Below are 55757 nucleotides of genomic sequence, written 5' to 3'. Positions count from 1 at the left end.
CCAAGCAAAACTCAGCAGGGCTGAGCATATGCTCATAGAGGCGGAATTACCTTTGGCGTTACGCAATTTAAGAGAATGGGTGAGTAAGCGTACAGAATGGATTGTAACCGATGACGGTAAGCTTTACGAGTCGGTATTGGCATATACCCAAAATATGCTCAATGACACCGCACCGATTAAGGTGGATTTTTATCAAGCTAGGATACCGCTTTTTGAGGCTCATGGCATAGAGTTTCAGTTGCAAGAGGCACTAAAAAGACAGATAAAATTACCATCAGGAGCGTATCTTGTATTTGATAAGACAGAAGCCTTAGCAACCATTGATGTGAATACAGGTGCATTTACTGGTAAGCATTGCGAACAAATATCAATTTATCAGACCAATATAGAAGCGGTGAATGAGATTGCTAGACAGATTCGCTTACGCAATTTGGGTGGTATGATCGTCATTGATTTTATTGATATGAAAGATAAAAGACATCAAGATGCTGTACTTACTGCGTTAAAATCTGCCATCAAAACTGACCGTGCTAAGGTGTATGTAGCAGGCATGAATGAGCTTGGGCTGGTAACACTGACTCGCCATCGTACGCATGACAGCTTGTTGCAACAGTTATGTGAGCCCTGCCAAGTCTGTGATGGTAGTGGATATATCAAGCGTGTTGACACGGTGGCTTTTGAGATTATTCGCAAGTTATTAGCCAAAATTGGTACACATTCAGAGCTTAGTATTGTGGCAAATCCTTTAGTCGTTGAGTATTTGCAAACCAAAGAACAGCAGACCGTGCACGACCTTGAGCGACTGATGGGCAAAACCATCTATTTGCGTGCAGATTCAGACTATCATTTGACACAGCACGACATCGTTTATTGTTAATTGCCTGGCTGATTTGCATATTTGTTTTTGATATGTTGTGTCAAAATGATAAAAAGTTGGTGCTCACAACAATCAAATGGTCTGTCAAATCATCTGTAATAACATGTAGCTTTCACAAAAAACTCTTGTATTTATCCAAAATTAGTGTATAATACGAGTTCATTATATTTTAGCGTTGTGCTTTTTAATCCGCTCTGTCGTGATTGAAAAGAATGAATTTGATAAAAATTATTCTCTACAAATGTGATAGAGAACTTAAAAAAGACAACGCCACAGCCAAAGCATCGTTTTTGGCACTATAACAACACCCCTGCTGTCAGAATATTTTTGCATGACGGGCAGGGATTGGATTTTTTTTGCCAAAAGCAATGCTCTTGGCAAAAGATTTATGAAACGGTATGGCTGAAATCATCTTTATGATGACGGAAGTTTTATAAAGCACTTAATTTAGGAGCTTGTTGGCATGGCTAACCAGAGAATCCGTATCCGACTAAAATCTTTCGACCATCGTCTGATTGACCAGTCGGCACAAGAGATTGTCGATACTGCAAAGCGTACAGGCGCACAAGTTTGTGGTCCTGTTCCCTTGCCGACTCGTATTGAGCGGTTCAACGTATTGACATCACCACACGTCAACAAAGACGCTCGTGACCAGTATGAAATTCGCACTCACAAACGCATGATTGACATCGTTCAGCCTACTGATAAAACAGTAGACGCACTGATGAAACTAGATTTGGCGGCTGGTGTTGATGTTCAAATCGCCTTAGGCTAATTGAACGGTACTGGTTTAATATTAAACTATTATTAAAGTAAGAGGTCTAAAATGGCGATTGGTTTAGTCGGTATTAAGCGTGGTATGACCCGAATCTTTACTGAAGCAGGTGCATCTATCCCTGTAACAGTAGTTGAGGTTGACGCAAACCGCATTTCGCAAATCAAAACAGTAGACACCGATGGCTATAACGCAATTCAAATCACCACAGGTGAGCGTCGCGATAGTCGTGTCAATGCTGCTCAAAAAGGACACTTCACAAAAGCTGGCGTTGCTGCTGGTCGTGGTGTTTGGGAATTCCGTGCAGACGAAAGCGAATTAGAAGGTCGTGAAGTTGGCGCAGACATTTTGTTAGATTTATTTGAAGTTGGTCAGTTAGTTGATGTTACTGGTCAATCTAAGGGTAAAGGCTTTCAAGGTGGTGTTAAACGCCATAACTTCCGTACTCAAGACGCAACTCACGGTAACTCTGTATCGCATCGTGTACTTGGTTCTACTGGTCAAAACCAGACACCAGGTAAAGTATTTAAGGGCAAAAAGATGCCTGGTCAAATGGGTAACAAGCGTGTTACCGTTCAAGGCCTTGAAATCATGTCTATCGATGCTGAAAAAGGTGTACTAGTCATCAAGGGTGCACTTCCAGGTGCTAATGGTGGCGATGTTATCGTACGTCCGTCAGTTAAAGCCTAGTAAAGGGGATTAATGTGAATTTAAAAACTGTTACAGGTGCGGCGGTTGAACTATCAGAGACTACTTTTGGTCGTGAGTTCAATGAAGCCTTGGTACACCAAGTAGTAACTGCTTACCTAGCTGGCGCTCGTCAAGGTACTCGTGCACAAAAAACTCGTGGCGAAGTATCAGGCGGCGGTAAAAAGCCGTGGCGTCAAAAGGGTACTGGTCGTGCTCGTGCTGGTTCTATCCGTAGCCCAATTTGGGTTGGTGGTGGTCGTGCATTTGCAGCAAAACCACAAGACTGGTCTCAAAAAGTAAACCGCAAAATGTATCGTGGTGCGATGCAGTGCATTTTAGCCGAATTAGTACGCCAAGAGCGTTTGGTATTGGTCGATGACATCACTGTTGACACACCAAAAACCAAAGGTTTGATTGCTAAATTGGCAGAACTAAATGCACCTCGTGCGTTGATTGTTACTCACGAAGTTGATGAGAACTTGTATTTAGCTGCTCGCAACATTCCACATGTTAATGTTTTGGGTACTCGTGAAGTTGATCCAGTAAGCTTGGTTTCTTTTGACAAAGTTATCATGACAGTTGAAGCTGCCAAACAATTTGAGGAGACACTAGCATGAGTAATGCAAGATTATATCAAGTGTTAAAGGCCCCAGTATTCTCTGAAAAATCTCAGCGTCTGGGCGATAGTCTTGGTGTTCAAGTTTTCAAAGTTAACAGCAATGCTACCAAGCGTGACATCAAACAAGCTGTTGAACTAATGTTTGAAGGTGTTGAAGTTGTTAAAGTAAATACTTTGAACACCAAAGGCAAAACCAAGCGTTTTGGTCGTGTCGTTGGCAAACGTTCTGATGTCAAAAAAGCGTATGTTACCTTAAAAGCAGGTTCAGACGTACAAATCGGTGCTGGTGAAAAAGTCACTAGTGAAACAGCGGCTAACGAATAAGGATTAATATCATGCCTATCGTAAAAGCAAAACCTACATCACCAGGTCGCCGCTTTGTTGAAAAAGTAGTGCATCCACACCTTTATAAAGGTCGTCCCTATGCACCGCTTGTTGAATCAAAAGCAAAAACTGGTGGCCGTAACAACAACGGCCGTATCACCACTCGTCATATTGGCGGTGGTCATAAGCAGCACTATCGTCTGATTGACTTTAAGAGAAATAAAGACGGTATCGTTGCAACTGTTGAACGCATTGAGTACGATCCTAACCGTACCGCACATATTGCACTGCTTAAATATGCAGATGGTGAGCGTCGTTACATCATTGCACCTAAAAAATTGGCTGTAGGCGATCAGGTTCAGTCTGGTGAGGGTTCTCCAATCCGTCCAGGTAACTGTTTGCCACTTAAAAATATCCCAGTGGGTACTGTTATTCATAATATTGAACTAAAAATCGGTAAGGGTGCTCAAATTGCTCGCTCTGCTGGTGCGGCAGTTCAATTATTAGGTAGAGATGGTGCTTATGTGATCGTTCGTTTGCGCTCTGGCGAAACTCGCCGTATTCATGCAAATTGCCGTGCGGTTATTGGTGAAGTTTCTAATACTGAAAATAACCTTAAATCGCTTGGTAAAGCAGGTGCAGCGCGTTGGCGTGGTGTTCGTCCTACTGTTCGTGGTACTGCGATGAACCCGATTGATCACCCACACGGTGGTGGTGAAGGACGCAACTTTGGTAAACACCCAACCAGTCCTTGGGGTCAGAAAGCTAAGGGTCTTAAAACCCGTTCTAATAAGCGTACTGACAATATGATTATCCGTCGCCGTCGTGCCAAGAAATAAGGAATAATTTAATGCCTCGTTCATTGAAAAAAGGTCCATTTATCGATGCGCACTTGTTTGCCAAGGTTGAGAACGCTCTTGAAACAAACAATCGTAAACCAATTAAGACTTGGTCTCGTCGCTCGATGATTCTACCACAAATGGTAGGTCTAACTATCTCAGTTCACAATGGCCGCACTCATGTGCCAGTTATTGTAAGTGAGCAAATGGTTGGTCATAAACTTGGTGAATTCGCTCCGACCCGTTCATATCGTGGTCATGGCGTTGATAAAAAATCTAAGAGATAAGGTGCTGCCATGGAAGTAACTGCAAAATTACGTGGTGCCGCAATTTCGGCACAAAAAGTAAGATTGGTTGCGGACGAAGTTCGTGGTAAGCCAATTGAGCGCGCTTTGGACATCTTGACTTTTAGCAATAAAAAAGGTGCTAAGTTAGTTAAGAAATGCCTACAATCAGCAATTGCTAACGCTGAACATAATAATGGTCTAGACATCGATACTTTGCGTGTTTCTACCATCTATGTTGATGAAGGTATTACTTTGAAGCGTATTATGCCCCGTGCTAAGGGTCGTGCTGACCGTATCAGCAAGCGTACCTGTCACATCACTGTTAAAGTAGGAGCATAATCATGGGTCAAAAAGTTCATCCAATTGGTATTCGCTTAGGCGTTATCAAAAAGCACAATGCAAACTGGTATGCAAGCCCAAAGCAATATTCAGAATATCTATTAAATGACTTTAAAGTGCGTGATTTTTTACGCAATAAGTTAAAAGAAGCAATGGTGAGTAACATCAGCATTGAGCGTCCTACTGGTGCAGCTAAAATTACCATCCATTCGGCTCGTCCTGGTGTCATTATTGGTAAGCAAGGTGCTGATATTGAAGCTCTTCAAAAAGAACTTACCAAGATCATGGGTGTTCCAGCACAAGTGAACATTCAGGAGATTACTCAGCCTGACTTAGATGCTCGTCTGGTAGCTGTTGGTATTGCCAGTCAGTTGGAACGCCGTGTTATGTTCCGTCGTGCGATGAAGCGTGCTGTACAAAATAGTATGCGTTCAGGTGCTCAGGGTATTAAAGTTGAGTTATCTGGTCGTCTAGGTGGTGCAGAGATTGCTCGTACTGAATGGTATCGTGAAGGTCGTGTACCTCTACATACTCTTCGTGCTGATATTGATTATGCAGAAGTTCGTGCAGAGACCACTTATGGTACTATCGGTGTCAAGGTTTGGATTTTCCGTGGTGAAGTCCTAGACGGCATGAACAGTGTTTATAACCCAGTGGTTGAAGAGAAAGCTCGTGCGCCTAAGCGTCGTGGCCGTACCAACAACCGTCGTAATTCAGACAAGGGGTAAGCTATGTTGCAACCAAAACGTACCAAATTCCGCAAAATGCACAAAGGCCGTAATACTGGTCTTGCCCAGCGTGGCAACACCGTTGCATTTGGCGAAATTGGTCTAAAATCTATCGGTCGTGGTCGTATGACTGCTCGTCAAATTGAAGCGGCTCGTCGTACCATCACTCGTCGCATTAAGCGTGGCGGTAAAATTTGGATTCGTGTATTCCCAGATAAACCAATCACCGAAAAACCTTTAGAAGTTCGTATGGGTAAAGGTAAAGGTCCTGTAGAGTACTGGGTAGCTGAAATTAAGCCAGGCAAAATGCTTTATGAAATTCAAGGTGTTAGCGAAGAATTAGCTCGTGAAGCCCTAACTTTGGCATCGGCGAAGCTACCTTTCAAAACGACTATTGTTAAACGGACGGTTATGTAATGAAAACCAACGAATTGCGCGAAAAATCAGTAGAAGAGTTGGCTCAATTGCTTGACGAAAAGCAGCTTGATGCATTCCGTCTGCGTATGGCAAAAGCTACGGGTCAGCTAGGCAATACCTGCGAAGTTAAAGCAAATCGTCGTACGATTGCAAAAATTTTAACTTTGATTAACGAAAAACAAAGAGGCGACGCATGAGCGAGAACACCCAAACTCAAGAAGTTGGCGTTGTAACTGGTAAAGTTGTCAGCAACAAAATGGACAAGTCTATCACTGTCCTAGTTGAACGCCAAATTCGCCACCCAATGTATGGTAAACAAGTTCGCCGTTCTACCAAGCTAAAAGCTCACGACGAGAACAATGTTTGTCAAGAAGGCGATATCGTTCGTATCAAAGAAACTCGACCTATCTCCAAGACTAAGACTTGGACTTTGGTAGATGTGATTGAAACAGCGGTAAAAATTTAAGTTATTTGCATTAGAAGTCATTTGCTAGTATAATGTACATCTTTTTAGGTGTTCATCTGTTAAATATATGCAAATACTGCATATATTTAACAACGAATGGCTTTTATTGCTTTATTTATTATGGAGTAATGCGATGATTCAGACTGAAACAATGCTGGAAGTTGCAGATAACAGTGGTGCTCGCCGTGTACAGTGCATTAAGGTACTAGGTGGTTCGCATCGTCGTTACGCATCAGTTGGTGATATTATCAAGGTAACGGTTAAAGAAGCCATTCCTCGTGGTCGTGTTAAAAAAGGCGACGTGATGAATGCGGTTGTTGTACGCACCAAAAAAGGCGTGCGTCGTCCAGATGGTTCTGTACTACGTTTTGATGACAATGCAGCAGTTATTTTAAACAATAACAAAGCTCCAATTGCAACTCGTATTTTTGGACCTGTTACCCGTGAACTACGTGGTGAGCAATTCATGAAAATTGTTTCACTAGCACCAGAAGTACTGTAACCTTTTTTAGAGGCATCCTATGGCAAAGTTACGCAAAGGCGATACCGTGGTTGTGATTGCTGGCAAAGATAAAGGCAAGCAAGGCACAATTTTGGCGGTTAAAGCAGACCGTGTAAAAGTTGAAGGCATTAACATTGTGACCAAACACCAAAAACCTAACCAAGCGTTAGGCAAAGAAGGTGGCATCGTTAAGCAAGAAGCATTTTTACATATTTCAAATGTTGCGATATTCAACGCAGCAACCCAAAAGGCAGATCGTATTGCTTACCAACTGAACGAAGATGGCAAAAAAGAACGCATCTATCGTTCAAATGGTGAAGTAGTGGCGACTGCATAAGAGACTAAGGGTATAGTAATGGCAAGATTAAAATCTTTATACAATGACCAGCTAAAGCAAAAAATCAAAGATGAGCTTGGTTTGGAAAATGTAATGCAGGTGCCAAAAATCACTAAAATCACTCTGAATATGGGTGTTGGTGGTGCAGCACAAGATAAAAAATTATTAGAAGGCGCACTGGCTGATATGACTGTAATCGCAGGTCAAAAGCCAGTTGTGACTAAAGCACGAAAATCAGTTGCTGGCTTTAAAATTCGTGAGGAATGGCCAATTGGTTGCAAAGTTACTCTTCGCGGAGAACAAATGTACGAATTCCTTGATCGTTTGATTGCCATTGCAATTCCGCGTATCCGTGACTTCCGTGGTTTTTCAGCAAAAGCATTTGATGGTCGTGGTAACTACTCATTGGGCATCAAAGAGCAAATCGTTTTCCCAGAAGTTGACTTTGATAAAATCGACCGTATCCGTGGTTTGGATATTACCATTACCACAACTGCTACTAACGATGAGCAAGGTCGTGCATTGTTAAAAGCATTCGGCTTCCCATTTAGATAAGGTAAACGTTATGGCTAAAAAAAGCATGATTAATCGCGAATTAAAACGCGAAAAAGCAGTTGCTAAGTACGCCGAAAAGCGTGCTAAATTAAAAGCAGTAATCAGCGACATTAATGCGAGTGATGAAGAGCGTTTAGATGCAATGCTAGCTCTGCAATCATTGCCACGCAATTCTTCTCCAGTGCGCCTACGCAACCGCTGTGGTCTAACTGGTCGTCCGCATGGTTATTTTCGTAAATTTGGTTTATCACGCAATAAATTGCGTGAGCGTGTAATGCAAGGTGATGTACCTGGCGTTCGTAAAGCAAGCTGGTAAGGAGTATCGCAATGAGTATGCAAGATCCTGTTGCTGATATGCTAACCCGCATCCGCAACGCACAATCAAGAAACAAGCCATCTGTAACAATGCCTGCTTCCAAGCTGCGTAAATCTATCGCTGATCTACTGGTTGCCGAAGGTTATTTGGCAAATGCAGAAGTGAATGACATTGAAAATGGCAAAAAAGTTCTAACTATTGAACTAAAATACTACCAAGGTAAGGGTGTTATCGACACTTTAAAACGATACAGCCGCCCTGGTCTTCGTCAATACCGTGGTAAAGATGAGCTACCAAGTGTCCAAAAAGGCTTGGGTATTGCTATCATTTCTACCAGTAAAGGTATCATGAGTGATCGTGCAGCGCGTGCTGCAGGTATTGGTGGAGAGGTAATTGCATTGGTTGCTTAATAATTAGCACTGATAAAATTACATTAAAAAAGATAAAATCCTTGGTTTACGCCAAGGATTTTATCTGTTATAATAGAGTGCTTTTTTAAACAACTTATTTTAAGTTTGGGAATTGTTAAAGACTGCTCATTCTTTAAAGTTTTTTAAAAAAATCTGTTATTTCGTTGCCGTCGTCTCGATGGTTTTTGTTATCATTAAAGGAAAAATCCTATGTCTCGTGTGGCTAAAGCCCCTGTAACGCTGCCAGCTGGTACTAGCGTTACTTTGAACGGTCAGCAGGTTGAAGTCAAGGGCAAGAATGGTTCTTTGTCTTTGCGCCTGCATGATTTGGTCGAGCTAAAACAAGAAGATGGCGTTGTTACGCTTTCTCCTGTCGCTGACACCAAAGAAGCGTGGATGCACACTGGTACAGTGCGTGCATTATTAAATAATATGGTTCAAGGCGTAAGCAATGGCTTTGAGCGTCGCTTGCAATTGATTGGTGTTGGTTATCGTGCTCAGGTTGCAGGTAATAAAGTAAACCTTAACTTAGGCTTCTCTCATCCAATTGAATACACGCTACCTGAAGGTGTGACTGCTGAAAGCCCAAGCCAAACTGAAATCGTTCTAAAATCAAGCGATAAACAGAAATTGGGTCAAGCAGCGGCTAAAATTCGTAGTTTCCGTCCGCCAGAGCCTTATAAAGGCAAGGGTGTTCGTTATAGCGATGAAGTGGTTCTTCGTAAAGAAGCTAAGAAAAAATAAGTAAGGTGAGCAAAAATGTTCGATAAAAAATCAGCTCGTCTTCGTCGAGCTAAAAAAACCCGTGCACATATTCGTCACTTAGGTGTAAACCGCCTAACTGTAACTCGCACTCCACGCCATATCTATGCGCAAATTATTTCACCAACTGGCGGTGTTGTTGTTGCTCAAGCTTCGACGCTTGATTCAACCCTTCGTTCTGGTGCGACAGGCAATGTTGAAGCGGCAAAAGCGGTTGGTGCATTAATTGCAGAGCGTGCAAAAGCAGCTGGTGTTACTAAAGTTGCTTTTGATCGCAGTGGTTTTAAATATCATGGCCGTGTTAAAGCCTTGGCTGACGCTGCTCGTGAAAATGGATTGGAGTTCTAATCATGGCAAAAATTGAACAAACTGACGGTTTGGTAGAAAAATTAGTTGCCGTTGACCGTGTAGCAAAAGTTGTTAAAGGTGGTCGTATCTTTTCTTTCACTGCTTTGACAGTAGTTGGCGATGGTAATGGTCGTGTTGGCTTTGGTCGTGGTAAGGCTCGTGAAGTACCTGCTGCCATTCAAAAGGCTCTTGAAGCTGCTAAGCGTAATATGATTACTGTTGAGCTTGCGGGCACAACTTTACAACACCCAATTAATGCTCGTCATGGTGCATCAAAGGTTTATATGCAACCTGCATCAGAAGGTACTGGTGTTATTGCTGGCGGTGCAATGCGTGCTGTTCTTGAAGTTGCTGGTGTACAGAATGTATTGGCGAAATGCTATGGTTCAACCAATGCAGCCAATGTGGTACAAGCTACTTTCAAAGGTCTTCGTGATATGGTTTCACCAGAACAAGTTGCTGCTAAGCGTGGCAAATCTGTTGAAGAAATTTTGGGTTAAGAAGTAGGTAAGTTACGATGAAAACAATTAAAGTTACTCAAATAAAATCGAGTAGCCATCGCTTAGCAAGCCACAAAGCTTGCCTAAAAGGTTTGGGGCTGCGTCGCATTGGTCATACTGTTGAAGTTGAAGATACCCCTTCGGTTCGAGGTATGGTAAATCGTGTAAATTACATGGTTAAAGTGGAGGAAGCGTAATGGGTCTTCGTTTAAATGAGCTGGCACCTGCATTGGGGTCAAAAAAGACTGCTCAACGCCGTGGTCGTGGTATCGGTTCTGGTCTTGGTAAGACTGGTGGTCGTGGTGTTAAAGGTCAAACCTCTCGTTCTGGTTCAAGTATTCCGGCGGGTTTTGAAGGTGGTCAAATGCCTATCTATCGCCGTTTGCCAAAATTTGGTTTTACCAGCCAAATGGCCTTGACGACTGCTGAGGTTCGCCTTTCTGAACTCAATAAGATTGAAGGCGATGTGGTTAGTATTGAAACATTGAAATTGGCCAATATCATCCGTAGCGACATGAAGCGTGCTCGTATTATTTTATCTGGTGAAATTAATCGTGCTTTGAGCTTTAAAGGCGTTAAAGTTACCAAAGGTGCAAAAATAGCTATTGAAGCTGCTGGCGGTAGTGTCGAGGAGTAATATCGTGTCAAAGCAATCAGCGTCCAAGTCTAGCATTCCACTAAATCCATTTGTATTTATTCGTAAATATGATGAGTTGTGGAATCGTATGTTGTTTTTAATTGGTGCGTTGATTGTTTACCGTCTGGGTTCGCACATACCTGTACCAGGCATGGATCCAATTCGTTTGGCTGAGTTTTTTAAAGCTGGGGAAAATACCTTTTTAGGTATGTTTAATATGTTTTCTGGTGGCTCATTAGAGCGAATGTCAATCATGGCACTTGGTATCATGCCTTATATCTCTGCATCAATTGTGGTACAAATGATGTCTGTGGTTGTTCCTTCTTTGGAAGCATTAAAAAAAGAAGGTGAATCAGGGCGTAGAACACTAAATAAGTACACTCGTCAAGGTACACTGGCGTTATCTTTTGTGCAAGCGGTAGGTATGTCCGCGGGTCTAATTTCTCAAAACTTAACTTTATCAACAGGTTTGAGTTTTTACATTCCGGCGGTTACTTCACTGGTAGCAGGTTCGATGTTCTTGATGTGGCTTGGTGAACAAATTACCGAGCGTGGCATAGGTAATGGCATTTCAATGTTGATTCTTGCTAGTATTGTGGCGAGTGCACCAACAATGATTGCAGATATACTTGTTAGTGGTAGTAGTAGCAAAGAGCTTTTGACCATGTTGGTATTTGTTGTTTTGGGTATTGCGGTAACGGCGGCAATTGTTTTTATTGAAAGAGCGCAGCGTCGAGTTCCTGTGAATTATGCACAAAAACAATATGAAGGTCGTAAGGTATATGCACAACAGCAATCACATTTGCCATTAAAAATCAATATGGCTGGAGTGATTCCTGCTATCTTTGCCAGTTCATTGCTGATGTTGCCTGCCAGCTTAGGGCATTTTACGACAGCTACCGAAAACCCAACGCTTTTCCAGAGCATTATCCAGAATATTTCTTTGGTCTTGCACCCAGGTGAGCCATTATACCTGTTGGTATTTGGTGCAATGGTTATCTTTTTTTGCTATTTTTATACGGCATTAATGTTTAATCCTAAAGAAGTAGCAGAAAACCTAAAGCGTAGTGGAGCATATATACCTGGTATTCGGCCTGGACAACAAACAAAACGCTATTTAGACTTTGTTTTAAATCGCCTAACCTTTATTGGTGCGATGTATATGGCAATCATATGTTTGATGCCAATGGTCGTGCAATCATCTTTTGGCAAAGCCATTCCATTGGGTGGTACTTCATTGTTGATTATGGTGGTTGTTTTGATGGACTTTATCGCACAGATTCAAGCACATTTGATGAGTCATCAGTATCATGACCAAACTTTAATTAAATCGCCAAACTGATAGGCGTATTTGTAGGAGCATGACATGAAAGTTCAAGCATCAGTTAAAAAGATTTGTGGTAGTTGTAAAATTGTTCGCCGTAAAGGCAAAGTTTTGGTTATCTGTAGTTCAGAACCACGCCACAAACAACGCCAAGGTTAATTTTTACAAATTAACACTTGCAAAATAGTAGCGGATAATGTATTATCCGCTACTTGCCATGCTGTTGTTATTCAACAGTAGAGTAAACTTAGCAAATGCAAAAGCATTTGTGACAATGGAGAGAAATCAATGGCTCGTATTGCCGGTGTAAACATTCCGGACAACAAACACGCAGTGATTTCACTAACTTACATTTTTGGTATCGGTCGTACTACCGCTAAGCAAATTCTTGCTGCGGTTGGTATCAACGAAACTACCAAAATTGGCCAGTTGGATGATACACAGCTAGATGCTGTCCGTGCAGAAGTTGCAAATTACGCTACCGAAGGTGACCTTCGTCGCGAAATTTCAATGAATATTAAGCGTCTAACCGATCTAGGTTGCTACCGTGGTCTTCGCCATCGTCGTGGTTTACCTGTTAATGGTCAGCGCACAAAAACTAACGCGCGTACCCGTAAAGGTCCACGCAAAGCAATTAAAAAGTAACTAATTTAGGAAGCTAAAAGATGGCAAAAGACACTCGTAGTCGCAAAAAAGTGGCTCGTCGCTCGGTATCTGAAGGTATCGCCCATATTCATGCGTCTTTTAATAACACCATTGTAACCATTACCGATCGTCAGGGTAATGCATTGGCTTGGGCCACCTCAGGTGGACAAGGCTTCCGTGGTTCACGCAAATCAACACCTTTCGCCGCACAGGTTGCTGCTGAAGTTGCTGGCAAAGCAGCTCAGGAATCTTATGGCGTTAAAAATGTTGATGTTTTGGTTAAAGGTCCAGGACCAGGTCGTGAGTCTGCGGTTCGTGCATTAGGTGCATTGGGTTATAAAATTAATAGCATCAGCGATGTCACCCCAATTCCACACAACGGTTGCCGCCCACCTAAGAAGCGCCGCGTTTAAGGAGAAAGACACATGGCCCGTTATATTGGTCCAAAATTAAAATTGTCACGTCGTGAAGGTACTGACCTGCAACTAAAATCAGGTGTAAAACCTTATGATGTGAAAACAAAAAAAGCAACTCGTGCTCCTGGTCAGCATGGCAATAGTCAGAATAAAACTTCTGAATATGCATCACAGCTTCGTGAAAAACAAAAAGTTAAACGCATGTATGGTGTGTTAGAGCGTCAGTTCTCTAACTATTACAAAGAAGCTGCCCGTATGCGTGGTGCAACTGGTGAAAACCTACTTGGTATGTTAGAGCGTCGTCTTGATAATGTGGTTTATCGCATGGGATTTGGTGCGACGCGCGCAGAAGCTCGTCAATTGGTTAGCCATCGTGCAATTTTGCTTAAAAAAGCTGGTCGTGATGAGTTTATTCGTGTGAATATTCCTTCAATCCAGGTGCAAGATGGTGATGTGATTGCTATTCATGAAAAATCAAAAGAGCAGCTTCGTATCAAAAATGCCATTGAGCTTGCGACGCAGCGTGGTATTCCAGAATGGCTAGAAGTTGATCACAGTAAACTTCAAGGTACTTTTAAAACTGCACCAGAACGCAGTGAGCTACCTGCTGAAATCAACGAAAGCTTGATTGTTGAGCTATATTCTAAATAATCCGAACTAAATCGAGGTGACACTATGACAAATGCAACTGAGTTTCTAACACCTAGTGCCATTCATGTGGATGTGGTTAATGAAACAACTGCTAAGGTCACGCTCGAGCCGTTAGAAAGGGGCTTTGGGCATACGCTAGGCAACGCCCTTCGTCGAATTCTACTTTCTTCATTGTCGGGTGCTGCAGTCATTGAAGCGGAAATTGAAGGTGTGGATCATGAGTATTCAACACTTGAAGGTTTGCAAGAAGATGTACTTGATTTGCTTTTAAACCTAAAAGGTTTAGCAATCATACTACATGATCAAAATGAAGCATATTTGACTTTGGATAAACAAGGTGCGGGTATTGTAACAGCTGCAGATCTTGAATTGCCGCACAATGTTGAGATTGCCAATCCTGATTTGGTACTTGGTACACTAAGTGAGCGAGGCCATCTCAAAATGCGTTTGCGTGTGGTTACAGGCCGTGGTTATGAACCTGCTAACCAGCGTCGTGAAGACCCTAACTCGAAGGCGATTGGTCACTTGAAGCTTGATGCAAGTTTCAGCCCAATTTTGCGAGTGGCTTACGATGTTGAGAATGCCCGTGTTGAGCAGCGTACCGATCTTGATAAGTTGATTATTGAGCTTGAAACTAATGGTACAATCGATCCTGAAGAAGCAATTCGAAAAGCAGCAACCATTTTACAACATCAAATCGCAATATTTGTTGATTTGGAAGCTGAGGAAGTGGTTGAGCCTGTTAAAGAGAAAGAAGAAATTGACCCTGTGCTATTACGCCCAGTGGATGATTTAGAACTAACGGTTCGCTCAGCAAACTGCTTAAAAGCTGAAAACATTTATTATATTGGCGATTTGGTACAGCGTTCAGAAACTGAACTACTAAAAACACCAAATCTTGGTAAGAAATCATTGACAGAAATCAAAGATGTGCTTGCATCTAAAGGTTTAGAGCTTGGTATGCGTCTAGAAACTTGGCCACCAAGTGATCTGCGTGTTGATGATAGATTTTCTTATCGCAGCCGTTAATTTAAAGGATACTGACCATGCGACATCGTAATAGTGGCGTTAAGCTGGGTCGCACCAGCAGCCATCGTAAGGCAATGTTCCAGAACATGACTAACTCTCTGTTTGAACATGAGCTTATTAAGACTACTTTGGTTAAGGCAAAAGAGCTGCGTCGTGTAGCTGAGCCTCTAATCACTTTATCAAAAGAAGATAGTGTTGCTAATCGCCGTTTGGCATTTAGCCGTACTCGTAACAAGGAAATCGTTGGTAAATTATTCAACGAGTTAGGTCCTCGTTATAAGGCTCGCCCAGGTGGCTATCTACGCATCATTAAGTGCGGTTATCGTGATGGCGATAATGCACCGATGGCATATGTTGAATTGGTTGATCGCCCATAATTAAGATTGCCATTCAAATAAAAAATCCCAGTTTTTTGCTGGGGTTTTTTATTTGCTAATACTGATGAAAATGTATTTTGATTTTTTTTCTCAAAGTAAAAAGGTGGAGTTGCGTCATTCTGATAAAATGTAAAAAATCTACCGATAATTTATTGATATAAGGTTTATTGTACTTAAGCTTAAAACAATCAGGTTAAATCTGTCATATATAAATAAACCAACCAATTGTGATAACTTTTGTTGTGATGAAAGCTGAACCGTTGTGAGTTGCTTGCTTTAAATCCTAAATTTAAATCAGATTGATGATTTGTGGTTGTTGAACATCAATCATCTCGGTATTTACCAATATATCAATCTGCTTTTCCAACATTTCTTCTATCTCATCGGGTGTATTGACGGCAATGGATTCTTGGTTGAGCTCGTGAATTATCAATGGTGCATTAACTGCATCAAGTAGGGCGGTAATTGGCGGATAATCGGTAATTTGTATACCAATGATTTTATCTTTTGTCAGCAAATACTTGGGAGTTTGTTTTGTACTGTTTAAAACGAAGCAGGTGGTAGATGGTATTTGGTTTTTGATGTGGCGAAATTGTTCATTATTAATTTGAGCATAATTGGCAGCATCACTGATGCCTGAACATAATAGTGTGTGGTGGTCTTTGACGGCAATTTGCTTAATGCGTGTGATGTGATCAAGACTGTTTTTGGCGTGAATGTGTGTTAATAATGCGTAGCCTGTTTGTGTTGGGTAAGCAATGATCTCTCCGTTTTCTAGAGCGTTGGCGATTTGTTTTAATAGTCTTGGTTGTGGATTTTTTGGGTGTAAGTAGATGGTTTGCATGGTTTACCCTTGATGTTTTATTTGAAAATTTTGGCAAATGTATAAAAATACCCAAATCAATCGGCGTGCATCTTTTGGTAAGGTGTGTGGATTGCTTAAGTATTTGATAGCTTGGTGATATACATCGCTATCAAAAGTGCTTTTACTGGTATCAAAATCAGCATTTAAATTATCCTGAGAAACATAAAAAAATCGCCCACACGCTTGGTTGAGTAAACATTCTATGGCTTGTGGTTTGATTTCTACTTGTTCAAAAATCGCTTGTTTATTCGCATCTCGTCCGTCCGATTCGTACCAATAACCAAAATCATTTAATGTTCGTCTGTGTTTGCCAGCAATACACCAATGGCTGATTTCGTGTAGACAACTGGCAAAAAATCCATGTGCAAATTCAATGCGAGCGGGCTCATCACTATCGGCAGGAAAGTACTCAGGCTCAGTACCGCCACGCACAAGTATGGTTGGCATGATATGAGTGTCTGGTTGATTGAATAGCTGATTAAAAAGTGCCATCAGCCAATCAGTCATTTCCTGATCATTATTTTGGTCAATGTTTTGCCAAGTGAGTTGATAATTTTGCCAATCTTGTTCATCAAAACTTTGTGTCAGCTGAGCAATATCGTTTTTAATGTCTTGATCATTAAATAAAATATGCCAGTATTCAAAAATCTCATCACGAACAGAAGAGTTGTTTTTTGTTGGGTGGGGTGATAAATCGTAGAAATTGATGGCATTCATGGTTGTGCTTATTGGTCATAATTTGCAAGATTGATGATTTTATTGTTCCTACAAATTGCAAATCAAGATATTCAAAAAAAATTTTCGTGAAAATTATCAAAATTTATGAAATAATACCACGATTTATGATATTGATAAAGGAAAGTTTGAATGAATCGGACAAACAACCATGCTGAATGTGTTGGTAAGCATATGCCAAAAGATGACGCTGTGCCAGTGAGTGCAATGCCAAAAAATATCATGTTGGATAAATGGGCGGATATTGGTTTTGCGTGGTCGGGTGAGGTGCCTGTGTCGAGTTTTGAGCGTTTGTCCGAACAGGTTGAGATTGAAAGTGGTGATCAAATAATTAAGGTGCAGGTTGCACTCAAAAAAACCAATGGGATTTTGTGGCTTGGTTTTGATGTGATGGGGCAGCTGATGGTATCGTGTCAGCGTTGTCTTGAGCCGATGGCGGTTGATGTAACAGGGGAATATCGTCTGGCTGTTTTGTTTGATGAGACGCTGATTGAACAACTTCAAGATGCAGAATACATCTTGGTTAGTGAATTGCATGCGGGTAAAATGTTGCCTATTAAGGATTTGCTTGAAGATGAGCTTTTGTTGATATTGCCATTATCGTTGCATCATGATGATTGTGATATGCCAATTGAAATGACAAAAAATGGCAATGATGATGAAGGCAGGGAAAATCCTTTTTTGGTATTGGCGTCTTTAAAGAGTGATTTGAACTAAAATGATCAAAAAAATGCAAAATTTAAAAAGTTTTTGTGATTTTTTTGCGATTTCACTTTGAAAATTATGAAATTTTTCTGTATAATACGACATTCATTGTGTTTGCCAAAGATGCCAAAGTAAAAGGTGCTGTGCTTTGGGCTGCGTTTTGTGGTTTTATCTTAGGTGTACAAACAGTTTTAAGTTAAATATGATTTAAGTATAGTTTTGGTGATTTAGTTACTAAATTGCCTTAAATGTATCGAATTTTAGGAGCTATCATGGCAGTTCAACAAAACCGCAAAAGCCGTTCACGCCGTGACATGCGTCGTTCACACGATCGCATCACTGTGAATGCGTTGAGTATTGACTCTACTACTGGTGAAAAACACATTCGCCACCATGCAACCAAAGATGGTTTTTATCGTGGTCGCCAGCTTTTCAAGGTAAGTCAAGAAAGCTAATTGCTATTTACCATCTTATAAATATAAGTCAAGCTGTATTGTTCAAATGCACTTGGCTTTATTTTTTTGCCTTATACAGGTTAAAAAAATATGGGTTGAAAACGCCAGCAGCCTTCAAAATTAGTAAACAAGCATTTACTTTTGTGCTAAAATAAAAAAGTGCGTTTTTACGCAAATCAAAGCACGGTTTAAAAAATATAAAATGGGTAGTTTATGACAGAAAATAATGCTACAAAACGAGTGGCGGTGGTTTTTCCTGGTCAAGGCTCACAAGCGGTTGGTATGATGAACGAACTGGCCGAAAGCTTTGCGGTGGTTAAACAAACTTTTGACGAAGCGAGTGCGGCTCTTGGTTTTGACCTTTGGGAGGTTACCCAAGACGATAGCCGTCTGCATCAAACTCAATATACTCAACCTGCATTGGTGGCGGCCAGCATAGCCATTTGGCGTATCATTTTGGATAAACTGGTGGCTCAAAATATTAAACTGGTATGTTTGGCAGGGCATTCCTTGGGGGAATACAGTGCTCTTGTCGCCAGTGGCGTGCTGAGTTTGTCTGATGCGGTAAAATTGGTGCATGAGCGTGGCAGATACATGACCGATGCTGTGGCAGGCATTGATGTACAAATGGCGGCCGTACTTGGTTTGGAAGATGAGCAAGTGCTGAGTTTGTGCGAGGATACAACAGCAAGCGTTGGGATTGTTGATGCAGCAAACTTTAATAGTCCTGGTCAGGTGGTGGTTGCAGGCACCGAAGTTGGTGTGGCTCATGTTCTGTCTGCGGTAGAAAATTTGGGTAAAAAAGCTGTACCGCTCAAGGTGTCTGTACCATCACATTGTGCTTTGATGAATGGTGCAACGGATAAGTTGGCAAGATTGCTGAATGAAACGACTTTTTGTCCTGCAAAAATCCCTGTAATCCAAAACCGTCATGCCCAAGTGCATGAGAGTATTGATGACATCAAGATGGCGTTGATTGAACAGCTGTCAATGCCTGTGCAATGGGCAAAAACCATGCAAAAACTAGCCGATAAGCATATTGATATTGTGATTGAATGCGGACCAGGTAATGTGTTGTCAAATCTGGCAAAACGCCAAGCAGAACCCATCGTTACCTTACCGACCGATAAATTGGTACGCCTTGAAAAATTGGAGAATCTGATATGAGTAGAAAAATTGTTCTGGTAACGGGTGCATCTCGTGGCATTGGTCGTGCGATTGCTCAGCGTTTTGCAGATGAAGGGCATTTTGTCATCGGTACAGCAACCAGTGAAAAGGGTGTGGAGGCTATTGAAGAATATTTGGGCGAATCTAATGGCATTGGTCGTGTACTTGATGTGTGCGATGAAGAAGTGATTGATAAGCTGTTTGAAGAGATTGATAGCGTCTATGGTGGTGTGAATGTGCTTGTGAATAATGCAGGCATCACCAAAGATGGTTTGTTGATGCGTATGAAAAACGAAGACTGGGCTGGTGTGATAGATGCCAATCTGACTTCCATCTACCGAACCTCTCGTCGTGCCATTCGCAGTATGATGAAGGCACGCTCTGGTCGTATCATTAACATCACATCGGTGGTTGGTCAAATGGGCAATGCAGGTCAGACTAACTATGCAGCATCTAAGGCGGGGGTAGAAGGGTTTACTCGTGCCTTGGCTCGTGAGATTGGCTCTCGTGGCGTAACGGTGAACTGTGTTGCTCCTGGTTTTGTAGAAACTGATATGACCGAAGAGCTTGATGAGCGTTTGATTAACTCAATGCTAGATGCGGTACCGCTTGGGCGTATGGCACAGCCAGAAGAGATTGCGGCAGCTGTGGTGTTTTTGGCCAGCGACGATGCCAGCTATATCACAGGTGAGGTGTTGGCGGTCAATGGCGGTATGCATATGTGATTGTTGGGTTGGTACACAAGGAGTGAAGAGTGCTGATGGGTCAATCACTTTATTGCCATTTCATCATTTGTTGAAATTGTGAACATATGTATTCATAAAGCTTGCACTATTAACAAAAATGTTTTATGATATGCAAAAATTGTTCGGATAAAACGCCGAAATCGACATGGTGTCGATGTTAGCATTTATCTATTTATTCAAAAAAAGGAAAACTTCTATGAGCGATATCGAAGCAAAAGTAAAAGACGCGGTAGCTGAACAACTTGGTTTAAATGTTGCCGAGATTAAAAATGATGCGTCATTCATGGACGACCTAGGTGCCGACTCACTAGACCTAGTTGAGCTTGTCATGGCATTTGAAAGCAGCTTTGGCATCACCATTCCTGATGAAGATTCTGCTGAACTGACCACTGTTCAAAAAGCAATTGACTATGTGGCTGCTAAACTTTAATCAATTGATTAAAATCACCAAAAACCATCTATATTTTAGATGGTTTTTTTGATACTAGACAGCAATAATAACTACAATTCATAACAATTTGACAGTAAAATTTAGCGATATTTTGTCAGGTTTTCAAGTAAGATGAATGTCATTAATACGCACAAATCTTTATGCTTATGATGATACTATCATATGATATAGATGATGGTGCTTTATTCAGTATTCAGTCTGATTGTTGTAATGTTTTAATCACCCTTACTAATCATGGGTATCAAAAGGAGATGAAAGATGGGCATTTTTAGTTTTGCAAAAGATATTGGCGATAAGATTTTTAATCGCAATAAAAAAGACGCTGCATCGGTAAATAATGAGCCTGCATCAGTGGCTGAACCGACCGCACAGGAAATTGCCAACTTGTTGCTTGCTCGTATTCAAGCACAAAATGTACAGATTGATGGCCTAAAAGTGAGTTATAATAGTGATACCGACACTGTAACGCTAAGCGGTACCGCCCAGACGCAAGCTGACCGTGAGCGAGCACGACTTGCAGTTGGTAATGTTCAGTATGTTGAGACGGTGATAGATGATATTGTGGTGGCAACTCAGGAGCCAGAATCTCGTTTTTATACCGTAAAATCTGGCGATACTTTATCTAAAATTGCCAAAGAAATGTACGGCAACGCCCATGACTACATGAAAATCTTTGATGCCAATAAACCCATGCTTTCGCACCCAGACAAGATTTATGTGGGTCAAGTGTTACGCATTCCTGCTTAGTTTATAGTTTTTACTAAAGTTAATTACTAAAATTAAGTTGCTTTATTTTAGGCCAATGAAAAATGAAACTTGGGCTGAATTGTTAAAAAAGACCGTGTTGAGCGGTCTTTTTTTAATGACTTTAAAATTCAATTTCAAAAATCAGCAATGCTCTTTGAGTGCGGTTTGAGTTTGTGATTTGCGAAGGGTGATTTCATCAGCGGTGAGCTGTTTTTGGTTGCCTTGTGCATCAATCTCGTATACCGCATCGCCTGTATTTAGGGCATTTAGATTACTGCGTAAGGTCTGGCACTGTTTTTGTTTTTCGCTTGTGGTTGGTTCGGGTTTATTTGATGACTTGGGAGAATAAAAATTTAAAACAGTGTGCTGTCCTTGTGGTGGAAATTGTCCATATAACAGCTCTCCATGCTTGCCAATGCTTTGATATATGGGTATGGCCATGCTGTTTTGAAAAGTACTAAATAGTAAGAAGATGAATGAGCAATGCAAAAGAGAGTTCATGTATTTACCTTTGCTAATATCACGATTGAGTTTATTGTAGCATGAATCATATCAAAAACATCAGGTAACTCATAAAAATTTTGTATATAAGAATAAAAATGGCAAAATTTATGTATGTTACAAAAATATTATTGGTCAATAAAAAATATGCTTGGCAAGGCGATGGTTTTGCGATAATATACTTGAATCAAGATGAGTTATAAGATGTTTTTTCGTCATTTGTTCTTCTTTTCTAAATTGGTCTAAATTGGAAAAGAAGCCGACATCTTGAAGCTTATCTTGCAAATCAATTTACAACTTAATGCTTTTTTGGTTATTCATAAAAGTCAGCGTAGCTATTATCATTATCATGAAGCTGCGTTTGTTAAAGAAAAGCGGGTGAATTACCGTTTATCGATGCTTTATTTAACATTGCTTCAGACTTACCAGTCTGCAAGACGATACTCTGCCAAACCTTTGTAGCTTCTTGCACGCCTTGTTTTGTCTTTAGCAAATTGCGTTTGTTGATTACCTATTGAAACAAGGATTAGCAATGACAAAACAAACCGCCCAAGCCCCTAGTATGATGGCGCTTACCCAAACGGCAAATGCTGCCAAAAATTTTCAAGAAAACCAAGCCAAGCTTGCATGTGGTGAAACCGTTGCCATGTCAGGCGCAGAACTTCTAGTTCAAGCGCTCATTGACGAAGGCGTAGACTATATTTTTGGCTACCCTGGTGGGGCTGTTTTGCATATTTATGATGCCCTATTCAAACAAGACAAAATTGAGCATATCTTGGTTCGCCACGAGCAAGCAGCAGGGCATATGGCAGATGCGTATAGTCGTGTTACTGGTAAAACAGGTGTGGTGCTTGCCACATCAGGGCCAGGTGCGACCAACACTGTAACCGCCATTGCTACCGCCTTTATGGATTCCATTCCAATGGTGGTGCTTGCAGGGCAAGTGCCAAGCACTTTGATTGGTGATGACGCTTTTCAAGAATGCGATATGATTGGCGTGTCCCGCCCTGTGGTCAAGCACAGTTTTCAAGTTCGAAATCCTGTTGATATCCCAACAATCATCAAAAAAGCTTTTTTTATTGCCAGTACAGGTCGTCCTGGACCTGTTGTGGTGGATATCCCAAAAGACATGACCAACCCTGCCGATAAGTTTGATTACTTTATGCCAAAGATGGTTGGTATGCGTTCTTATCAGCCAACATCAAAAGGTCATGCTGGTCAAATTAAAAAAGCGGTAGACTTGTTATTGTCTGCTAAGCGTCCTGTATTGTACTCAGGCGGTGGCGTGGTTCAAGGCGATGCGTCCAACGAGCTTCGTGAACTTGCTGATTTATTAAACCTCCCTGTTACCAATACCTTGATGGGTTTGGGGGCGTATCCTGCCACAGCACCACAGTTTGTTGGTATGCTTGGTATGCACGGCACTTATGAAGCCAACATGACCATGCACCATGCTGATGTGATTTTGGCGGTGGGAGCAAGGTTTGATGACCGAGTTACCAATAATGTCAAAAAATTCTGCCCAAATGCAACCATCATTCATATTGACATTGATCCAACGAGTATCTCAAAAACAATCTTGGCACACATTCCAATTGTCGGTGATGTTAAGTCTGTATTGGGCGAAATGGTAGGCATCATCAAACCAGGAGATAGGCGTCTAGATGAGCAGGCCTTGAATGATTGGTGGACGCAAATTAATGAATGGCGTAATCGCCATGGCTTGCGTTATGGCTCTGATACGGATGCCGACATTCACGCCATCATGCCGCAGCGTGTGGTTGAAACTTTGTACAAATTGACCAATGGCAAGGCGATTATCACAAGCGATGTCGGTCAGCATCAGATGTTTGCTGCTCTTTATTATAAATACGATGAGCCACGCCAATGGCTAAACTCTGGCGGTCTTGGCACGATGGGCGTGGGCTTGCCCTATGCGATGGGTGCAAAACTTGCTTGCCCTGAACGCACGGTGGTGTGCATTACAGGCGAAGGCTCTATTCAGATGAATATTCAAGAGCTGTCCACTTGTTTGCAGTACAATCTGCCTGTCAAAATTTTAAACCTAAACAACGCCCAGCTGGGTATGGTCAAACAGTGGCAAGATATGCTGTATGAAAGTCGCCATTCACAATCTTATATGAAGTCTTTGCCTGACTTTGTCAAACTTGCCGAAAGTTATGGGCATAAGGGCGTAAAGATTACCAATCCTGCTACGATGGAAGAGGAGCTAAAAGCTGCCTTGGCAATGGAGGGGCTGGTATTTATTGATGTCTATGTAGATAGGGCGGAGCATGTCTATCCAATGCAAGTAGCTGGGCAATCCATGCGTGATATGTGGTTATCAAAAGGGGAGCGTACCTAATGGCACAAGCACAAAAACATCTCATTTCTGTATTGATGGAAAACGAAGCAGGCTCTTTGTCTCGTGTCGTAGGGCTATTTTCTCAGCGTGGCTATAATATTGATACGCTCAATGTGGCCGCTACCGAAGACCCAACGCTTTCTCGCTTAACCTTAACAACCATCACTACTAATGATAAGATTGAGCAAATCACCAAGCAACTGCACAAGCTCATTGAAGTGGTTAAGGTTCAAAATTTGTCTGAGGTCTCAAACGGCTTTCAGATTGAGCGTGAGCTGATGCTCATCAAAGTGCGAGCGACTGGGGCGTATCGTGAAGAGGTTTATCGTACGGCAGATATCTTTCGTGCCCAGATTGTTGATGTCTCTGCTAATTTGTATACCATTCTCATCACAGGCGATGCTGGCAAGCTAGACGGCTTTATTGAAGTGATTGGCAAAGACAAAATCTTAGAAGTGGTGCGAAGTGGTGTGATTGGCATTGCACGGGGCGAGCGGACGCTGTCTTTGTAGCTGTGGCTTTGTTGTAACTGGCTTTTTAAGGAAAATACCATGCAAACGATTGGCTATAATGAGCTTCAAAACAATTTGGACAAGGCTTGGCAATCAAGTAAAAATGAACCTGTGATTATTCGTGAACAAGGCGAGAATGTGCGAGTATTATTGTCTTTTGATGAGTTCTTGGCTTTAACCAGCACCAAACCAAAAACCAATGCCGACAAAATTGCAATGAGTCTTGATGATTTGGCGAAATTGGACGATGATATTCATTTTGGTTTTGATGAAATCGCCCAAGAAGTGGTATTGTAATGTATTTATTGGATACCAATATTAACAGACAATCAAAAAGATTTTATGGATTTTGACAATCTAAAACTGCTCAATCCTTTTGTTGAGCCACATTAACCCAACGCCATTTATGGCATTATTTTAAGGAAACTCGTATGAGCTTAAACATTTTTTATGACAAAGATTGTGATTTGTCTATCATTCAAGGCAAAAAAGTTGCCATCATCGGCTATGGCAGTCAAGGGCATGCCCACGCCTTAAACCTAAAAGACAGCGGTGTGGATGTTACCGTGGGCTTGCGTGAAGGCTCTGCTTCTTGGAAAAAAGCAGAGAACGCAGGCTTAAAAGTCGCCGATACCGCCACAGCGGTCAAAAATGCCGATGTGGTGATGATTTTGACCCCAGATGAATTTCAAAAACAGTTGTACACAGATGTGATTGAACCAAATATCAAAGACGGCGCAACGCTTGCTTTTGCTCACGGTTTTGCCATTCATTACAACCAAATCGTACCAAGAGCCGACCTTGATGTGATTATGGTTGCCCCCAAAGCCCCAGGGCATACGGTGCGTTCAGAATTTGTGGCAGGCGGTGGCATTCCTGACTTAATCGCCATTTATCAAGACGCATCAGGACAAGCCAAACAAGTTGCCTTGTCTTACGCATCAGGCGTGGGCGGCGGGCGTTCTGGGATTATTGAAACCACCTTTAAAGACGAGACCGAAACTGACCTATTTGGCGAGCAAGCGGTGCTTTGTGGCGGTGCGGTGGAGCTTGTCAAAATGGGCTTTGAGACGCTGGTAGAAGCAGGCTATGCCCCTGAAATGGCGTATTTTGAGTGCTTGCACGAGCTAAAACTCATCGTGGATTTGATGTATCAAGGCGGTATTGCCGATATGAATTACTCAATCAGCAACAACGCCGAGTATGGCGAATATGTGACAGGCGGTGAAGTCATCAACGAGCAGTCAAGACAAGCCATGCGTAACGCCCTAAAACGCATTCAATCAGGCGAATACGCCAAGATGTTTATCAGTGAAGGTCAGCTAAACTACCCATCAATGACCGCACGCCGTCGCTTGACCGCCGAGCATGAGATTGAAAAAACAGGTGCCAAACTGCGTGCGATGATGCCATGGATTACCGACAGCAAGATTATTGATAAAGAGAAAAATTGATTAATTGATTTTTATCAGTATGTTGGTAAATGTAAATCAAAGCAATTACTCGCTTGGGTGGTTGCTTTTTTTTGAGGCAAAGCAATGAATATCAAAGCCTAAGCGTAAAAAATCACCGCTGTAATAAATCATGCCATTTTTTTTAAATTCATGTAAAATAGGTCGCCGTAAATTGTGATAGATTAAGAGTATGATGAATTTATTGAGTCAAATTGATTTTGAGCGAGCTTATGTTGTTGCAAGTCTTTTGGTGGCGATATTGGTGTGGGTTGAGGCCAGTTGGGTTTTGCATAATAAAGGCAAGCTTCCTAATTCTGGAACTTTTGCTATTATTAGCCTGATTACCTCATCATGGCTTGTGGCATCAGGGCTTGCGATGTTTTTTTTACAACTTGATCATCTTCAAATGAGTGTGGCGGCTGTTTATGGGGTGTATTGTGTGGCAGGTTGGTTTTATAGTGCAAAGCTTATCTCGCTGACCGACATTGATGATCCGATGGATTTGGTCATGCCAGATAAGTACTTAGACTTTGGGCGAGCTTTTGCACTTGTCTTTGCAGCGTTGTGTATTTTTGTACTCAGTGTGCCATATTTGCAGGTCGCTGGTATGTTTGGTTACAAATAATTAATCATTTATTTAAAATAATTTCCAATTTGATATAAAAATCTGCTATACTTGGCGTCATGGTATTTATGTACCGTAGTAAGTTTTGCAAGACGCCATTTGGCGAGTGTTAAAACGACTTTGAAACTTGCGGACAAGTGGGTTTTAGGGCGTGTTTGAACAATCTTTGAACGCTGTTTATTGTATTGGTTGAAAATTAAGCGTCTTTTTACATTAAGGCTTTTTTTGCAGTTTTTGGCAACATAAATATTTAGTTTGGTAATTTTGCCAATTTTTTTTCAATCATACAGGAATTTTCCCATGTCAAATAAAGTTCAAGGCACAGTTAAGTGGTTCAACGAATCTAAAGGTTTTGGTTTTATCGCCCAAGATAATGGCGGTCAAGATGTATTCGCTCATTACAGTGCCATCACTGGTAGTGGCTTTAAAACCCTAGCTGAAGGTCAAAAAGTAGCATTCATCTTGGGTGAAGGCAAAAAAGGCCCACAAGCTGAAGAAATCGAAAAGCTATAATTGGCACTATTTGGTTAGTCGCTATTTTTCAAGCATCTAAATGTTTTGATTTTATTTAAATGCTTGATTGGCTAAAAGCACTCAAATTTTGAGTGCTTTTTTGTATTTTCGCCTTTTCGTTTTTAGTTTTTTAATTTGTAACAAAGCAAGCTGTGCCATAAAACCCTTAATTCTTTGATGATTGATGGGCTTATTATCAGGGCGATGGTTTTATTTGAATGTATTTTAGATGTATGATATTAAGTAATGACCTAAAAATGACTGCGCATTCACGATAATTATTTGACCAAAATTGGGAAATTTTAGACAATCAAGATGGCATTAAGCATATAAATATGATATATTTTCATTGATTATTTTTTTAAAACGACTTACAAACGGAGTTATTATGAAAGTGTTAGTTGCTGTCAAGCGTGTTGTTGATCACAATGTCAAAGTGCGTGTCAAGGCGGACGAATCTGGCGTAGAGCTTGCCAATGCAAAAATGAGCATAAACCCATTTTGTGAGATTGCTATTGAAGAGGCAGTACGCCTAAAAGAAAAAGGCATCGCCAGCGAAATCATCGCCGTATCTGTTGGCACTACTCAATCACAAGAGCAAATCCGCTCGGCTTTGGCATTGGGTGCTGACCGTGGTGTGTTGGTTGATACCGATGAAAAACCGTATCCGCTCCAAGTTGCCAAAATTTTAAAAGGTGTGGCAGAATCTGAGGGTGCACAATTGATCTTGTTGGGCAAGCAGGCGATTGATGACGATAATAACCAAACAGGTCAAATGCTATCGGCTTTGATGAATGCATCGCAAGGTACTTTTGCCTCTGAGGTTGTGGTTAATGGCGATAAAGTGCAGGTTACTCGTGAGATTGATGGTGGTTTGCAAACTGTTGAGTTGGCACTGCCTGCCATCATCACTACCGACCTTCGCCTAAACGAACCTCGTTTTCCAAAACTGCCAAACATCATGGCCGCCAAGAAAAAACCTCTTGATGTCAAAAAACCTGCCGACTTTGGCGTGGATATGTCATCAAAACTGACCACTTTAAAAGTAAAAGCACCAGCAGAACGCAGTGCAGGCGTGAAAGTGGCAAGCGTTGATGAGCTGATTGACAAGCTAAAAAATGAGGCCAAAGTCATCTGATTTGGTGATTTAAAATATTCATTGCATTAAAAATTAATTAAAAAAGGATAGAATGATGACTGTATTAGTTTATGCTGAACACGATAATCACGAATTAAAAGCTGCCACTTTGTCTGCCATTACTGCAGCTACCCAAATTGGCGGTAGCGTAGATGTGCTTGTTGCAGGTGCTGGTGTGCAGAGTGTGGCAGATGATGTTGCCAAAGTTGCAGGTGTGAACAAGGTTTTGCTTGCTGATGATGCCGTCTTTACCAATCAGCTTGCCGAAAATATCGCACCGCTTGTGGTGAAGCTATCAGGCGAATATAGCCATATCATTGCCCCTGCCACCACCACAGGAAAAAACTTTTTGCCACGAGTGGCGGCATTGCTTGATGTAAGCATGGTTTCTGATATCACAGCAGTGATTGATGCCAAGACTTTTGAGCGTCCGATTTATGCAGGTAATGCCATTGCTACTGTGCAGACCGCTGAGGATAAGGTTGTTTTGACCGTGCGTACGACAGCTTTTGATGTGGCAACAGCGACTGGCGGTAGTGCAAGCATTGAAAATGTGTCTGCTGGTGGTGATGCAGGTAAATCAACATTCATCAAAGAAGAGCTTGCCGAGTCTGACCGTCCAGAATTGACATCGGCAAACATCATCGTCTCTGGTGGTCGTGCATTGGCCAGCGGTGAAAACTTTGTCAAATACATTGAGCCATTGGCAGACAAGCTGGGTGCCGCAGTGGGTGCAAGCCGTGCCGCAGTAGATGCAGGCTTTGTGCCAAATGATTTGCAGGTGGGTCAGACAGGTAAAATTGTTGCACCAAATTTATACATCGCTGCAGGTATTTCAGGTGCGATTCAGCACTTGGCAGGCATGAAAGATTCTAAGACCATCGTAGCGATTAACACCGACCCAGAGGCACCGATTGCACAAGTGGCAGATTACTTCTTGGAGGCGGATATTTTCACTGCACTGCCAGAATTGACCGAAAAACTATAAAATTTTTCCTAAAAGCAAAAGCTACAACAAAAAGTCCTCATTGGCTTTTGAATAAAAAAACGCACCAACATCAGGTGCGTTTTTTATGCTTTTTTGTAAAATGATGAAAAATAAAGAGGGTGTTTGCTTTGGGCTGATTTGTGTTGCTAAGAATAAAAAAAAGCTGGCTTTTGTGCATGGTGTTTTATCAAAAAAAAGTTGCTTAACCCCATTTATGGTCATCACAATCGCTTTATGCAAAGCATCTTTGGCGTAGCATTTCATAAAAGCAGACACTTCCTGCCACGCCGACATTCAGGCTTTCTTGACCGTTGGGCTGTGGCAGTGCGATGGGTGTGGCGTTTTGTAAAAATACATCAGACACGCCTTGCCCCTCATGTCCTAGTACCCATGCGATGGGGGAGGTCAGATCGTGATGATAAATGACCTTATTTGTATGTGAGCTGGTGGCATACAGCGGTGTTTGTACTTTTTGTAAAATCTCGTCAGCGGTGATGTGTTCATAGATGCTTAAAGCAAAGTTTGCCCCCATGCCAGCACGCAAGCACTTAGGAGACCATAAATGAGCGGTATGTGGCGTGGTAATGATGGTGGTGATGCCAACAGCAGAGGCGGTACGAAGTAGTGTGCCGATATTACCTGTATCTTGTAAACCATCTAAAATCAGGCAATCATCTGCTATTTTTGTCAGTGTGGGGCTGGGTGTGTCAATGATGGCCATGATGTCCACGCCATCGCCTAGTGTACGGATTTGTTTATATAGGGCATTTGTGGTGGTTATGATGTCCTTGTCCAAGATGTTTTGGCACAGCTTGATGACTTCTGGGTGGTGTAGGGAATTTTGAGCAATGATGACTTTATCCACCGTCAGACCTTGCTTTAAATAGGCATCTAATAAATGTACGCCCTCAATGACTGTCTGGCCAGTTTTTTTGCGGTGGCGATGGCTTGTAAGTAAGGCTGATGCGTGCTTGATTATGGGGTTTTGGGCGGAGGTGATTAGATTCATGGTTTTTGGTGTGTTTGTTTAGGAGTTTTTTGATGATGTTTCACGTGGATTCATTTTATTTTTGGTTGGGTGTGTCATCAGGTGTTCTCCAATCAAATGGCTGATACCAACCATTTGATTGGGCATGGCGGTGATGTCAAAAGGTGGCTTATTCATTAAAGCCTTGTTTTTCTCCGTTGGCCAAAATCCCTGCCTTGGCGTGCAGTGCTTTGACATACTCAACTTCTTGTTTTGCACCCAGCACCACAGGAATACGCTGATGAATGCCAGTCGGCTCAATGTCCATGATTCTTTGTACGCCGTCTGTACTGGCACCGCCTGCTTGCTCGATGATAAAGCTCATCGGATTGGCCTCGTACATCAAGCGAAGTTTGCCTGCTTTGCCTGCGATTTTGGTGTCAAATGGGTACATAAAAATGCCACCACGAATCAAGATGCGATGCACATCAGCAATCATCGCCGCCACCCAACGCATATTATAATCTTTGTTGCGTACGCCTGTATCGCCTTGGGTCAGCTCTTGTATGTATTGCTGAATTGGTGCAAGCCAATAGCGACGATTTGATGCGTTGATGGCATATTCTGCGGTATGCTCGCTGATGGTAACGCTTTGGTTGATTAAGATATAATCTTGAGAAACAGGATCAAAGCTAAACATGGCAACGCCTGCCCCAAAGGTGAGTGCCAACATGGTAGATGTGCCATAGATGAAATAGCCTGCACCCACTTGGTGCTTACCTGCTTGCAAAAAGTCGGATTCGCTGACAGCTTGCCCTTGGTTGTTGTGTGGCAAGATAGAAAAAATCGTGCCAACCGTCATGTTGATGTCAATATTAGACGAGCCGTCCAGTGGGTCAAAAGTAACCAATAGAGTGCCGTTGTCATTGGCAGGGCTGATGTCTTCTAGCTCTTCTGAGGCGACGCCTGCACAATGAGGGTTTTGGATTAGGGCGTTTAGCAACAAATCGTTTGAGATGACATCAAGCTTTTTTTGGTTTTCGCCTTGCACATTTTGACCGCCTGCCTCGCCATGAATACCAGCTAATGCCCCTTTGTCAAGCAAATCGCTGATGGCGATGCTGGCTGTGGCAAGTGTCATGACGGTGCTGGCAATCTGTGGGGTGGTGTGTGTGTTTAGATACTGAGCAAGTGTGGTCATGGTGGTCATAAGAATCCTTGTATGCTTAGATGATAAAACTAGATGATAAAAAATGATGTATAAGATGGGCTATTTTAGCATGATTTGACAAGATTTTGGCGGTGGTGTGGATTTTTGTGGTCAGCATTTTATGGTGGGCATTAAACATGACAGCAAGCAACAGTTACCCAAATGCTCAGAATGATTGGTTGTTTTTTTACAAAAACATACACGATGAATATAATATTACGCAAAAGTGGATAAAAACTACATAAAACCGTTTTTTTTTTTTTTTTTTTGGTTTTTTGGGTATAATAGCAAAAATTAAACCGTATCGCTAAAACTGATGGCATCATAAAAAAATGATAGGCATCATGGATTGGGCGTATCATTCATCATTATCGGCTTTTTGCCATTTTTTTATCAATGGAGATTTAACATGAATATGTTAACAAAATTAGTAACCGCCCTAGCGGTGGTGGGTGCTAGCGTGTCTGTGGCGAATGCTCAGCAAAAAACAGTGTCAGGTACTGTGGATTTTAAAGTGAATATGCCAAGCGTGCTGGTGCTGTATCATTGGGACGAAGCAGGTATTGACTTTCAACCCCAAGTTGAAGCACAAATATCAGGTCACGGCGTTGAGCAAGTTAATGCAGGTGAAGCCAATGTTTCGGTGACTACCAACAATAATACTGCGAATGTTTTAGCTCTCAATGATGAAGCGCTATCAGCAACTCAATTTAGAGGTCATAATGCTCAAACAGTTAAAGTAACTTTACAAGACGCTTGGGCTGTGCGTAGCATATCAGAAAATGGTGTAGAATTAATTGTTGAGACTACCGATAAGGCACACAAGAATGACCTTGATCCTACCTCTGTAATTAATGTAGAAAATACTAAGGTTAAATCCACTGAAGCCGTAGGTGTTGATACAGGGATAGGAGCTGACAGAATTCAACTGCCTTCTAAATGGGTACCCATCAAGGGTGATATTACCTTTGATCTTGATTTGTCAGGTGCAAAAAAATCAGGACTTTACGCATCTCAAGGTCAAACTTTTACATTAAAATTGTCAGCCAAATAATGTCTGATACTTAACTTGGACATTGACCAGTTAATCCAAAAAAAAGAGTATTAAACCTTTATTAATACTCTTTTTTTAATACCTTTTTATGGCACATTACTGGATAAATCTGTTAAAATTTGACACGCTGTTATTTGGCATGGTTTGCCATCTGTGATATCCACCCAACCGATTGAGTAACTGTCGTATGATCCCAACAAAACCTACCACAAATCCCACCACAAAACACGCCCCACTCGCCATGCGTGCGATGATTGGCCTGACGGCTGTATTGGGCATGACAAGCCATGCCACCACCTTGCAGACCACCTTAGAGCAAGACGCACAAGGGGCAAAACTGGTGGTGGTACAAAAAGACGCACAAGGACGCCAGCTGGATATGCCCCCAGCCCAATTGGGCATCTCGCCACCAAGCATCAATCTACAAGCCCATGGCAAAAGAACCGATACTTCGGTTACTTTTTATAATTATAGCGATGAGCCAAAACGCATTGAATTGTCTTTGGTGGATACCGATGAGCAGTTTGAGCCGATTGACAGTAGTGCAGACACGCTCAAATCTTGGACGGTGGTCGCTCCGCAGTCTTTTGAGATTGTGGGTGGTGGTCATCAGACCATTCGTCTGTCGTTTCGTGTGCCTGAAAACTTCCCAAAAAAGACACATCATGCTTTTTTGATGATTAACCAAAAAATAGACAAGCCCATCGTAGAGCAAACAGAGGCACTGACGGTGGTCAAAATCGGCTCTCAATATCAGTTGCCGATTCGTCTGACGACTGACTGATGATAAAATGACAAATTGAGGCGTAGCGATGATTGATAAGGTACTTCGTGGGGCAATGATTGGGGCGATGACAAGCCTTGTGGCATTGCCTGTGTGGGCAGGCGAGCTACAATTGGTTGGGCTAAAAGTCAATCACGAGGACAAAGGCGGTATTGATGCTTTGTGGCATGATGAGCGTTATCATGTCAGTGTGGCTGATTTGGCATCGCTTGATATCAGCACCAAGAGCCAAGATGATGGCATGCAGTTTCAGACACCGCTAGGGGAGGCAACCTTAAGTTTTGATCAACTGGTTTATCATGACGGTGTGGCTTATGTGTCATTAGATACGCTAAAAATACTGGGGATTACAGCGGTCTATTCGCAGGCGGATTTACAAATTCATTTGATCATGGCAACCCTACCCAAACAACAACCAACCCAAAAGGCTGAGCCTATCATCACGCATACGCCGAGTGTGGCAGGCTTGCAGGGTTTGAATTTTGATAGCCAAGTTACAGGTAGTACGCATGGGGCGGATCATCACCATTATTATCATCAATTAGACGCTTTTGGCTATGCACTGGGTGGCACTTGGGGGGTGGCGGCCAGTAAGAGCGATGACAATAAGACACAGCTTGACAATGCCTATTGGCTGACATCAGATGATGACATGGCGGTCAGATTTGGTAGTACCGATACGCCATTTGGCACCATCACAGGGGCAAATTTTGCTTATAGTAATGCCAATATCGCACGGCATTTGACAACCCATGCGGACGGCAGAACCACCACGCTGATCAATTCATCTAGCCATGACTATCAGCACATCAGAGGCGTAGGGGTTGCAGGTGGCTTGGCAGAACTTCGTATCAATGGCAGGGCTGTGGCTCGTGTGCAGAGCTTGCTAGATGGTCGTTATGAATTTTTGAATTTGGATATGTCTGCCATAGACCGCCAAAGTCTGATTGAAGTGGCGATATTTGACAATCCATTATCGGCTGTGCCAATGCGTGTAGAGCGGGTATCTTTGGCTAAACGCTATGGCTCGGTGGCGACAGATGAGCTTTTGGTACAAGCAGGCGTGGGGCGTGTTGGGGTGTTTGATGATCGCACCGCCAAAACCGCCTATACCAATGTTGCCTATGGCTTAAATAATAAGGTAAGCCTAAGAGCTGGCTTAAAATATCAGCAAAATGGTAATACCAGTTGGCAAATGGGGGTAAATATTGCCCCAGACCCACACACCAATGTGGATTTGGATTATCGGCATAATGGTAATTTTCGTTTAGACGCACGCCACGAACAAAAAACATGGCAAGCCAATTACCGCTATACCTCGTCTGCTCATCGTGATGGTCGCCATTATTTGGGGCTGTACTATACTCCTGATGATCATAGGCATTTGTCATTAACTCAAAGTGGTAAGAATACCAGTGTGTATGCTCGCTATAAAATCAATGACCGCCTAAGCCATGATATACAGTATCAATCGCACAAGGGTTATTGGCGTTATCATGTGAGTTATCGGCAGATTGGTGGTCGCTTTGATGGTAACTATCAATACAGCATTGACCCACACAAGCACCATCTATCGTCATCGCTACGCCTAACAGGCGATACCACGCTACAACAAAGCGTGTATGTCGGCCATGGTGCCAATAAAACCCATGATAACAAGCGAGCCTTTGGTGTGGAAAGTAGCTTGCAGCACCGCATTTCTAATAATCAATCGCTGTCTTTGGGTGCGTCATGGCATAATCTTACCCATAAAGATAACATTTTGCTACAAGGTCAATGGCAATACCAAAGCAAACACGGCATCAATGTCAGTGCAGGCTATCGCCATGGTGGCAGTGCTTGGTATGGGCAGTATGAAGACCGAATTGGTAAAAGTCGTTTTAATGACACGAAACAAAGTGCAGGCGAGTGGTTTTTGCGTATTGGCTTAAATGCTTATAAAGCCCCTGCCAGTTTGCCAAAACTTGGTAAATATGTCGCCAGTGGCGGTACTGACGGACAGGCGGTAATTACTTTATTGCATGACCGCCAAGATTTTCGCAAATCAGCTGATGAGCCGATGTATTTTAATGTCAATCATAAACTCATACCAGCCAACGCCCTAGCTGGTACCGATAAAAAAAGTACCTATCTGTTAGATTTGCCCAAAGGCGTGTATGAGATTAAACTGGACGGACGCAGTCTGCCCATTGAATACGCCCTACCGACTAAGGCGGTGGCCAAGATAGATGCACGCCTACCTACCTATATTGAGTGGCAGATGATTCAAGTCTACGGCATTCGTGGACAGCTGTCGCTGGCCGATGTGCAGGTGGAGGCATGGCAGGGCGATAAGCTCATCGCTAATACTAAGACAGATAAAAACGGCTATTTTTTGCTAGATGGATTGCCAAAGGGTGCATATGTCTTGCGTGCTGATGGTTATCTGCCCAAACAGATGGTGGTCGATGATTATGTGTTGGGTGTGGTGCTAGATAGGGCATTTAATGATAAATAAACGACAAGTGAGATGGTGATGAAACAGCGACTGACAACAAAAATGCTAAAACTTGGCTCAAAAACCCTGCCGATCATACTGACTGCACTGCCTTTTGCGATGATGTCGCAGGCGTTCGCAGGTCAAGCTGATTGTGTTCCTTATACTCGTGGCGGTAGGTTTGATTCTGTATTCACACAGGTAAATAACAACTCTGACCCAGATAAGATTATTTATTTTTGTGCTCGTGGAGATGCCCTTACCCAAGAGATTTTCAATGTCCCAGAAGGCGATCTCATCGAAAATAGCAGAAAAGTGATTAATATGGGTCGAACCAAAGCAACGGTAAATATCGGTACAAGCCGTATTGATGTGGCAGGCTTTAATGTTAATGATAATTTACGCTTGCCAACAGCCTATATTTTTAGACCACTCAATAGTGTGCCTGTTCAAGAGATTTTTCATTTTGTTACCTATACAAAAAGAACCAACTTTATAAAAGATAAAACAGGTTTAGAGTCTCCTTACACATACTGTCGGGGTGAAGCGGAAGGTACACCACGAGTTAATCATTATCAAAACATTTTTAATTACCTAAAAGGCAATGCTCATCTATTTACAGTAAATGGCACACCTGCCCAACCTTTTGTTAATGGTGTCAATACTGGAGCGGATAGTCAGTTTGCCTTTGCAAGAGTAACGGTTGATGGTGCAGACATGACAGTAAAATTTTTTACTAGGCAGACTGATAGATTTTTTTATAGTATTAAAAAATTTGACGCAGTTTATTGTCTATTGACCGTGGGGGTGCAAGCGGAGATTGATGTCAATACTACCCAAGCCAGAAGCTACAATTTACGAGTAAGATTTGCAAATTAGATACGCTGGTAATTAACCAGTCATCAATGACAAAAGGGCAGGAAAATCTTGGTTCTTTTGTATATATGTCGTGATGAATTTGTGATAAGGCGATACAAATTTTACTTTTCAAACATAGATGAAATTGGTAAAATGTATCATTTTATTGGCTAATTTGGTTTTATTGTACACACAGGAAGCACCATGACTGACATTGACATTCGTACTCGCTTGCACCAATCTTTGGCTCGTCCACAATGTACCAAAGATGGCGGCATTTGTCATTTTATTGGTGTAGAGGGGCTGACTCGCATTCAGCTTGAAGCCATTATTGATAAGGCGATGGGCTATTTTGATGAGTCTGGTCGGCTGATCAATACCAATGAACTTGGTGGCTGTACTGTGATGAATTTGTTTTTTGAAAATTCAACTCGTACCCGCACGACTTTTGAGGCAGCCCAAAAGCGTCTTGGGGCCAATGTTTTAAACCTTGATATTGCTCGCTCATCAGCCAGCAAAGGCGAATCTTTGCGTGATACGCTGTGGAATTTGGAGGCGATGAGTGCAGATATGTTTGTGGTGCGTCATTCATCAAGTGGGGCAGCACACTTTATGGCGACAGAAGTTACACCAAATGTTGCCATCATCAATGCAGGCGATGGTTGGCATGGCCACCCTACGCAGGCGATGCTTGATATGCTGACCATTCATCGTGAATTGTGTCTTAAATCAGGCAAATCATTTGACGATCTTTCTGTTGCCATCATTGGCGACATCAAGCATAGCCGTGTGGCTCGCTCGGACATTTGTGCATTGCAGACTTTGGGCGTGCGTGATATTCGTGTCATTGCCCCTAGGACTTTGTTGCCAAAGGGCATTGAGCGCTATGGCGTATCCACTTTTAACGACATGGATAAGGGCATTGTGGACGCTGATGTATTGATCGGTTTGCGTATCCAAAATGAGCGTATCGGTTCACCCTTACTGCCATCTACATCAGAATATTTTAAAATGTATGGCATTACCGAAAGTCGCCTTAGACTTGCCAAGCCAGATGCTTTGGTCATGCACCCAGGCCCTATGAACCGTGGGGTAGAGATCGCTTCAAGCGTGGCAGACGGCGATCAATCCGTCATCTTAAAACAGGTTAATAATGGCATTGCAGTTCGCATGGCGGTCATGGCGATGGCGATGCGTGGTCAGGATAAGAACAAAGGGCTTATTTAAAAGCGGATTGTACTTAGGGTTGTACTTAGGGTTGGACGATGAGTTGTCGGTGTAGGCCGTGTATTGTCCAAATCAGAGGATAAAAATCATAAGATGCTAAGCCAAGAACACTGGGCAATAAGCAGTGATGAATTGAATAACAAGATTGATTAACTAAAAAACAAAAGAAAAAGCCATGAAAAATCTACTTCCCAAAAACTGGCAACAACCAAAGCTGGCCAATGTTGATACTGATGGAAAATGGCTCATGCCACCCATTGTGGATTTGTGTGGCCGTCTGCGTGAACCGGGTCATCAGTCGTATGGTACGCTGGCAAGTGAAGGTAGGGCGGCTCGTCAAAATGGCATTTTGCACATCGTATTGCCACCTGACACCAATCCTGTGCTAGAAAATGGCTCCTTATTCAAAGGATTGCGTGAAAAGGCATACCAAGATGGCAGTGTTTATCTGCATATCTTGGGTGCATTGACCGCAGGACTCAAAGGTGAGCAACCTGCCAACTTGGCGGGTCTAAAACAAGGCGGTGCAATTGGTGTAACCAATGCCAGAGCGGGCTTTGATGATGATATGGTCATGCTAAGAACGCTAGAATATGCAGCCACCTGTGGTCTTCAAGTATTCTTTTATCCTGATGAGCCTAGCCTGTCTAGGAGTGGCGTGGCTCATGATGGTTATATTGCTTCGTTTCATGGATTGGCAGGCATTCCATGGCTTGCTGAGACCATTGCACTGTCCAAACAGCTTTTGATGGTTGAAGAGACAGGCATTGTTGCACATTTTGGCCAGATTACTTGCCGTACTTCGGTAGAGCTGATTCGCTGGGCAAAAGCCAAGGGCTTGCCAATCACTTGTGATGTTGCCATGCACCAACTGCATTTGACCGATGATGATCTAGAAGGCTACAACACCAATGCTTTTGTTTATCCGCCACTTCGTTCCAAGACCGACCAACGAGCGTTGATTGCAGGTTTGCAAGATGGCACGATTGATGCGATTTGTAGTCATCATGAGCCACTGTCAAGCAGTGCCAAGCAAGCTCCGTTTGGTGAATGTGTTGCTGGGATTAGTAATTTTGATACCTTTGTATCGTTGGGTTGTCAGCTTGTGGCAGATGGTATTTTGACTGCTGAGCAATTGGTTGAAAAAATTTGTACCAATCCTGCCAAGATTGCAGGCATTAAGGATTATGAGACCATCGGTGGGGCAGTTTTGATTGACCCTGATTTGTCATGGCAAGTGGATAAGAATACCATGCTGTCTAGTGGTAAAAATACACCATTTATGGGTGAAAAGCTGACTGGCAAAGTGGTGGAGATTTTCTTTTAAAAATTGAGTGCTAAAGATGTTCAAAACATGAGCCAGCAACAAAAATACCAATAATAAAAAGACCATCAATGTTGTGATGGTCTTTTTATTATTGGCTCATGTCATCAACTGCCTAAAACAAGTAATCATAAGCCTTTTTTAACATCGTTCATGGCTTTTTTGCTTTGACCAAACAGGTGGTAGGCCTTTTTGAGTAGGCGAATCACTTTGGTTAGGCGACTTTCGGTCAGCATGGCTTTGCCATCTGGGACGATAAATACATCGCCGTTGTCGTCAATTTCTTGGCGTGTACCGTGATTAAAGCCGTCAACATCACTTTGTGCATCGGCATCTTCATCAACAATGCGTACAATTTCTTCTTTTTGACGAAGTGGCGTACTTTCAAATAAATTTGACAACCGCACATCAAGCTCGCCTTTGGCGGCCCGCTCAATTTTAGTGAGGTTTTTGTAGATTTCTACAAACCAAGGGTCATAGTCTGCCTCTTTGAGGGCGTCCAACTCATCTTTGATGGGCAATGGGTAGGGCAGGGTTTTATAAAATTGCCATAGACTGATGCTACTAAGGTCTGTTTTGAGTAAATATTCGTCTTCTTTGGTGCGAGTAATGAGCTCGGCATCAACAAGCTGTTCAATGTATAACCCCCATTTTGGCAATTCTCTGCGACCTAATACGCTACGCAATTCATGCTCGCTGACGGTTTTGCCTTCTTTGTAGCGTTTGTAGGTCAGATTTAGCATATCAAGCAGACTTAATAGCGGATGACGAACAGGCACTTCCTTGGTGTCAAAGATGGTCAAAGTATAACTGATTTCAACACCCAAAAGAATGATGTTCCATGACAAATAAATCCAAAGTAGGAAAATTGGCAAGGCAGCAAAAGCACCATAGATGGCTTCATAGCTTGTAAAATTGGTCATTACCATGCCAAAGACAGAACGCAAACTTTCAAACAACACAGCCGAAGCCAACCCTGCAATGACAGCATTTTTAAACGGTACCTGCACTTTTGGAATGAGCCAATACATGCCAATAAATCCTGCAACGGTAATCAGTATTGACACCAAATATGCCCACACCGACCAATCTATCCCATAGCCTGCGATTTGGCGATTTAAAAAGTCCACGCTTTGAATGGCACTTGATGCACCAAATGTGATGCCAAGTACTATTGGGCCTAGCGTGATGAGAGTCCAATAACGAATGATGCTGGCTGTACCGCCTGAGCGTTCTTTGACACGCCAAATTTTATTAAAAGCAGTTTCAATTGTTATTAGGGTTATGATGGTTGTGATGAATAAACCAAGCACACCGACGATGCCCAAATTGCTGGATTTTTCAGCAAAGCTGTCAAAATATTGCCCAATTTGTGCACCTGATGACGGCAATAGATTGTTATAAATCATTGCTTGCATTTGTTCACGCATACCAGAAAGAGCAGGTATGCTTGAAAACACCACCAAAATCACCGTCAGAATCGGTACCAGTGAAAGTAGGGTGGTATAAGTGAGACTGGCTGCTTTTTGTTGGCAATCATCTTCCATGAAATGACGCACAAGCAAGCGTAGATACATGAACCATCTGTGATGGGCGAAGGGCAATTTGTTCAAAAAATTTGTCATAATCTTCAAAAGTAAATACAATCAATAAAGTAATCAATGTATCAAAAAAATGCACTGAGAAAATAGTAAGTAGATAGTGTAGCAAATATCACACATTTTTAAAAACTTTTTGGCGAAATATTACAAAATTATTAAAATGGCAATGCTTTTAATGTCATTTGATGGCGTTTTTGGTTGATTGATGTTATGGGTTAATTAATGTTAAATGTTAAATGATTTAAGCCATAAAATCCTTTTTGGTGCTTTGTGTATTTTGGTGGGTTTTGGGCTATAATGACAAAAGCCGATGAGTCAAGCTGGCTTGATGTTTGAATATGGTTGAGTGGTGAATTTGCCACCAATTATTTTAAAGCACAAACCATCTAAAATTAAAATCAGTGAAAAAAATTAAGGATAAATATGACAGACGATTATTATGTTCTTGTTTTGTATGACACAAATCATGATCGCACCAAAGAGCTTGCTTATGCAATTGCTGAGGGCGTGTTCAATGCAGGCATGGCGATCAAAATTCGCCGAGTGCCAAAAGTATCTACCACCACCGAGCAGGTCGCACCTGATATTCCTGATGAGGGTGATTTGTATTGTACGGCAGATGATTTGTCTGATTGTGTGGGTTTGGCGGTGGGTAGTCCAACCCATTTTGGCAATATGTCAGCGAGCATGAAGTATTTTTGGGATAATACAATAACGCATTGGCTTTCAGGTGATTTGCAAGGCAAGCCTGCTTGCGTTTTTACCAGCACAGGCACCATGCACGGTGGCAATGAGGCGACATTGCTTTCTATGATGATGCCGTTGCTACATCATGGCATGATGCTATTGGGTTTGCCTTATGTACATGAAGAACTAAATCGCACGATGCGTGGTGGCACCCCTTATGGTGCAAGTAGCGTGTCAGGTGTGTCGCATGAACTTGCCATGACTGCAGATGAGCGTGTCTTGGCCGTCCATCAAGGCGAGCGACTTGCTCATGTCGCCAAAAAATTAGCCAAATGATTGACAAGCTTAAAACTTGGCTAAAAAACACTGCACAAGCAAAAAACTAAGTTTTTAAGTTGATTTTTATCAAAATAAGGTCTTAAATCAAAAAAAGTGAACAAATCTTTATGTTGTGCGGATTGTTTATCAGCTGTGTTTGGTTAAGTTGCTTTGATTTTAGTGATTGATTTTAGTCAGCTCCATTGAAATCATCTTGCCACCGCTGGTCTGGCTGACCTTAATGGGTAGGTAATCTAAGCTGGGTGCAAGCCAAAAACTTGTCGCACGGCTTTTGTCATCATGGATTCTATCAATACGAATTGCTTCATAAGTTCCTGCTGGTACGATGATTTTTGAAGTGCCAGATTTTTTGAATTTGGTGGTCTCAATGTCGGTTTTTTTCACCAATTGATAAGTGCCACTAAATTTGCCATCAATCAGGTCTTGGCGAATTTGTGACTCTAGGCTCAAATCATCATAGACTTGCCCATTCATTTTTAGCGTGGCTGTTTTGTTTTTGTAAGTAGATGAGATGGTTTGTGCGTCATGATTAAAAATGACTTTATGTGTATTACCCACACCAAAAACTTTGGCTGACATAGAGGAGTTTTTTGGTGTGATTACGCCGTCTGATAGGCTAAACTGTGCTGATTGATTTAGGTTGATGATGCCTGCTACCAAACCTTTGACACGATAATGATAGTCATTGCCTGATTTGGTGAGTGTACGAGTAGCGGTACCAAGTTTGTCATAGGCTTTGACGGTATAAGTTGCTGAAAATGTTGCCAATTCATTGGCATGAGTGGGTAGGCTTATGCACAGTATGCTCATGGTCAGTGCGACAGTGCCGATGTTTTTTCTTAAAAACGACCTTGCGGCTTTATTTTTCATGTTGCTTCGCTATATTGCTGTATTGTTGGCTATATCTATGGATTATATGAATAAAATTGTGATGATTTCAAGCACTTTGTGTGATTTTTCATTTGCGACTGCCAAAAAGGATAAAGATATGAAATAAAGAGATGTTATTTTTAAAATGTATTTAATTGTTTAATAAAGTCGTTTATCCATAAAGACAATGTTTAAGAGCAAAGAACTGGCGTATTCATGATTTGTTATGAAATTTTTTTTTGGGCAACGGCTTGAAATTTTTTGGACAAAACCCTATCTTTATAGCCATCCTGACATTGTCAGTTGTGATCATTTATTTTTATAATTTATTGTCATTTCATCGTAAGTTTAATGGAGAAAATTATGTCAATCCGTCCTTTGCATGACCGTATTGTCGTACGCCGTACCGAAGAAGAGCAAAAAACCGCAGGTGGCATTTTGTTGCCAGGCTCTGCCCAAGAAAAACCACAACAAGGTGAAGTCATTGCTGTGGGTAATGGTCAGGTAACTGACAATGGCGTGCGTGCCTTAGATGTTAAAGTTGGCGACAAGGTATTATTTGGTCAATACGCAGGCCAAACTGTAAAAGTTGATGGCGAAGAGCTTTTGATTATGAAAGAAAGTGATGTGCTTGGGGTGCTTGAATAATCACAATCACACCGATTAGCAATATTTAACAATGATTCATCAAAAACAATGATTTATTATTAAGAGAGAAATTATTATGGCAAAAGATGTAAAGTTTGGCGTATCTGCCCGTGAAAAAATGATTGATGGCGTAAATGTCCTAGCCAATGCTGTTAGAGTTACCCTAGGGCCAAAAGGTCGCAATGTTGTGATTGACAAATCTTTTGGTGCACCAACCATCACCAAAGATGGTGTGTCTGTTGCCAAAGAGATTGAACTAGAAGATAAATTTGAAAATATGGGTGCGCAGCTTGTGCGTGAAGTGGCCTCTAAGACCAACGATGTGGCAGGTGATGGCACAACAACTGCAACTGTCTTGGCACAAGCCATCTTGACCGAAGGCATGAAAACTGTTGCTGCTGGCATGAATCCAATGGATTTAAAGCGTGGTATTGATAAAGCAACTCGTGCGGCTGTTGAGCAAATCCACGCACTATCAACGCCAGCAGATGATTTTAAGGCGATTGCACAAGTTGGTTCTATTTCTGCCAATTCTGATACCAAGATTGGGGAGCTGATCAGTGAAGCCATGAAAACTGTTGGCAAACAAGGTGTGATTACTGTTGAAGAAGGCTCAGGCTTTGAAGATACTTTGGAAGTTGTTGAGGGTATGCAGTTTGATCGTGGTTACATCAGCCCTTATTTTGCCAATAAGCAAGACAGTTTGACTTGTGAATTTGACAATCCATTTATCTTGTTAGTGGATAAAAAAATCTCAAACATTCGTGAGATTGTACCACTACTTGAACAAGTGATGCAGACCAGCCGTCCGCTACTGATCATTGCAGAAGATGTGGAAAATGAAGCATTGGCAACCCTTGTGGTGAACAATTTGCGTGGCGGTCTAAAAACTTGTGCAGTAAAAGCCCCTGGTTTTGGCGACCGTCGTAAAGCCATGCTACAAGACATTGCCATCTTAACAGGCGGTATTGTGATTTCTGAAGAAGTGGGCCTAAGTCTAGAAACCGCAACGGTAGAGCACCTAGGTACTGCCAAAAAAATCACTGTTGGCAAAGAAAACACCGTCATCGTTGATGGTGCTGGAGAAAAATCACAAATTGACAGCCGTGTAGATGCAATCAAGCGTCAGATTGAAGAATCAACTTCTGATTATGACAAAGAAAAACTGCAAGAGCGTGTTGCTAAGCTGTCTGGTGGTGTGGCGGTCATTAAAGTTGGTGCTGCTACCGAAACTGAAATGAAAGAGAAAAAAGATCGTGTAGATGATGCATTGCACGCCACTCGTGCAGCGGTAGAAGAAGGCATTGTCCCTGGTGGTGGTGTGGCTCTTGTGCGTGCCTTATCAGCACTTGAGAGCCTAACAGGTGATAACGATGATCAAAATGCAGGCATCAATATTCTGCGTCGTGCGATGGAAGCCCCACTTCGCCAAATCGTTACCAATGCAGGTGATGAGGCAAGTGTTATCGTCAATCAAGTTAAAAATGGCTCTGGTAATTATGGCTATAATGCAGCGACTGGTGAATATGGCGATATGCTAGAAATGGGCATTCTTGACCCAGCCAAAGTAACTCGTTCTGCCCTAGAGCATGCAGCATCTGTAGCAGGTCTGATGCTGACTACTGAAGTGATGATTACTGACCTACCAAAAGAAGAACCAGCCATGCCAATGGGCGGTGGTATGGGTGGCATGGGCGGTATGATGTAATTATTGTCAAACCTAGCCATCTAAAAATCCTCCAACAAAGTTTGGGGGATTTTTTTATAAAGTAATCAGATGGCATGATTTGTGTTGTTAATTTTTGTTGGCTTGGTAAATTTGATGATAAAAACTTGTTTAATGAGATTTTTATTAAGATGGTGAAGTATTGTTATTTTATGAAAATTTTTTGTCATTTGGTATAGACTTTGTGCTGAATTTAGGGTAAATTGCGATGGCAATATTTGCCACACCAATTGTAATTATTGATGGTCTGTCTTTTGTAGTATGGTATTTCTCACAAAAAAAAGGATGATTTATGAAACTCAAACCTACCTTGTTATTTGCCAGTCTAACCGCAAGTTGTTTATTGATCACTGCTTGTGGTGATAAAGCTCCTACCTCTGATAAAGGTGCTACCAAGTCGTCAAGCGTAAAATCTGCCAACAAAATCGCTGATGTCGTTATCGTCAATGGCGTTGAGCCAGAATCACTGGATCCGCAAAAAGCCTCTGACATACCTTCTTTTTCCATTCATCGCCAGATGTTTTTGGGTTTGACTGCCTCTGACAAGGAGGGTAAAACCGTCCCTGCCATGGCGACCGAATGGGAAAGCACTGATGATAAAGTATGGGTTTTTAAGCTACGCAATGATGTCAAATGGTCTGATGGCTCGCCTGTAACGGCACATGACTTTGTTTTTGCATTACAGCGTTTGACCGATCCAAAGACAGCATCGCCTTACGGTACTTATCTGGTGGATGCCAAAGTGGTGAATGCACAAGCAATCAGCGAGGGCAAGGCTCAGCCAAGCACATTGGGTGTCAAGGCGCTAGATGACTACACTCTTGAAATCACGACCACAGACCCTGTTCCTTATTTGGCGGATTTGATGCTGTTGCCTGTGACATTTGCCACACCAAAACAGGCCATTGAACAGCACGGCAATAAATGGACAGATGCTGCCAATATTGTGGTCAATGGTGCTTATAAGCTACATGATTGGCAGGTTAATGGGCACATCATCTTAAAGCGTAATGAAAGCTATTTTGATGATGCCAATACCAAAATCAATAGCGTGGCATTTTTACCAGTAACAGCACAGGCAGCGATGTCTCGCTATAAGGCTGGTGAGGTGGATTTTTCTGGCGTGCCTGCTGAGATGTTTAAGGACTTAAAGGCGGAGCTGCCTGATGAGGTGGTGGTTACGCCGACATTGTGCACAAGCTATCTTGAGTACAATACCAAAAAAGCACCGCTGGATGATGTGCGTGTGCGTAAAGCCTTGTCGATGGCACTGGACAGAGATTTAATCACTAAAGAGGTGCTGGGTCGTGGTGAGGAGTCAAGCTATCAACTCACACCGCATTACACTCAAGGCATGAGTCAAGTTTTGCCAGATTGGGCAAGCCTGCCAATGCAAGAGCGTGCCAAGATGGCAAATGATTTGCTGGCACAAGCTGGATATAGTCAGCAAAACCCTGCCAAAGTAGAGATTTTGTATAGTACCAGTGAAGGTGGCAAGCGTTTGACATCAGCGATTTCATCACTATATAAGCAGTATTTGCCAAACGCACAAATTTCGGTCATCAATCAAGAGTGGAAAATGTTTCTTGATGCTCGCCATCAGGGTAACTTTCAGATCTCGTTCCCTTCATGGTGTGCAGATTATAATGAACCATCGACTTTCTTGAACTTGATGCGCACTGGCAGTAGCAATAACACCAGTTTTTATAGCAATCCTGAGTACGACAGGCTGATGAACTCTACATTGTCTGTCGGTGCAACAGATGAAAGTCGTCGTCAGGCGTATGTCGAAGCTGAACGATTGCTACAAAAAGATGCGGCGATCATGCCTTTGTTTACTGGGGTAAGTCCAAGTCTGATCAAAACATACTTAAAAGGCATCAGTCCAAACGATCCTCTTAAGAACTGGTATATTAAAGATTGGCAAATTGCGGAATGATGTTAAATCATCAGTTGCAAATAACAGTCATCGTCAGATGGCTGTTTTTTTTATTTGCCCTTATAATCAAAGTGGCTGGCAATGTGATAAGCCTTATAAATTTACTATGATTTTTGTCTGCAAAATTGCTATAATGCAAGCAATTTTCTTTTAAAAAAGCCAACTGCCATGACCAATCCACAGATTACCAACCAAACCGAACTTCTTTGCCCTGCTGGTACTTTTAAAAATATGCAATACGCTTTTGCCTATGGGGCGGACGCCGTGTATGCAGGGCAAGCACGCTATTCTTTGCGGGTGCGTAATAACGATTTTGATGAAGATAATTTAAAAAAAGGCATTGACTATGCCCACTCAATCGGCAAAAAGTTTTATGTGGTGGTCAATATTCAAGCCCACAATGCCAAATTAAAAACTTTTATAGAAGACATTACGCCTGTTATTAATATGAATCCAGACGCTTTGATTATGTCGGACGCTGGTATGATTATGATGGTGCGTGAGCATTTTCCCCATCAAGAAATTCATCTGTCGGTACAAGCCAATGCGGTAAACTGGGCAACCGTTAAATTTTGGCAACAAATGGGCATTAGCCGTGTGATTGTTAGCCGAGAGTTGTCCTTAAAAGAAATTGGCGAGATTATCAAAGAAGTGCCTAATATGCAAATAGAAGTCTTTGTACACGGTGCATTGTGTATGGCGTATTCTGGGCGTTGTTTGTTATCAGGCTATATCAATAAACGAGATGCCAATCAAGGCACTTGCACCAATGCCTGCCGATGGAGCTATAATACTTATAAAGCGGTGGAGAATGAAACAGGCGATATTGTACCAGTTATGCAAAATGACAGCCAAAATAATACACAAAATAATACACAAAATAATATCGCCAATGCCGAACTTTTTATTCCCAATCCCAACAAAAACAGCATTGACAATGTTAATTTAAATGGCGAATTTAATTTAAATAATGACAACAATTTAAATAATGATAACAATCTAAATGGCGAATTGAATTTAAATGGCGATAGGATAATGGGCGATGATTATGTCCAAAAACCGTCTGATGAAGTGGTGTTATTAGAAGAACAAGGTCGCAAAGGCGAATTGATGGCGATGTATGAAGACGAGCACGGCACTTATATTATGAATTCCAAAGATTTGCGTGCGGTGGAATTGGTGCCTGATTTAATTAAAATGGGCGTGCATTCACTCAAAATTGAAGGGCGTACCAAATCGCATTATTATGTGGCACGCACCGCCCAAGTGTATCGCCGTGCCATTGATGACGCCCTTGCTGGCAAAGAATTTGACGCAAGTTTAATTGGTGCTTTGGACGGTCTTGCCAATCGGGGCTATACCGAAGGTTTTTTAAGACGGCATATTCATTCAGATTATCAAAATTATGAACACGGTTCATCAAAAACCGACCATCAACAATTTGTCGCAGAAGTAACCGAATTAAAAGACAATAAATTGGTTTTGCAAATCAAAAATAAACTGTCGGTGGGCGATGAAATTGAAATTATGACCCCCAAAGGCAATATTATTTATCCTTTGCAGGCAATGTGGGACAAAAAAGGCAATGCCATAGAATCCGCCTTAGGCTCTGGTTGGGTATGCCAAATTGACAATCCCTTTACCGAGCTTGATTTTGAGGTATTGCAATTTGCCCTTGTAATGAAAAAGGTGGATGAGCCGATGTTTAGCTGAAATCTAGTAAGGCAATCAAAAGCATTATGGCATTGGCTATAATGCTTTTTTATGGATGTGAAGTAAGGGGCGATTGGTGGATTTGCTGTATCCTATTGAACAGGTTTAGAATTGGATTAAGGAATTGAGGCAGGGTTGTGGGAGTGGACTGTATTGACAAGTTGTTCTTTTATTTTATGTGGATTTGTGGTGGCTTTTGGGTTTAGTTGGCGTACAAAAAAACTTCAATGTAATAAAATATCAAAATCCATCATGCCAGAAAGATTGGCACTGTATAAAAAACATTCATTAATATATTAGATATTTTTGATTGTTTTTGGTAACATTATGTGTTATAAATGTTGCGTCAATCAGACAGGCTTAGGTTGTGATGGTGCATATGTCCACCCTCACAGTCAAATTGATAAATCCGCCCCATGACTTTGTCATGTTTTTTTATGTTTTGCAAGTTAAGGATTACTTGTTTATGAAATTAACGAAATTAGCATTTGCACTTACCATTGGTGGTAGCTTGATGCTGACTCAAACAGCATCCGCTACATGGATTGAAAATATTCATGGCAGCGATGGCGTGCGTGGCTTTTTGATCGGTGGTTCACTTAATCCTGAGTTGAGTGGTTACAATCGTGAGTTTAACTATGTTTATGGCAACCCAAATTTGATTGGCGACCCAGATGGCGATACACCGCATCTGCAAAACTTCTTTGAAAGCCTAGATGAAGAGGCTCGCATTGAGAGAAAATCACTAAATGCACAAATGGGCGTGGATAATGCGATCATCATGCGTGTGAATCGTCGCATCAACGACAAAGACTATGTGGTCGGCAGTCTTGCTCTTTCTCCAGATAGTCAGAGAAAACTGCTGTCTGCAGAACCAATGTGGGGCGTGCAGTATATCCGTGAGGATTTGGGCGACATTTCATTTGGTCGTATGGGCGTAACCATCAACCCACAAGCGACCAACACTTATTCGCCATTTACTTCAGTAAACCGCAACAGTGGCATCAACGGTGCAACCGTGACTTTTGATAGATATAAAAACTGGAATGCCAAAGCGTTTTATTCATTGCCAACCACCGACAATGTCCTTAAGCCAAGCGCGATGACACATAGCGGTTATGGTGCAATGGCAAGCTACACCCAAAAAATTACCCCAAATCATTATGTGACAGTTGAGGGTGGTTATAGTACATTTGAGCGTTCGCCAGCACATAATCGTGCTCAGCTCATACCGAATGTCGGCGGTCGTAATATTTACCAAGCACCGATTAAAGAGCATAACTATGGCGGTTCGATTACTTATCGTTATGTAGACTGGACGGTCGCACTTGATATGGGTCGTAAAGAAGGTAAGATTCCAGGTGCACCGATTGTTGATTCGGTGATTATTAATAACTTGGGTCTAAAAGTTGCTTATCAAGCAACACCACGCTTGACGCTTGCTGGCACCTACGGCATCCAAAAAAGTAATGCCAATGAAGTGGAAAAATGGGCATTGTCTGTGCCACAGATTTTCCCAAAACCAAAGCCAGACTCAAGTAAACGCTTGAAAGACTATCTACAACGCCGTATTTTTGAACAATATTTGTTTAAGCAAGTGCATAGCCGACAAGTGAAGCTAGAGGCTGACTACAAATTCAGCGACAACTTCTCTGGCAAGGCCGTATTTGTGCGTGAAAAAATCGAAAACTTCGCACCAGAAGGTAAGTTTAGTGAACGACAAAATACGGAATATGGTCTTGGCTTGACTTATTTATTCTAAGTATTTTTTAAATCATCATTTTATTTTTTAAGGACATGACAATGAAACTAAAACTGCTTACTCTTAGTGTTGCACTGATAGCGACCAGCTCGGCCCATGCTGTATTTAATGTATATAATAGCGGTGACGGCACAACTTTGGACATTCATGGTGAAGTCAATCTACAACTTCAAAACAAGGGTGACTTTATTGAAGATGTGTACAGTAATGCATCAGCAAAAGCAACCGATGAGCGTACTCGTTTTGGTAACGACTCTGGTAACACTTGGGTTGAATTTCGTGCTGCACAGACTTTTGGTAAAGACTACCGTGCAACGGGTGTCATTGGCTATGGTTATAAAAATGTCAAATTGGGTGGTTCCCAAGACACCACTTTCTTGGCAATTGACAAGAAAAATGTTGGTTCGATTGCAATCGGTCGCCAATATCTACACTCTGGCTATGTGCTAAGATCAGGCACTTTTAGCACGCTTGATGATTACGGTATCTCGGTAATTCGTGGCGATTTCACCAAAATTCCAAACTTACACCTAAGTGCATACCACAACTTACCTGATACAATTGATACTCGTGCAGAGGATGGCTTGACTCGTACCGGAGGTAAAGGTGCGTCATTTAGCTATTTAGTCCCTCTTAAAGGCAATCAAAGTGTTCGTGTGGCGGGTGGTTATACTCAGCATAAAGTCAATGTGGACGAAGGGTTCAAAACGGTATTGCCAAGCGAGCGTGAAGGCTATGCTGGCTCGCTTGAATACAGAAACGACCGTATCGTCGTTGGGGCGGATCTTGGTAAACAAAAGCTGACGCATGATAAAAACACACTGGTTGATACTGGCGATATTAATATTATTGGTGCTAAAATCGGTTTCTTTGTTAATCCAAAAGTAACGCTGGCAACTGGTTATGGCGTTGAAAAAACCAAGCGTGTCGGTGGCATCACTTCTACGCCAATTGAATCGATCAAACAAGAATTGCCACAAAACGCATTTGGCATCACTGAGTTTATTCATGACGATGAAGAAACCAAGCGTTTCTATGTGCGTGGTGACTACTATGCTCGTGAAAATGTGCGTTTCTATGCTCGTTATGATTTGCACGAAAAAACAGGCAAGATTCAAGGACAGCTGATCAGCAGAGAAAAAGCCCCAGAATATCGTGTGGGCGTGAGTTTGAGCTTCTAATTGCTGACAGTTGACTGTGATTTTTTTTGGTAAAACTGTGATTGCCCTAAAAATGTTTTAGGGGTGATTGCAGTGACCACTTTCTTTGCCTGATTTTTTATGGATTAAAAATTATGAAATTAACCAAATTAGCATCAATGGTAGCGTTTGGCTTGTCGTGTGCTTATTTGACGCAATGCACCAGCATGCCAAGTAGCGTAACACCATCAATCCCAAGCAAAACCAATGGGCAATACCCACAGGTACGCATACATCAAGACTCCTTGGATCATTATCTGCACGGCGAATACGGTCGTCCAGATGGTCTATCTGGCGAACAGTTGCGTCCTGAGACAGCACCCATCGCTCGTCCTGATGATGGCGTGGATCATTATACACACGAAATAATGACCGACCGTTATCGCTGGATGGAGCGTGCGGTAGGCAATATTGATGCTGACTACAACTCAGACCCCATCTATGGCAAGGACAATGCCAAATCTCGTGATCGCAATTTGTTTGGTTCTCGTACCGAAGCAGACATAGGCGATAGCCAATTAAACGATCGTCAAGCGTTCCGTTCTGAGGCTCGTGTTTTTAATGGCTCGGTGGGCGGTGCAAAAATGGGTCAGAATTCCACTATGGTTGCTGATGGACCATTGGACAACCGTGCCAGAGATTTCATCAAAAATGCACCACGAGAGCAAACCAGTGAGGAATTGACAGACTGGATCAATACGCAAGACCAAATGATGCAAGATTATTTGGTTAAAGATCCTATTTGGCAAAAAGTCAAACGCAACCTAAACGAATTGTTAGATTATGAAACCGTCGCCAGCAAAGAAAAATTTGATGGTGTTGGTACGATTGAAATGATCCGTGATTTTAAAAGAGGTATCCGTGTTGAGCTGACCGATATTTACGGCGAAAAACGCACCATTTTAGATGAGCAGGATTTTCGTTATCACGGCTTGGGTGGGTTTGGTTATACGGGTAAGCCAGTGGTTAGTCCAGAGGGTACTTACATCGCTTATGCCACTCAGTTGAGCGGCTCAGATGATGACGAGACCACGCTGTATGTCAAAAAAATTGCCACAGGCGAGATTGTTGCCGAAATTTTCAAGGCAGAAACCGAGAGTTTTGTTTGGTATGATGATGACAGCTTCATTTATCGTAAATTCCCAAGAATTCTACGCCATGACATTGGTGTAAAACGCCAAAACGACCCCATCGTTTTGGACATGAATGACATCGACATGCGTCTGGGTAAAGAGGCGAATTCACCTGCATTTGACTTGTATGATGCCAGCGAAACCGATAAAAATCGCTATCTTGCAATCGGTGGTGGCATATCAATTTCAACTTTCTTTATTGTTGATATGAAGACTGGCTACATTCATCAAATCCATGATGAAGCTTACTTCCAAAAACACAATAAACCATATGCATCAACTTATACAACGCCTGCTAAGTTGGTACATTTTGATCCAAAAACGCTGGATGTATGGTTTATCTCAACGGAAAATACCGAAAAAGGCGAAATCTTAAAGATCAACCTAAAACAACCAAAAAATCGCCAAGTGGTTGTCAGAACGCCAGCTGATTATAACTTCATGAAAAATGCGGCTTATTATAGCGAAAGTGGCGGTCATTTCTTGGTCAGCTTTTCAAAAGATGCATCTGATAAAGTTCTGTTAATCAGTAGCGATGGTAAGACAGCCAAAGACTTGACCCCTATGGAGCTTGGTGTTGCTGATAAGCTAAAAGCTTATGTGGTTGGTCAAGACGATAAAGACAAAAAAGGCGATGATGGCAGCGATGTTGAATCAGACGAAAGCTATGTTCGTTTTGACTACTCAAATACCGTCAGCCCAATCAAACGCTACAAATATAGTGTAGAAAAAGATCAGCTGATTGATGAACGCTATCCATTCCCAACACCTAAATTTAATGCAGAAGACTATGAAATCAAGCGTGTCTTCTATCGCTCAAAAGACAATACTGCCATTCCGATGGTGATTGCTCATAAAAAAGGCATTAAGCTCGACGGCACAAACCCAACCTTGCTATACGCATACGGCGGTTTTGGTGTGAAGGGAGACATGGCATTTAGCTATGGCAACGCATCTTACCTAGACGCAGGCTTGGTTTATGCTGAGGCGTTCATCCGTGGTGGTGGCGAATATGGTCGTGATTGGCATAAAGCTGCCCAATCAGTCAATCGTGATCGCCAGTTTGAAGATGTGGCAGCTGCAGCAGACTTCCTAAAAGAGCAAGGCTACGCTGACAGTAAGCACTTGGCGTTGTCTGGCTGGTCACAAGGCGGCTTTATGACAGGTGTCATGTTGACTTTGTATCCTGAGAAATTCCGTGCGGCGATTCCGGGTGCAGGCGTGTTTGATATGTTCCGCTTCGACACTATGGACCGTGAAGACTACTTCATGAAAGAGTATGGTCTGTCATGGGGTTCAAAAAAGCAATTTGATGCAATCAAGCGTTGGTCACCATACCAAAATGTCAAATCAGGTGTGTGCTATCCATCGACTTTGGTGGTCGTGCCAACCCGTGATGACCGTGTGTGGCCTGCCCATTCGTATAAGTTCACCGCTGCACTACAAGAACATCAATCGTGCGATAACCCTGTGCTGATGTTCCCTGTGCATGGCGAGGGTCACAACCCAATCACTCGTGAGGGTCAGGTTGATCGTTTGCATCGTACCATCGCCTTTACTCTAAAAGAGATTGGTGTGACCGATGTGCCCAAGAATGTTCGTCCAGATTTTGAGACGCTAAAAACACAAGCTCAAAAGGACGAAGAAGCCAAAGAACAGGCTAAAAACGAAGCCGAATGGCAAAAAAACCGTCAAGAAAGAGATCGTAAATAATTTGCGATTCAATTCAATCAAAACCGTCATCATCGTATGGCGGTTTTGTTTTGAGAATCTTGACAAAGTGGAAGACCGATCAATTTGTGATTTTTAAGTTTGAGGGTATGATAAAATTGCCCATATTCACAAAAAATGAATCTTAATAACCGCACCCACCCAACAATCAAGACTTTATTGAAACCAAGACTATAAAGATATTTAAAAAAAGCTGATCAGATCAATCATCAAACCACACTTAATCATTTTCATCATCGTAAAACCAGATCAAATAAAACTTGGCTTGATGAATGTCGTTAGTTTACTTTATATAATTTATTGATATGATTGTAATTAAAAAATAACAAAAATATGATCAAGACACTTTCAATCAAGTAAAAAAATGTGAAAGTTTTGATAAGCAAGAAATTTATTTCCCAAAACGCAAAAAGGCCATTAGTTTAAAATGCCAATGAAATTATTTTTATCAATGCTGGCTGTTTGGTTGTGATAGCTGCGGCAATTTATTTGATGATGCTTTGTCGGGTGGTGAATGATGTGCTATAATGGTTAAAAATTTTTACAAAATATAAGTAGTCATGACCCCTCAAAACCGCATTAACGAAATCCAAGCCATCTATAAAGAGTGGCAAGATCTGCACACACGCCTAGAAACCGCTTGCCAAGAGCTAAAAGAAAGCCAAGCACTCATCAAACAAATGGAGCGGTTTTATTTTGATGGGCATTGGATTGAAATTTACGAACAAATAGAAAATGGCCTGAAAGTGGATTTGATCACATCTGGCGAGTACAGTGTGATGAGTGAAGACACGCTGTGGAATGCTTTTCACGAACAGCAGGTTTTGCTTTGGGATTTTTTGCGTACCGCCACAAAGGCACTTGACAAAGATAACCCAAGTTTTTATGCCCAAGATACCGATAACCAAACAGGCAAGCAAGCCCAAAAAGACTGATGGCACTTAAAATCACAACCGACTGTATCAACTGCGATATTTGTGAGCCTGAATGCCCCAATGACGCCATTTTTTATGACCAAAAAGGGCAAAAAACCTATGTCATAAAGCCTGATTTATGCACCGAATGCGTGGGCTTTTATGACACACCCACCTGTGATAAAGTCTGCCCAATAGACTGTATCATCAAAGACCCTGAGCATACCGAAAGCGATGATGCGCTTTTGGCAAAGTATAAAAGAATTTGGGGAAAGTAAACCGCTTATGGCGGTTTTTTCATGCCAAGCTGATGGTATATGACCAAAAATCTTTTCTAACAAGCTTTTATATAAATCTGCCATATTTTGTATTTTGCCTAATCAAATCTATGGCTGAGTTAGTATGTTAATTGTTTATATCATATGGGAATTGTTTATTAATATAAATAATAATAATTT

At 41.9% G+C, this 55757-nt stretch carries 65 protein-coding genes and 1 pseudogene (1 of these 66 only partly in view); 59 read left to right on the top strand and 7 right to left on the bottom strand.

What is annotated here, in order from left to right; genetic code table 11:
- From U9670_RS06665 to rplQ, 29 genes and pseudogenes are all read left to right on the top strand, one after another.
- A protein-coding gene (locus tag U9670_RS06665; RefSeq protein ID WP_323841938.1) for an Rne/Rng family ribonuclease crosses the window boundary here: on the top strand, positions 1-877 show its 3' portion. 590 nt of this gene lie to the left of the window's left edge; the window shows 877 of its 1467 coding nt (coding positions 591-1467); its start codon lies off the left edge, out of view; its stop codon occupies positions 875-877.
- A 463-nt stretch (positions 878-1340) separates the two neighbouring features.
- Positions 1341-1652 carry a 30S ribosomal protein S10 gene (rpsJ, locus tag U9670_RS06660; protein ID WP_003656991.1) on the top strand — a complete coding sequence of 104 codons (312 nt, stop codon included), beginning with the start codon at positions 1341-1343 and terminating at the stop codon, positions 1650-1652.
- Positions 1653-1703: 51 nt separating this feature from the next.
- On the top strand, positions 1704-2342 hold the full coding sequence (rplC, locus tag U9670_RS06655; RefSeq protein ID WP_323841939.1) for a 50S ribosomal protein L3: 639 nt from the start codon (positions 1704-1706) through the stop codon (positions 2340-2342).
- 14 nt (positions 2343-2356) lie between these two features.
- A complete protein-coding gene (gene rplD / locus U9670_RS06650; protein ID WP_323841940.1) occupies positions 2357-2959 on the top strand; it encodes a 50S ribosomal protein L4 in 603 nt (200 codons plus the stop codon).
- Entirely contained in the window at positions 2956-3285 is a 330-nt protein-coding gene (gene rplW, locus U9670_RS06645) for a 50S ribosomal protein L23 (RefSeq protein ID WP_323841941.1), read from the top strand. Before rplD ends, rplW begins: the two co-directional genes overlap by 4 nt.
- Before the next feature lie 11 nt (positions 3286-3296).
- Positions 3297-4124 carry a 50S ribosomal protein L2 gene (rplB, locus tag U9670_RS06640; RefSeq protein ID WP_323841942.1) on the top strand — a complete coding sequence of 276 codons (828 nt, stop codon included), beginning with the start codon at positions 3297-3299 and terminating at the stop codon, positions 4122-4124.
- 11 nt (positions 4125-4135) lie between these two features.
- Positions 4136-4411: a 30S ribosomal protein S19 gene (gene rpsS / locus U9670_RS06635; protein WP_323841943.1), complete on the top strand. Its 276-nt coding sequence runs from the start codon at positions 4136-4138 to the stop codon at positions 4409-4411.
- 9 nt (positions 4412-4420) lie between these two features.
- Positions 4421-4750: a 50S ribosomal protein L22 gene (gene rplV, locus U9670_RS06630; protein WP_036364312.1), complete on the top strand. Its 330-nt coding sequence runs from the start codon at positions 4421-4423 to the stop codon at positions 4748-4750.
- Between the two features lie 2 nt (positions 4751-4752).
- A pseudogene (gene rpsC / locus U9670_RS06625) lies at positions 4753-5584 on the top strand (30S ribosomal protein S3).
- Positions 5482-5895: a 50S ribosomal protein L16 gene (rplP, locus tag U9670_RS06620; protein ID WP_029102635.1), complete on the top strand. Its 414-nt coding sequence runs from the start codon at positions 5482-5484 to the stop codon at positions 5893-5895. The pseudogene rpsC and the gene rplP overlap by 103 nt, the downstream one beginning before the upstream one ends.
- A complete protein-coding gene (rpmC, locus tag U9670_RS06615; protein ID WP_323841944.1) occupies positions 5895-6092 on the top strand; it encodes a 50S ribosomal protein L29 in 198 nt (65 codons plus the stop codon). The genes rplP and rpmC overlap by 1 nt, the downstream gene beginning before the upstream one ends.
- The gene (rpsQ, locus tag U9670_RS06610; RefSeq protein WP_323841945.1) at positions 6089-6361 is read left to right on the top strand and encodes a 30S ribosomal protein S17; all 273 of its coding nucleotides are present in this window, start codon (positions 6089-6091) and stop codon (positions 6359-6361) included. Before rpmC ends, rpsQ begins: the two co-directional genes overlap by 4 nt.
- Before the next feature lie 133 nt (positions 6362-6494).
- Entirely contained in the window at positions 6495-6863 is a 369-nt protein-coding gene (gene rplN / locus U9670_RS06605; RefSeq protein WP_029102638.1) for a 50S ribosomal protein L14, read from the top strand.
- 19 nt (positions 6864-6882) lie between these two features.
- Positions 6883-7200 carry a 50S ribosomal protein L24 gene (rplX, locus tag U9670_RS06600; RefSeq protein ID WP_323841946.1) on the top strand — a complete coding sequence of 106 codons (318 nt, stop codon included), beginning with the start codon at positions 6883-6885 and terminating at the stop codon, positions 7198-7200.
- 18 nt (positions 7201-7218) lie between these two features.
- Positions 7219-7755, top strand: a complete 537-nt coding sequence (gene rplE, locus U9670_RS06595; RefSeq protein WP_323841947.1) for a 50S ribosomal protein L5 — start codon at positions 7219-7221, stop codon at positions 7753-7755.
- A 10-nt stretch (positions 7756-7765) separates the two neighbouring features.
- Complete coding sequence (rpsN, locus tag U9670_RS06590) at positions 7766-8071, top strand: 30S ribosomal protein S14 (protein ID WP_323841948.1); 306 nt, start codon at positions 7766-7768, stop codon at positions 8069-8071.
- A gap of 11 nt (positions 8072-8082) precedes the next feature.
- On the top strand, positions 8083-8481 hold the full coding sequence (rpsH, locus tag U9670_RS06585) for a 30S ribosomal protein S8 (RefSeq protein ID WP_323841949.1): 399 nt from the start codon (positions 8083-8085) through the stop codon (positions 8479-8481).
- A gap of 210 nt (positions 8482-8691) precedes the next feature.
- Positions 8692-9225 (top strand): 50S ribosomal protein L6, encoded by a 534-nt coding sequence (rplF, locus tag U9670_RS06580; RefSeq protein ID WP_323841950.1) that lies wholly within the window; start codon positions 8692-8694, stop codon positions 9223-9225.
- Between the two features lie 15 nt (positions 9226-9240).
- A complete protein-coding gene (rplR, locus tag U9670_RS06575) occupies positions 9241-9591 on the top strand; it encodes a 50S ribosomal protein L18 (protein ID WP_323841951.1) in 351 nt (116 codons plus the stop codon).
- Between the two features lie 2 nt (positions 9592-9593).
- Positions 9594-10091, top strand: a complete 498-nt coding sequence (gene rpsE / locus U9670_RS06570; protein ID WP_323841952.1) for a 30S ribosomal protein S5 — start codon at positions 9594-9596, stop codon at positions 10089-10091.
- Between the two features lie 17 nt (positions 10092-10108).
- Positions 10109-10288, top strand: a complete 180-nt coding sequence (gene rpmD, locus U9670_RS06565) for a 50S ribosomal protein L30 (protein WP_046698575.1) — start codon at positions 10109-10111, stop codon at positions 10286-10288.
- Entirely contained in the window at positions 10288-10728 is a 441-nt protein-coding gene (gene rplO / locus U9670_RS06560) for a 50S ribosomal protein L15 (protein WP_323841953.1), read from the top strand. Before rpmD ends, rplO begins: the two co-directional genes overlap by 1 nt.
- A 4-nt stretch (positions 10729-10732) precedes the next feature.
- Positions 10733-12070 (top strand): preprotein translocase subunit SecY, encoded by a 1338-nt coding sequence (gene secY, locus U9670_RS06555; RefSeq protein WP_323841954.1) that lies wholly within the window; start codon positions 10733-10735, stop codon positions 12068-12070.
- A gap of 24 nt (positions 12071-12094) precedes the next feature.
- Complete coding sequence (gene rpmJ, locus U9670_RS06550; protein ID WP_036364264.1) at positions 12095-12211, top strand: 50S ribosomal protein L36; 117 nt, start codon at positions 12095-12097, stop codon at positions 12209-12211.
- Between the two features lie 129 nt (positions 12212-12340).
- The gene (gene rpsM / locus U9670_RS06545; protein WP_323841955.1) at positions 12341-12697 is read left to right on the top strand and encodes a 30S ribosomal protein S13; all 357 of its coding nucleotides are present in this window, start codon (positions 12341-12343) and stop codon (positions 12695-12697) included.
- A 20-nt stretch (positions 12698-12717) separates the two neighbouring features.
- Positions 12718-13110, top strand: a complete 393-nt coding sequence (rpsK, locus tag U9670_RS06540; RefSeq protein ID WP_323841956.1) for a 30S ribosomal protein S11 — start codon at positions 12718-12720, stop codon at positions 13108-13110.
- A 12-nt stretch (positions 13111-13122) separates the two neighbouring features.
- Positions 13123-13764, top strand: coding sequence for a 30S ribosomal protein S4 (gene rpsD, locus U9670_RS06535; RefSeq protein ID WP_323841957.1), 642 nt, complete (start codon positions 13123-13125; stop codon positions 13762-13764).
- A gap of 24 nt (positions 13765-13788) precedes the next feature.
- Entirely contained in the window at positions 13789-14793 is a 1005-nt protein-coding gene (locus U9670_RS06530; RefSeq protein WP_323841958.1) for a DNA-directed RNA polymerase subunit alpha, read from the top strand.
- Positions 14794-14810: 17 nt separating this feature from the next.
- Positions 14811-15170 carry a 50S ribosomal protein L17 gene (gene rplQ, locus U9670_RS06525; RefSeq protein ID WP_323841959.1) on the top strand — a complete coding sequence of 120 codons (360 nt, stop codon included), beginning with the start codon at positions 14811-14813 and terminating at the stop codon, positions 15168-15170.
- Positions 15171-15459: 289 nt separating this feature from the next.
- Here the strand turns inward: rplQ and U9670_RS06520 are convergent, their stop codons facing one another.
- Together U9670_RS06520 and U9670_RS06515 are read right to left on the bottom strand one after the other, a co-directional pair.
- On the bottom strand, positions 15460-16014 hold the full coding sequence (locus U9670_RS06520) for a Sua5/YciO/YrdC/YwlC family protein (protein ID WP_323841960.1): 555 nt from the start codon (positions 16012-16014) through the stop codon (positions 15460-15462).
- Positions 16015-16017: 3 nt separating this feature from the next.
- On the bottom strand, positions 16018-16752 hold the full coding sequence (locus U9670_RS06515) for an elongation factor P hydroxylase (protein ID WP_323841961.1): 735 nt from the start codon (positions 16750-16752) through the stop codon (positions 16018-16020).
- 150 nt (positions 16753-16902) lie between these two features.
- Here U9670_RS06515 and U9670_RS06510 point away from each other — a divergent pair, with 150 nt between their 5' ends.
- The 6 genes from U9670_RS06510 to lysM all read left to right on the top strand — a co-directional run bounded on the left by U9670_RS06510 (position 16903) and on the right by lysM (position 21041).
- Positions 16903-17487, top strand: a complete 585-nt coding sequence (locus tag U9670_RS06510) for a YceD family protein (RefSeq protein WP_323841962.1) — start codon at positions 16903-16905, stop codon at positions 17485-17487.
- Between the two features lie 260 nt (positions 17488-17747).
- Entirely contained in the window at positions 17748-17930 is a 183-nt protein-coding gene (gene rpmF, locus U9670_RS06505) for a 50S ribosomal protein L32 (protein WP_323841963.1), read from the top strand.
- Between the two features lie 213 nt (positions 17931-18143).
- Positions 18144-19097: an ACP S-malonyltransferase gene (gene fabD / locus U9670_RS06500; RefSeq protein ID WP_323841964.1), complete on the top strand. Its 954-nt coding sequence runs from the start codon at positions 18144-18146 to the stop codon at positions 19095-19097.
- Complete coding sequence (gene fabG, locus U9670_RS06495) at positions 19094-19822, top strand: 3-oxoacyl-ACP reductase FabG (protein ID WP_323841965.1); 729 nt, start codon at positions 19094-19096, stop codon at positions 19820-19822. The genes fabD and fabG overlap by 4 nt, the downstream gene beginning before the upstream one ends.
- Before the next feature lie 217 nt (positions 19823-20039).
- Positions 20040-20273 (top strand): acyl carrier protein, encoded by a 234-nt coding sequence (gene acpP, locus U9670_RS06490; protein ID WP_323841966.1) that lies wholly within the window; start codon positions 20040-20042, stop codon positions 20271-20273.
- Between the two features lie 279 nt (positions 20274-20552).
- Positions 20553-21041: a peptidoglycan-binding protein LysM gene (lysM, locus tag U9670_RS06485; RefSeq protein WP_323841967.1), complete on the top strand. Its 489-nt coding sequence runs from the start codon at positions 20553-20555 to the stop codon at positions 21039-21041.
- Between the two features lie 141 nt (positions 21042-21182).
- On the opposite strand, the gene U9670_RS06480 is transcribed toward lysM, so the two are convergent.
- Positions 21183-21542: a hypothetical protein gene (locus tag U9670_RS06480; protein WP_323841968.1), complete on the bottom strand. Its 360-nt coding sequence runs from the start codon at positions 21540-21542 to the stop codon at positions 21183-21185.
- A 646-nt stretch (positions 21543-22188) separates the two neighbouring features.
- Here U9670_RS06480 and U9670_RS06475 point away from each other — a divergent pair.
- The 8 genes from U9670_RS06475 to U9670_RS06440 all read left to right on the top strand — a co-directional run bounded on the left by U9670_RS06475 (position 22189) and on the right by U9670_RS06440 (position 29137).
- The gene (locus U9670_RS06475; RefSeq protein WP_323842112.1) at positions 22189-23907 is read left to right on the top strand and encodes an acetolactate synthase 3 large subunit; all 1719 of its coding nucleotides are present in this window, start codon (positions 22189-22191) and stop codon (positions 23905-23907) included.
- Positions 23907-24419 carry an acetolactate synthase small subunit gene (gene ilvN / locus U9670_RS06470; protein ID WP_323841969.1) on the top strand — a complete coding sequence of 171 codons (513 nt, stop codon included), beginning with the start codon at positions 23907-23909 and terminating at the stop codon, positions 24417-24419. Before U9670_RS06475 ends, ilvN begins: the two co-directional genes overlap by 1 nt.
- Positions 24420-24458: 39 nt before the next feature.
- Complete coding sequence (locus U9670_RS06465; RefSeq protein ID WP_323841970.1) at positions 24459-24716, top strand: hypothetical protein; 258 nt, start codon at positions 24459-24461, stop codon at positions 24714-24716.
- A 134-nt stretch (positions 24717-24850) separates the two neighbouring features.
- Positions 24851-25873, top strand: a complete 1023-nt coding sequence (gene ilvC / locus U9670_RS06460) for a ketol-acid reductoisomerase (RefSeq protein ID WP_323841971.1) — start codon at positions 24851-24853, stop codon at positions 25871-25873.
- A 193-nt stretch (positions 25874-26066) separates the two neighbouring features.
- Positions 26067-26498 (top strand): hypothetical protein, encoded by a 432-nt coding sequence (locus U9670_RS06455; protein ID WP_323841972.1) that lies wholly within the window; start codon positions 26067-26069, stop codon positions 26496-26498.
- Between the two features lie 300 nt (positions 26499-26798).
- Complete coding sequence (locus U9670_RS06450; RefSeq protein ID WP_323841973.1) at positions 26799-27011, top strand: cold-shock protein; 213 nt, start codon at positions 26799-26801, stop codon at positions 27009-27011.
- Positions 27012-27399: 388 nt separating this feature from the next.
- Entirely contained in the window at positions 27400-28149 is a 750-nt protein-coding gene (locus U9670_RS06445) for an electron transfer flavoprotein subunit beta/FixA family protein (protein WP_323841974.1), read from the top strand.
- Between the two features lie 55 nt (positions 28150-28204).
- Positions 28205-29137 carry an electron transfer flavoprotein subunit alpha/FixB family protein gene (locus U9670_RS06440; protein WP_323841975.1) on the top strand — a complete coding sequence of 311 codons (933 nt, stop codon included), beginning with the start codon at positions 28205-28207 and terminating at the stop codon, positions 29135-29137.
- A gap of 232 nt (positions 29138-29369) precedes the next feature.
- Here the strand turns inward: U9670_RS06440 and U9670_RS06435 are convergent, their stop codons facing one another.
- Together U9670_RS06435 and U9670_RS06430 are read right to left on the bottom strand one after the other, a co-directional pair.
- Positions 29370-30146 (bottom strand): TrmH family RNA methyltransferase, encoded by a 777-nt coding sequence (locus U9670_RS06435; RefSeq protein WP_323841976.1) that lies wholly within the window; start codon positions 30144-30146, stop codon positions 29370-29372.
- A 148-nt stretch (positions 30147-30294) separates the two neighbouring features.
- Positions 30295-31305 carry a class 1 fructose-bisphosphatase gene (locus U9670_RS06430; RefSeq protein ID WP_323842113.1) on the bottom strand — a complete coding sequence of 337 codons (1011 nt, stop codon included), beginning with the start codon at positions 31303-31305 and terminating at the stop codon, positions 30295-30297.
- A 418-nt stretch (positions 31306-31723) separates the two neighbouring features.
- On the opposite strand from U9670_RS06430, the gene U9670_RS06425 reads away from it, so the two are divergent.
- The 6 genes from U9670_RS06425 (at position 31724) to U9670_RS06400 (ending at position 39040) form a co-directional block, all read left to right on the top strand.
- Positions 31724-32368, top strand: a complete 645-nt coding sequence (locus U9670_RS06425) for a hypothetical protein (RefSeq protein ID WP_323841977.1) — start codon at positions 31724-31726, stop codon at positions 32366-32368.
- Positions 32369-32555: 187 nt separating this feature from the next.
- A complete protein-coding gene (locus tag U9670_RS06420) occupies positions 32556-33152 on the top strand; it encodes a fimbrial biogenesis chaperone (RefSeq protein WP_323841978.1) in 597 nt (198 codons plus the stop codon).
- A 28-nt stretch (positions 33153-33180) separates the two neighbouring features.
- Positions 33181-35649, top strand: a complete 2469-nt coding sequence (locus U9670_RS06415) for a hypothetical protein (RefSeq protein WP_323841979.1) — start codon at positions 33181-33183, stop codon at positions 35647-35649.
- Between the two features lie 18 nt (positions 35650-35667).
- On the top strand, positions 35668-36507 hold the full coding sequence (locus tag U9670_RS06410; protein WP_323841980.1) for a hypothetical protein: 840 nt from the start codon (positions 35668-35670) through the stop codon (positions 36505-36507).
- 183 nt (positions 36508-36690) lie between these two features.
- Positions 36691-37713, top strand: coding sequence for an aspartate carbamoyltransferase catalytic subunit (locus U9670_RS06405; RefSeq protein WP_323841981.1), 1023 nt, complete (start codon positions 36691-36693; stop codon positions 37711-37713).
- A gap of 175 nt (positions 37714-37888) precedes the next feature.
- Positions 37889-39040: a dihydroorotase gene (locus U9670_RS06400; RefSeq protein ID WP_323841982.1), complete on the top strand. Its 1152-nt coding sequence runs from the start codon at positions 37889-37891 to the stop codon at positions 39038-39040.
- Between the two features lie 125 nt (positions 39041-39165).
- On the opposite strand, the gene U9670_RS06395 is transcribed toward U9670_RS06400, so the two are convergent.
- On the bottom strand, positions 39166-40662 hold the full coding sequence (locus U9670_RS06395) for a YihY family inner membrane protein (RefSeq protein ID WP_323841983.1): 1497 nt from the start codon (positions 40660-40662) through the stop codon (positions 39166-39168).
- 399 nt (positions 40663-41061) lie between these two features.
- Between U9670_RS06395 and wrbA the strand changes: the two genes are divergently transcribed.
- Entirely contained in the window at positions 41062-41661 is a 600-nt protein-coding gene (gene wrbA, locus U9670_RS06390) for an NAD(P)H:quinone oxidoreductase (RefSeq protein WP_323841984.1), read from the top strand.
- 159 nt (positions 41662-41820) lie between these two features.
- On the opposite strand, the gene U9670_RS06385 is transcribed toward wrbA, so the two are convergent.
- Positions 41821-42474, bottom strand: coding sequence for a DUF3108 domain-containing protein (locus tag U9670_RS06385; RefSeq protein WP_416381510.1), 654 nt, complete (start codon positions 42472-42474; stop codon positions 41821-41823).
- A 420-nt stretch (positions 42475-42894) separates the two neighbouring features.
- On the opposite strand from U9670_RS06385, the gene U9670_RS06380 reads away from it, so the two are divergent.
- The 9 genes from U9670_RS06380 (at position 42895) to U9670_RS06340 (ending at position 55577) form a co-directional block, all read left to right on the top strand.
- The gene (locus U9670_RS06380) at positions 42895-43182 is read left to right on the top strand and encodes a co-chaperone GroES (protein WP_416381511.1); all 288 of its coding nucleotides are present in this window, start codon (positions 42895-42897) and stop codon (positions 43180-43182) included.
- 73 nt (positions 43183-43255) lie between these two features.
- Positions 43256-44890, top strand: a complete 1635-nt coding sequence (groL, locus tag U9670_RS06375) for a chaperonin GroEL (protein WP_416381512.1) — start codon at positions 43256-43258, stop codon at positions 44888-44890.
- A 310-nt stretch (positions 44891-45200) separates the two neighbouring features.
- Entirely contained in the window at positions 45201-46847 is a 1647-nt protein-coding gene (locus tag U9670_RS06370; protein WP_323841988.1) for a peptide ABC transporter substrate-binding protein, read from the top strand.
- 168 nt (positions 46848-47015) lie between these two features.
- The gene (gene trhP / locus U9670_RS06365) at positions 47016-48560 is read left to right on the top strand and encodes a prephenate-dependent tRNA uridine(34) hydroxylase TrhP (RefSeq protein ID WP_323841989.1); all 1545 of its coding nucleotides are present in this window, start codon (positions 47016-47018) and stop codon (positions 48558-48560) included.
- Between the two features lie 466 nt (positions 48561-49026).
- Positions 49027-50322, top strand: coding sequence for a porin (locus U9670_RS06360; protein WP_323841990.1), 1296 nt, complete (start codon positions 49027-49029; stop codon positions 50320-50322).
- A gap of 41 nt (positions 50323-50363) precedes the next feature.
- A complete protein-coding gene (locus tag U9670_RS06355; RefSeq protein ID WP_323841991.1) occupies positions 50364-51503 on the top strand; it encodes a hypothetical protein in 1140 nt (379 codons plus the stop codon).
- A 113-nt stretch (positions 51504-51616) separates the two neighbouring features.
- The gene (locus U9670_RS06350) at positions 51617-54367 is read left to right on the top strand and encodes a prolyl oligopeptidase family serine peptidase (protein WP_323841992.1); all 2751 of its coding nucleotides are present in this window, start codon (positions 51617-51619) and stop codon (positions 54365-54367) included.
- 578 nt (positions 54368-54945) lie between these two features.
- Positions 54946-55320, top strand: a complete 375-nt coding sequence (locus tag U9670_RS06345) for a DUF4298 domain-containing protein (RefSeq protein ID WP_323841993.1) — start codon at positions 54946-54948, stop codon at positions 55318-55320.
- The gene (locus tag U9670_RS06340; protein ID WP_323841994.1) at positions 55320-55577 is read left to right on the top strand and encodes a YfhL family 4Fe-4S dicluster ferredoxin; all 258 of its coding nucleotides are present in this window, start codon (positions 55320-55322) and stop codon (positions 55575-55577) included. The genes U9670_RS06345 and U9670_RS06340 overlap by 1 nt, the downstream gene beginning before the upstream one ends.
- Positions 55578-55757: the final 180 nt, after the last annotated feature.

This window comes from Moraxella tarda (assembly GCF_035181405.1).
In the GTDB taxonomy this organism is placed as follows: Bacteria; Pseudomonadota; Gammaproteobacteria; order Pseudomonadales; family Moraxellaceae; genus Moraxella.
The sequence above is the reverse complement of the archived record's forward strand: the minus strand, read 5'-3'. Positions and strand labels throughout refer to the sequence as shown.

Excerpts from the sequence above, each read along its gene's own strand:
- lysM (WP_323841967.1), top strand. The coding sequence starts at position 20,553 with ATGGGCATTTTTAGTTTTGCAAAAGATATTGGCGATAAGATTTTTAAT.
- rplO (WP_323841953.1), top strand. The coding sequence starts at position 10,288 with ATGGGTCTTCGTTTAAATGAGCTGGCACCTGCATTGGGGTCAAAAAAG.
- U9670_RS06350 (WP_323841992.1), top strand. The coding sequence starts at position 51,617 with ATGAAATTAACCAAATTAGCATCAATGGTAGCGTTTGGCTTGTCGTGT.
- U9670_RS06405 (WP_323841981.1), top strand. The coding sequence starts at position 36,691 with ATGACTGACATTGACATTCGTACTCGCTTGCACCAATCTTTGGCTCGT.
- U9670_RS06355 (WP_323841991.1), top strand. The coding sequence starts at position 50,364 with ATGAAACTAAAACTGCTTACTCTTAGTGTTGCACTGATAGCGACCAGC.
- U9670_RS06530 (WP_323841958.1), top strand. The coding sequence starts at position 13,789 with ATGACAAATGCAACTGAGTTTCTAACACCTAGTGCCATTCATGTGGAT.
- U9670_RS06425 (WP_323841977.1), top strand. The coding sequence starts at position 31,724 with ATGAATATGTTAACAAAATTAGTAACCGCCCTAGCGGTGGTGGGTGCT.
- rplC (WP_323841939.1), top strand. The coding sequence starts at position 1,704 with ATGGCGATTGGTTTAGTCGGTATTAAGCGTGGTATGACCCGAATCTTT.
- rpsH (WP_323841949.1), top strand. The coding sequence starts at position 8,083 with ATGAGTATGCAAGATCCTGTTGCTGATATGCTAACCCGCATCCGCAAC.
- fabD (WP_323841964.1), top strand. The coding sequence starts at position 18,144 with ATGACAGAAAATAATGCTACAAAACGAGTGGCGGTGGTTTTTCCTGGT.
- rplV (WP_036364312.1), top strand. The coding sequence starts at position 4,421 with ATGGAAGTAACTGCAAAATTACGTGGTGCCGCAATTTCGGCACAAAAA.
- U9670_RS06430 (WP_323842113.1), bottom strand. The coding sequence starts at position 31,305 with ATGACCACACTTGCTCAGTATCTAAACACACACACCACCCCACAGATT.
- U9670_RS06395 (WP_323841983.1), bottom strand. The coding sequence starts at position 40,662 with ATGACAAATTTTTTGAACAAATTGCCCTTCGCCCATCACAGATGGTTC.
- U9670_RS06455 (WP_323841972.1), top strand. The coding sequence starts at position 26,067 with ATGAATTTATTGAGTCAAATTGATTTTGAGCGAGCTTATGTTGTTGCA.
- U9670_RS06445 (WP_323841974.1), top strand. The coding sequence starts at position 27,400 with ATGAAAGTGTTAGTTGCTGTCAAGCGTGTTGTTGATCACAATGTCAAA.
- U9670_RS06435 (WP_323841976.1), bottom strand. The coding sequence starts at position 30,146 with ATGAATCTAATCACCTCCGCCCAAAACCCCATAATCAAGCACGCATCA.
- trhP (WP_323841989.1), top strand. The coding sequence starts at position 47,016 with ATGACCAATCCACAGATTACCAACCAAACCGAACTTCTTTGCCCTGCT.
- rpmJ (WP_036364264.1), top strand. The coding sequence starts at position 12,095 with ATGAAAGTTCAAGCATCAGTTAAAAAGATTTGTGGTAGTTGTAAAATT.
- rpsJ (WP_003656991.1), top strand. The coding sequence starts at position 1,341 with ATGGCTAACCAGAGAATCCGTATCCGACTAAAATCTTTCGACCATCGT.
- wrbA (WP_323841984.1), top strand. The coding sequence starts at position 41,062 with ATGACAGACGATTATTATGTTCTTGTTTTGTATGACACAAATCATGAT.
- U9670_RS06360 (WP_323841990.1), top strand. The coding sequence starts at position 49,027 with ATGAAATTAACGAAATTAGCATTTGCACTTACCATTGGTGGTAGCTTG.
- rpmF (WP_323841963.1), top strand. The coding sequence starts at position 17,748 with ATGGCAGTTCAACAAAACCGCAAAAGCCGTTCACGCCGTGACATGCGT.
- U9670_RS06515 (WP_323841961.1), bottom strand. The coding sequence starts at position 16,752 with ATGAATGCCATCAATTTCTACGATTTATCACCCCACCCAACAAAAAAC.
- U9670_RS06340 (WP_323841994.1), top strand. The coding sequence starts at position 55,320 with ATGGCACTTAAAATCACAACCGACTGTATCAACTGCGATATTTGTGAG.
- U9670_RS06510 (WP_323841962.1), top strand. The coding sequence starts at position 16,903 with ATGAATCGGACAAACAACCATGCTGAATGTGTTGGTAAGCATATGCCA.
- fabG (WP_323841965.1), top strand. The coding sequence starts at position 19,094 with ATGAGTAGAAAAATTGTTCTGGTAACGGGTGCATCTCGTGGCATTGGT.
- rplR (WP_323841951.1), top strand. The coding sequence starts at position 9,241 with ATGTTCGATAAAAAATCAGCTCGTCTTCGTCGAGCTAAAAAAACCCGT.
- U9670_RS06480 (WP_323841968.1), bottom strand. The coding sequence starts at position 21,542 with ATGAACTCTCTTTTGCATTGCTCATTCATCTTCTTACTATTTAGTACT.
- acpP (WP_323841966.1), top strand. The coding sequence starts at position 20,040 with ATGAGCGATATCGAAGCAAAAGTAAAAGACGCGGTAGCTGAACAACTT.
- rpsD (WP_323841957.1), top strand. The coding sequence starts at position 13,123 with ATGGCCCGTTATATTGGTCCAAAATTAAAATTGTCACGTCGTGAAGGT.
- U9670_RS06370 (WP_323841988.1), top strand. The coding sequence starts at position 45,201 with ATGAAACTCAAACCTACCTTGTTATTTGCCAGTCTAACCGCAAGTTGT.
- rpsS (WP_323841943.1), top strand. The coding sequence starts at position 4,136 with ATGCCTCGTTCATTGAAAAAAGGTCCATTTATCGATGCGCACTTGTTT.
- rplP (WP_029102635.1), top strand. The coding sequence starts at position 5,482 with ATGTTGCAACCAAAACGTACCAAATTCCGCAAAATGCACAAAGGCCGT.
- U9670_RS06465 (WP_323841970.1), top strand. The coding sequence starts at position 24,459 with ATGCAAACGATTGGCTATAATGAGCTTCAAAACAATTTGGACAAGGCT.
- rplX (WP_323841946.1), top strand. The coding sequence starts at position 6,883 with ATGGCAAAGTTACGCAAAGGCGATACCGTGGTTGTGATTGCTGGCAAA.
- rpsN (WP_323841948.1), top strand. The coding sequence starts at position 7,766 with ATGGCTAAAAAAAGCATGATTAATCGCGAATTAAAACGCGAAAAAGCA.
- rpsQ (WP_323841945.1), top strand. The coding sequence starts at position 6,089 with ATGAGCGAGAACACCCAAACTCAAGAAGTTGGCGTTGTAACTGGTAAA.
- U9670_RS06410 (WP_323841980.1), top strand. The coding sequence starts at position 35,668 with ATGAAACAGCGACTGACAACAAAAATGCTAAAACTTGGCTCAAAAACC.
- U9670_RS06385 (WP_416381510.1), bottom strand. The coding sequence starts at position 42,474 with ATGAGCATACTGTGCATAAGCCTACCCACTCATGCCAATGAATTGGCA.
- ilvN (WP_323841969.1), top strand. The coding sequence starts at position 23,907 with ATGGCACAAGCACAAAAACATCTCATTTCTGTATTGATGGAAAACGAA.
- ilvC (WP_323841971.1), top strand. The coding sequence starts at position 24,851 with ATGAGCTTAAACATTTTTTATGACAAAGATTGTGATTTGTCTATCATT.
- U9670_RS06475 (WP_323842112.1), top strand. The coding sequence starts at position 22,189 with ATGTCAGGCGCAGAACTTCTAGTTCAAGCGCTCATTGACGAAGGCGTA.
- rplF (WP_323841950.1), top strand. The coding sequence starts at position 8,692 with ATGTCTCGTGTGGCTAAAGCCCCTGTAACGCTGCCAGCTGGTACTAGC.
- U9670_RS06450 (WP_323841973.1), top strand. The coding sequence starts at position 26,799 with ATGTCAAATAAAGTTCAAGGCACAGTTAAGTGGTTCAACGAATCTAAA.
- rpsE (WP_323841952.1), top strand. The coding sequence starts at position 9,594 with ATGGCAAAAATTGAACAAACTGACGGTTTGGTAGAAAAATTAGTTGCC.
- rpsM (WP_323841955.1), top strand. The coding sequence starts at position 12,341 with ATGGCTCGTATTGCCGGTGTAAACATTCCGGACAACAAACACGCAGTG.
- U9670_RS06345 (WP_323841993.1), top strand. The coding sequence starts at position 54,946 with ATGACCCCTCAAAACCGCATTAACGAAATCCAAGCCATCTATAAAGAG.
- U9670_RS06420 (WP_323841978.1), top strand. The coding sequence starts at position 32,556 with ATGATCCCAACAAAACCTACCACAAATCCCACCACAAAACACGCCCCA.
- U9670_RS06520 (WP_323841960.1), bottom strand. The coding sequence starts at position 16,014 with ATGCAAACCATCTACTTACACCCAAAAAATCCACAACCAAGACTATTA.
- U9670_RS06415 (WP_323841979.1), top strand. The coding sequence starts at position 33,181 with ATGATTGATAAGGTACTTCGTGGGGCAATGATTGGGGCGATGACAAGC.
- rplE (WP_323841947.1), top strand. The coding sequence starts at position 7,219 with ATGGCAAGATTAAAATCTTTATACAATGACCAGCTAAAGCAAAAAATC.
- rplQ (WP_323841959.1), top strand. The coding sequence starts at position 14,811 with ATGCGACATCGTAATAGTGGCGTTAAGCTGGGTCGCACCAGCAGCCAT.
- rpmD (WP_046698575.1), top strand. The coding sequence starts at position 10,109 with ATGAAAACAATTAAAGTTACTCAAATAAAATCGAGTAGCCATCGCTTA.
- U9670_RS06440 (WP_323841975.1), top strand. The coding sequence starts at position 28,205 with ATGACTGTATTAGTTTATGCTGAACACGATAATCACGAATTAAAAGCT.
- U9670_RS06400 (WP_323841982.1), top strand. The coding sequence starts at position 37,889 with ATGAAAAATCTACTTCCCAAAAACTGGCAACAACCAAAGCTGGCCAAT.
- rplW (WP_323841941.1), top strand. The coding sequence starts at position 2,956 with ATGAGTAATGCAAGATTATATCAAGTGTTAAAGGCCCCAGTATTCTCT.
- rplN (WP_029102638.1), top strand. The coding sequence starts at position 6,495 with ATGATTCAGACTGAAACAATGCTGGAAGTTGCAGATAACAGTGGTGCT.
- rplB (WP_323841942.1), top strand. The coding sequence starts at position 3,297 with ATGCCTATCGTAAAAGCAAAACCTACATCACCAGGTCGCCGCTTTGTT.
- rpsK (WP_323841956.1), top strand. The coding sequence starts at position 12,718 with ATGGCAAAAGACACTCGTAGTCGCAAAAAAGTGGCTCGTCGCTCGGTA.
- rpmC (WP_323841944.1), top strand. The coding sequence starts at position 5,895 with ATGAAAACCAACGAATTGCGCGAAAAATCAGTAGAAGAGTTGGCTCAA.